Source organism: Hymenobacter coccineus, assembly GCF_001816125.1.
GTDB classification, from domain to species: domain Bacteria; phylum Bacteroidota; class Bacteroidia; order Cytophagales; family Hymenobacteraceae; genus Hymenobacter; species Hymenobacter coccineus.
Map to the genome: position 1 here is coordinate 1 of NZ_MDZA01000055.1, position 56,922 is coordinate 56,922.

The window sequence follows — 56,922 nt, forward strand, 5'->3', positions numbered from 1 at the left end:
ATGTATTAGGCCTGCCGCTAGCGTTCATCCTGAGCCAGGATCAAACTCTCCATTGTATAATATCCTTCACCCATTCGAAAATGGGCTGCTGTCTTGGCTAATTCAACTCGTTTTGACGAGTTCAAATCAACTTTACGCTTGTTAAATACTCTGCTTAATTGCTCAAGTAAAGTCTTACCATTTGTCTTTTCCAAACATTCAAAGAACGTGTGTTGCTTCCATTTGAAACAACAGTGTGGCTTTTCAGCCGGACCTTTATCCCACTCTTTCGATTTGGGAGTGCAAAGCTAATAAAATTTATTGGCTTAGTAAGAAATATTTTATTATTTTTTCTATTAGCAACTGATTCGGTTCTTTCAATCTAAAGCGGGGTGCAAAGGTAATTACCTTGCTTCTTTTTGCAAGCTAAAAAAGCTTTTTATTTCCCTCTCTTTCTGCTGCTATTCCGATTGAACCGAAGCGGGGTGCAAAACTACAACAACCTTTTCAGTTATTCAACTGAACCAGGAATTTTGTTTTTCGATGATTCTTTTGCCCTCGTCCATTCGATTTGGGAGTGCAAAAGTAGACACCGAGATCAGCTTACGCAACTTTATTTATACTATTAGGAAGTGGCACATCGTACATTTTCTAATTGGCAGATGACTCTATGCTGATGATCAAGCTACTAAGTAAGGTGATTATTGAGTCCCCGGCTAGCGAATGCAGGCTGGGGCGGCAAAATCGTTGGGACAAGGACGATATGCGCGGGGCCGCAATGCTTCGTATTGGCGAATAGTGTGGCCTAATTGGGCGAGGAAGGGTAGCCCGATGGTTTCGTATTCGTATAGGCCGTCGTTGATAACTCCGTCGGAGTTTACATAAACAACGGCACTCAACAGGAATTCGGACTGGTGCAAGGAATCGGCGAAGTAGGCCACATCGGCTAAAAAGCCGTGTGACATACCAACAATGTTGTAGATGCGTAGGCCATTCTCAGCGGGCGCGGCTGGGTTGCGGCCGTAGTAGAGGTACTTCTTATAGGCGTCGAAGTAACGCTTGGAAGCATACGGACGGAAACCCGCCTCGTGGGGCGTGGCGTGCAGGTAGTACCGAAGGAAGGAATAATCGTTAGCCGTGAGGTGTGGGCGGAGCGAATTGGGCACTGATTCGGGGAATAGCAAGGTGCACAGCAGGGTACTGACATCAGCTAAGGACAGGTGATTGGCGGTGGTGAAATCGTAGGGCTGGCGGACGAGACGATTGCCGAGGCGGTAGGCGCGGCCTTTCGATACGGGGCCCAGGGGGCTGGCGTAGGGCCTGGGGTTGGTAAGCGCTGGCTGCTTGTAAATGGTATCGCCAGCGGCAGTGTGGAAGCTGATGGGGTTGGTGTGGCGGTTGGCGGCCGTGTCGCAGGCAGCGAAGCGGCGCGTGATGCGGGCATTGGGGAAACCTAGCTGGGCGAGGCATTCGTTGAGGGGGCCCTGGCCAAGGAATTCGTAGAGGCGGTTGTAGGCGGTATTGTCGCTCACCAGCAGCATGCGCTTGATGTAGTTGCCGATGGTCGCCGTTTGGTCAGAATCGGCGGGGGCGGCGAAGGGCACGGCGGTTTGGCAGCGAAAGGCGGTACCCGTCGCCATGATGGTGCGGCGGGAAAGGCCGGGCTGGTGCAGGTCGTTCAGCTTTTCGAGGGCCAGCATGACCACAGGCAGTTTGACTAAACTAGCCGGGTTAAAGTATTGGCGCGCATTGAGATGAAAAGTGTGCGGCGTGAAATGGGGTATGTTTTGCGCATCGCGGTCAATTTGGGTGTAGATGATTTGCAGCTCGTAGGCGGGGTTATCGGCAATGCGGGCCAAACCGGGGGAGGTATGCAGCAACGAATCCAGAAGCGGGGAATCGGCGCTCTGCTGGGGGCCCTGTGCATTGGCGGCACGGTTGGAAGGCACGGCGTGCCCGAACGCGGCGGCTATTGCCAAGAGGAAAAGCCCACCCATTACATAGGTATAGAGGCGGCAGGCATGAAGGGTGAACTTAGAATTCATCGGCGGGGCAAAAAACGACGGGGGCCGTAGTGAAGTCACCACGGCCCCCGGGCCTGGGGTTTAGCAAAAACGACTTAGTTGCTGACCGGCGTGCGGCGCTGGGCCAGTAGCAGGTTCGAATCGGTTTGGCGCCAGTTGTAGCCGGTGCCAAACGGCAAGGGGCTGGGGCGGCGCAGGCTATCGGTGTAGGCAGCGGTGAGGGCGGGCTGGTAGTGCTTGGCGAAAAGGTTGATGGGGCGGCGGTACGTGCCGTAGTAAGTGAACTGCCAGGCGCTGGCCGGGAAGTATTTCATGGCAATGCCCGAATCGTCTTGCAACAGATAATTGCTGCGGGCCAGCACGAGGTTGCGTATTTTTGAAAAATAGGCCTTGTGCATGAGGTAGGTGGCCGACTTCACGTAGGTAGTTAGGGGCCCCAGAGTGCGCGCGTAGGTGAGCAAGGCCGGGTGGGGCGCGAGCCGGGCGTCGCTAATGTCGGCGGAGAAGTAGTAGATGGTTTGGGCTTGACCGCTGGCGCTACGCACCTGAATTTCGGCCCCCGGAATGTTGGGGCGGCCGCTGGCACGGGCGGTATCGGCCATACCAGCGGTAAGTCCGGCGGCGGTGAGCTGTACGGGGCGCACGGCCAGCACCTGGTGGCCGGTGCGGGCGGCGAATAGCATGATGAGTGGCACGGCGCCGTCCAACTCCACCGATTTCAGGTCGATGGCCATGTCGTTGGTGCGGAAGAAGCTAAAGTTCAGCACCGACCACAGCGAGGCCTTGATGGCAGGGTACAGCTTGGGATTTTCGAGCGAGGTGCGGGCGGGCACGCTGCCCACGGGCTCCAGGCCCACCATGACGTAGGTTTGGCTGGTGGGGAACAGGGTGGCAACGTTGAGAAAATCGGGACCGCTGAACGGGTAAAAAATGGTGGGGCTGCGGTGCTGCACCGAATCCAGCTCGTGTGTGGCCCACTGCGTCATGCGGTTGGTGTGGGTGCTGGTGTACTTCGCCCAGCTTTTATCCTGGTCTTTTGCGAAGGCCTCGTAGGCGGGGCCCTGGGCGAGGGCGGCCAGCTCGGAATTAGCGCGAACGGGCAACCCGGCGAGGTATGTGGCCACGTCTTGCACATAGGCCGTATCAGTAGGAGCGGCGGTAATAGGTTGGGCGGCGGGGGCCCTGGCCGTATCGGCGTTGGGAGCGAGCGGCGCAGTGGAGGGCGTTTGCGCTGGGGCCCCAGCGTCGGGGGTGGCCTGTGTGGTGGCCGAGGTTTCGGTTTTGGTTGTCGATTCAGAGCAGGCCGCCAAGGCCAGCAGAACCACGGGAAGCAGCCGAAGGGCAGCGTTTCGGAGCAGCATATATATAAGGAGTGAAAACGTAGGGCCTAACCGGTGCCGGGGGCCCACTTGGAAGCCGCAAGTTACGGGTTTGGCGCAGGCCGGGGCGAGCGAAAAACTCGGGTGGTTACCAAGTACACCACCAAGCCGCCCGCTAGCGTCAGCAAACCGTAGCGCGACTCGATGGGCTTGTCGCGTAGGATAAAGATGAGCGTCCAGCCGCTCAAACCCAGGAAAATGATGGGCGTGAACGGGTAGCCCCAGGTGCGGTACGGGCGCACTAGGTTAGGCTTTCGCCAGCGCAGCACAAACAGGCCCAGCACGGTGAGGAAGGTGAACAGGTTCAGGACGAAGCCGGCGTATACCAGGATTTCCTTGAAGCTGGGCCGCAGGATGAACGCCAGCGTGATGGCCGTTTGCAGCATTAGGGCCCTGACGGGAACACCGGCGCGGCTTTTGGCGGCGAAGAAGCGCAGGGCCGGCAGGTCTTCGCCCATTGCCTGCACAATGCGGGCCCGCAAAAACCATCGAGCTGATGGTGGAAACGAGCAGCGCCGCGATGATGCCCCCCGCCAGGCGGCCCGCCGGGGCCCCAAACAGCGAGGTGGCCGCCACGAAACCCACTTCCACTTGGCCTTTCAAACCCGCCAGCGGCGTGGAGCGAAGGAACACGTAATTCAGCCCTACATATAATAGGAGCACCACGGCGGTACCGGCCAGCAGAATACGCGACAAGTTGCGGCCGGGGTTCTCGATTTCGCCGGTGAGGTAAGCAGCGGCGTTCCATCCCGAGTAGGCGTAGCTCACATACACCAGGCTCACGGCGAAAGCGGGACTGAGCACCGCTTGCCAGCCGGCAGCATCGGGGGCGTAGCGCAGGGGCTGCCCCTCCCCTGCCACCAGGCCGGCGCCGATGAACGCGACCAGAATGGCCACCTTCAGGGCCGTGATGGCAATTTGCAGGCGGCTGCCGGCGCGGGTGCTGGTGCCGTGCACCAGCGTGAGGACCAGCACCACGCCCACGCCCAACAGGCTGGCCCCCGTGATGGTGGTGCCCGCCACTACAGCCTGGCCCAGGCTGGGCCACACACTTTTTGCGTATTCGCCCAAGGCCAGCGCCGCCAGGGCCGTGGGGGCCGCAAAGCCAACGGTGGCCGATACCCAGCCCGACAAAAAGCCCAGCGCCGGGTGGTAAATCTGCCCCAGGTAGTGGTATTCGCCGCCCGAGCGGGGCATGGCCGCCGCCAGCTCGCCGTAGCTGACGGCCCCGCACAGCGCAATGAGACCCCCCACGGCCCACAGCATCAGCAGCGCAAAGCCGCTTTGGATGTCGAGCACCTGAAACCCCAGGCTGGTAAAAACGCCCGTTCCCACCATATTGGCCACTACGATGGCCGCGCCGGTGAGGAAACTTATTTTATATGGTTGACTCTGCACGCCGGCAAATGTCGGGCTTTAGGCCGGCTAAACGAAAAAACGCGCCGAAGCGCGTTTTTTACTACTCCCAAGACAGGTTTTGCTACTCCGCTGCCACGGCGGCTTTGGGCTTTTTGTAGAGCGGCACGGTGCTGCACGGCTCCCCGTACATGATGCTGCTCGTAACGGGCAGCAGCTTTTGCATGATGGCCACGTAGGCAAACGTAGGCACGGGCTTGTCGCCGCAGCCCTTCACCACCACTTTGGCGTCGCGGTATTCTTCGGCGTCGAGGCCAGCAATGGCTTCCTCAAACAGCGACTGCTCCAGGGCCCCCAGGTCGCCGAACACGTAGCGGTGGGCGTGGTTTTGCAGCTTAATAGCGAGCAACATGTAGGCCCAGGTGGGCACAATGGCATCGGCCGAGCAGACGATGGCCACGTTCTGGCCATCGTACTGGGTCCAGTCGTGGGTTTTGATGAACTCGCGGAAGTCTTTTTCACGCAAAATGAGTCCGTGGAAAAGATTATCCTTGATGTCGTAGAGCACCCGCTCACCGGCGTGAATAAATTCTTCCAAGTTGAGGGTGACGAGACCGCTGTTGGCGACGCGGTTGGTGAAAAGCGGTTCCATATCAATAAGAAAACATCGAGAGAATAAACTGAAAACAGTGTTTCACCAGGAACAGTTACCGCGGCAAGCTACAACGAGTCAGCAATTATGAAAACTAAGTTTTGTGCCCATTGCCAGCAGGAGGCTACCACACTGTATCGAATCCAAACGCAGGCCGGCGGCAAAGGCTGGTTTTTCGTTTGCAAGAACTGTTGCATCGCAGCGAAGTCCCAACCGGGCTACCGCTACGGCGGCACTTGGCAGGGCTACCGGCACTAGCCCAAAAACTCAAGCCCGCGGTGTGGTCGTGTACACTTCTTTCAAATAAAACGGCTCGTAATAGGCCACGTCCTGAAACGCTCGGCGGTGAAAAGCGGCCACGCCCAGGGCCCCCACCGCCACGGCCGACGGCTCAATACCCGCCAGAAAGCCAATGTTGCCCTGCTCCGCCACCAGCGGCTGGAACTTGGCTGCGCCGTTCCCGAAGCATACTACTTGGCGGTGGGCCAAATGTTCGGCTAGGGCCCCGGGCGCAAGAATGAGCGGCGCGGGCGCCAGCACTTCCTGCCCGTCGTGGGCGTAGAGAGCCGTGTACACTTCCATGCGCCGCGCGTCCAGCATCGGGCAAAACAGCGTTTCTTCCGCCCCCGCCGTCACGGCCGCTACTTGGGCTGCCAGGGCCCCCAGCGTGCTCACCGCCACCAGCGGAACATCCAGCGCGAAGCACAGGCCCTTGGCCGCCGCCGCCCCAATCCGCAGCCCGGTGTAGGAGCCAGGCCCGTCGCTCACAGCCACCGCGGCGAGGTCAGCTAGGGCGTGGCCAGTGTTTGCGAGCAATTGCTCGATTAATACGGTGAGGTGGGTAGAGTGCGACTTTTCCAGCCGCAACTCGGACTGGCCAATCAGGCGACTGTCGGCCACATCGTGCAGCGCGACGGAGCAGACAGGGGACGAGGTTTCGAGGGAGAGGACAATCAATTGTATTAATTTAGACAGCGTTGTAAATACGGTTCAAGCGCGGTTGCATTAACCAAATTCCTGCCGGCCAAAAGAAAAGCAGAATGAATGTTCCCAAAATCTGACTAAAATCGGGCTTATGTCCTTGCTCATTTGCTACTAGAATTGATGCAGGAAACCAATGAATCTGTATGTAAGCAACGAGCGAATAAATCATTGGAATTGACCAAAGACCATTTGCATGAAAGCTATTCGGGCTTATATCAAAATCAGGGTTAGCTAATATTTTACTAAGTGCGAATGCTGCAATCACAAAAAAAATGTCGAATACAAACCTACTGGCACTGCGTTCTTGACCACCTTCTTCGAGCTGATTCAAGGTATTACCAAGAACCCCAAGCCAAATACAAAAGATGCAGAAGCCCAGTAGCTTCATCATATCCTTAAGTTCTCCGTCTTTAACAAACCAAGAAATAAAATAGCTTATCGACAATATTATAAATATGTGCCAAGCTTTTGCTTTTAGTAAAGTATGCTCCATAAACTAATTAAATTCAAAAAGAGCAGGCCAACAGATTGGCTTGCTCTTTTTACATGAATTGGAAAATACAATTACTTCGTCCCAGCCGACTTGCGGGCGCTGGCGGCTTGGCCGGTGGGTTTCAGCAAGGCGGCGTAGCGGTTGGGGTCGTTGAGGACGGCCACGGCGGCGAGGATGTTGGGGTCGTCGTCGAAGCCGGCTTCGGTGCGGCCTTTTTCGTAGTAGTAGCGCGACACGATTTCCTGCTCCAGAATTTCCTTGATTTCGGGCTTGAAGCGCTGCAAGTCGTTGGCTTTGTTGACGACCATTTTGCGGCGCATGGCCTCTAACTCGGTTTTCACGTCGTCGTAGTGCTTTTCCTCCTTCAGCCGCTTGCCAAGGTCGGTAAGTGATTTTTCAGAATCGGTGCTGTAGCTGATGTTTTTGCCCTGGAGGTAGGCCACGAACTTCTGAAACTCGGGGTCCGACATTTTGAACTCGCGGGGCGGGGCAATGCTGGCGTGCTCGGACTTAAAGCGGGTAGCGTAGTCGAACAAGTAGCTTTTCTGGAGCAGCACGCGGGTAATGTCGGCGATTTCGCGGTCGGCCACTTCCACGTCGGGTGCCACACCGCCGCCGTCGTACACGGTGCGGCCGGCGGTGGTTTTGAAGGCCGTGCGCAGCGAATCGGGGAATTTGCCCAGTGTGCCGTCGTCGGCGCGGTGGCTGTAGTCAATCTCCTGGATGCAGCGGCCGCTGGGGATGTAATACTTGGCAGTCGTCACCTTCAGCTGCGAGTTGTAGCTCAGGGGCCGGGTGGCTTGCACAAGGCCCTTGCCGAAGGTGCGCTCGCCCACCAGCACGGCGCGGTCATAGTCCTGCAATACGCCCGACACAATTTCCGAAGCCGAAGCTGAGCGGTTGCTCGTGATGATGGCCACCGGTATCTGGATGTCCAGCGGCTGGTCGAGGGCTTTGTAGGTCTTGTTCCACTCCGTCACCTTGCCCTTGGTGCTCACCACGTCCAATCCCTTATCAATGAATAGGTTGGAGATGTTCACCGCCTCGTTCAGCAGGCCGCCGGGGTTGTCGCGGATGTCGAACACGATTTTCTTCGCGCCCTGAGCCTTGAGCTTGGTAATGGCGGCGCGCACTTCCTTGCCCGCATCCACGGTGAAGCCCGATAGCTGAAAGTAGCCAACTTCGGGCGAAATCATGCCCACGTAAGGCACGTTTTCGACCTGGATTTTATCGCGGGTGATGGCCACTTCCACCGGCTTGTCCTGGCCGTAGCGGGTCACGAGCAGCTTCACCACCGACAGGGCCTGGCCCTTAAGCAACTTGCTGATGTCGGAATTCGACTTTTTTTCGATGACTACGCCGTTGACGCTGATGATTTCATCGCCCGGCAGCAGGCCCGCTTTTTGAGCCGGGAAACCTTCGTAGGCGCTCTGCACCACCGTTTTGCCGTTGCGCTTCACCGTCAGGATGCCGATGCCGCCGTATTGCCCGGTCGTCATGGTGCGGAAGTCCTCGATGTCGTCCTCCGGGATGTAATTGGTGTAGGGGTCGAGCGACTTGAGCATGGCGTCGATGCCCGTCTTCACTAGCTTGCCAGGCTTGATTTCGTCCACGTAATAGGTGTTGACCTCCCGGAACGTGGTAGCGAAAATATCGAGGTTCTTGGCAATCTCGAAGTAACGCTCGTTGTCGGCGGCGGTGCGGAACGAAAACAGGAGCGCGGCGCTGCCGAGGGCGGCACCGGCAATAAGTTTGTGGCGGAAGGTCATGGGGCGGCGGGGCGAAGGGCGAAGCTACGCGGCGGGCGGCGAAGCCGGGCGGGGAACCGCCGTGCCGAGCAAACGATGGAAAGCGGAAATTAATTTTTTTTCCACCAACGCCAACGCACTTTTTTCCTTGCCGGTGTAAATAATGCCCAGCACGCCCACCGGATGCCCACCGGGGTGCTCCAACAGCTGGTACTTGTTCAACCGGTAGGCCTCCCGGATGAGGCGCTTGAGGCGGTTGCGGTCGACGGCCCGCTTGAAGCCGCGCTTGCTCACGCTGATGAGCACCTGGGGCGGGCCCCGGTGGGGCCCGCGCTGGGCAGCCAAACAATGCGCAGGGGGTAAACGCCAAAAGAGGAACTCTGCTTCCCAAAAAGCTCGTCGATGAGCTTTTTGCGGCACAGGTGTTCCTCTTTCGGGAAAGTATGGCGGCGCGTGGGCGCAACGCCCGGAACCTCATTCCCGGGCCCCTTCTCCGGGGGAGAAGGTGGGCCCAGGGATTGAGTTGGTTCCATTGCTAAGTAAGCTAACGGCGGTCAGCCATCAGCTAACAGCTTAATTACTAGCGCTTGTGACGGCCTTCGTCGGATACGGTGAGGCGCTTGCGGCCTTTGGCGCGGCGGCGGGCCAGCACGTTGCGGCCGTTAACGGATTCCATGCGGTTGCGGAAGCCGTGCTTGTTGCGACGCTTGCGCTGCGAAGGTTGGTAGGTGCGTTTCATGTCAAATCAAGTTTCGAGTTGGGCCGGCAAAGGTACGGGGAAGTGCCAAGATTCGCAAGCCCCCGGGCCACAATTGGTTCCGGCCGCCGCGCCGGGCCCCGGGCGGTGGCGCTGGGGCCCTGATTTGGTTGGCTTCGGGCGGGGCGGCTTGCGTATGCAGGGGCCCTAGCTTTGTCCATCCACCCACCCGTTGCCGCCCATGATTCAGTACCGCGTTTCCTACGAAAACCCGCTCACGTTTTACCTGCAAGTGGAAATGACGCTGGCCGTACCCGCCGGGGGCCCCGGGCCGCTGGCGTTGCAGCTGCCTGCTTGGCGGCCGGGCCGCTACGAGCTGCAAAACTTCGCCCAGAAAATCCAAAAGGTGGAAATCAGCGACGAGGCCACTGGCCAGGCCCTGCCCTACCGCAAAACCACCAAGGACCGCTGGGAAGTGGCTGACGTGGCGGGCAAGGAGCTGAAAATCAAGTATAATTTCTACGCCCACCAGATGGACGCGGGCGGCTCGTGGCTCGACGAAAGCCAGCTGTACCTGAACCCGGTGCAGTGCCTGATGTACGCCGAAGGGCGCGAGCAGGAGGAATGCGAGTTGGCGCTGGCCCTGCCCGAGGGCTGGCAAGTGGCCTGCGGCCTGCCCCTGGGGGCCCCCAACGTGCTGCAAGCCCAGAACTTCGACCAACTGGCCGACGCGCCGCTCATGGCCAGCCCCACGCTGATGCACCAGCAGTACGAGGCCGGCGGCCTGCCCTTCCACGTGTGGGTGCAGGGCGAGGCGCCGTTAAACTGGCCGCGCGTGTTAGCCGATTTCAAGGCATTTTCGGAAGAGCAGTTGCAGCTGTTCCAAGGCTTTCCGGTGGCCGATTACCACTTCCTGAACCAGCTGCTGCCTTACAAACACTACCACGGCGTGGAGCATCACAACTCGACCGTGATTACGCTGGGGCCCGCCGAGCTTATTATGACGGAGGCGCTGTACAAGGAATTTCTGGGCGTGAGCTGCCATGAGCTGTTCCACACCTGGAACATCAAGAGCATCCGGCCCGCCGAGATGCAGCCCTACGACTACGCCCGCGAGAACTACTTCCGCACCTGCTTCATTGCGGAGGGCATCACCACCTACTACGGCGAATACCTGCTGGCCCGCAGCCACGTGCGCACGCCGGCCCAGTACTTCGAGGAGCTGGGCGCGGTGCTGCACAAGCACTTCGCCGACGCGGGCCCCGACAACCTCTCGCTGGCCGACGCCAGCGTGGACCTGTGGCTCGACGGCTACCGGCCCGGCGTACCCGACCGCAAGGTATCGGTATACCACAAGGGGACCCTGGCGGCGCTGCTGCTCGACCTCACGCTGCGGCAGCTCTCGGGCCATGCCCGCAGCTTGGACGACGTGATGCGGCGGCTGTACACGGAGTTTGGCCAGACCGGCATCGGCTACACCGAGGCCGACTACATCCGGCTGGTGGAGGAGGTGGCCGGACGGAAGATGGGGGCCTACTTCGATAAGTTCATCTACGGGCTGGAGCCGCTGGCCCCGCCCCTCGAAAAGGTGCTGCACACCGTGGGCTGCCAGCTAATGGTAGCCGAAAACGGGTCGGCTTCGGAAGGGCGCTTCGGCTTCCGCACCGTGGGCCGCAACGAGCGCACCGAGGTCAGCGGCATTTGGCCCGGGTCGCCGGCCGCCGCCGCCCTCACCGTGGACGACGAAATAGTGGCCGTAAACGGCCGCCGCGTGGACTTGAACCTACAAACCCTACTCAGCACAGGGGCCCCCAGCTACGAAATCAGTGTGTTTCGCCAGCACCGCCTGGTAACCGTGACGCTAACGGCCACGGAAGGCAGCAGCTACGGGCCCCGGTACTCGGTGGCCAAGCTGCCCGAGGCCGATGCGGCCCAGCGCGAGGGATTTGCCAAGTGGCTGGGCTGGGAGTTTTAGTGTATTGCCCGCTTCAAAGCAAAAGGCCCCGCCGGACGAATCCGGCAGGGCCTTTTGCTTTGAAGTGAATACGGCTATTAGTGGTCTTTGCTGTTGTCGGCGCCCTTTTTCATGGGGCCCTTATTCACCGACATAGGTTTGTTGTTCTGGGGGTTGCTGCGGATGTTTTGCACGCCGTGGCCAGCGCTGTTGCCGTCGGTGGTGTTGCCGTGGGCCGATACGTCGGTGGTGTTGGGGCTTTGCACTTGCGTGCTCTTTTTCTTGGTATTAGCCGCGGGGTTGACGGACGTTTTAGCGTTCGTGAGGTCGGTCTCTTTCTTGGATAAGGACATGGTGACGGGGGTTTGCGGTGGGAGGATATATAGTGTACCCGTCTCACCGCAAAAGGGTTGCGCCGCTGGGGCCCTAGCCGGCCGGCACCATAGCTGGCTCCACCCGCACCAACTCAGCAAACTGGCCCTCGCGGGCTTCAATCTCTTCGGCCGAAAGGTTGAGCAGGCGCTCAGTGCCGAATTTCTCGACGCAGAACGAGGCCATGGCCGAGCCGTGGATGACGGCGCGCTTCATGTTTTCGAAGCTGATGTCGTCGGTGGCGGCCAAGTGGCCGATGAAGCCGCCCGCGAAGGTGTCGCCGGCGCCGGTCGGGTCGAACACTTCCTCCAGCGGCAGGGCCGGGGCGAAGAACATCTTGTTCTTGTGGAATAGCAGGGCTCCGTGCTCGCCCTTCTTGATGATGAGGTACTTGGGGCCCATGGCCTGAATTTTCTTGGCCGCCTTCACCAGCGAATACTCGCCCGACAGCTGGCGCGCCTCCTCGTCGTTAATGCTGAGCACGTCGACCATTTCAATAGTGGCCAGTAACTCTTCCAGGGCCACGTCCATCCAGAAATTCATCGTGTCCATCACAATTAATTTGGGCCGGTTCACGAGGCGCTGGATGACGAGGCGCTGCACGGCGGGTGTCAGGTTGCCTAGCATCAGGTACTTACAGTCCTGGTAACCGTCGGGGATGGCGGGGTCGAAATCGGCCAGCACGTTCAGCTCGGTGGCCAGGGTTTCGCGCGAGTTGAGGTCTTGCGAGTACTTACCTGACCAGAAAAACGACTTCTCGCCGGCCTTGATTTGCAGGCCCTCGGTATCCACGCCGTGCGTTTCGAGCAGCTGGATGTCGGACGAAGCAAAATCGTCGCCCACCACGGCCACAATGTTCACGGGCTTCAGCGAGTACGAAGCCGACAAGCTGATGTAAGTGGCGGCCCCGCCGACGATTTTATCGGTTTTGCCGAACGGGGTTTCGAGGGCATCGAAGGCAACGGTACCGATGACGAGTAGGCTCATTAGAAAGCGTTTAAAGGGAGTGGGATGATCGGGGAATTTTAGCGGCGGCAGGGGCCCCGGAAAATTGGCCGGGGGCCCACCGGGCTTAAGACACGGCAATAAATAAAAAAGTCCCCGGAATGACTTCCGGGGACTTTTAAAAGTGGGTAAATAATGGGGCTCGAACCCACGACCTCCGGAATCACAATCCGGCGCTCTAACCAGCTGAGCTATATCTACCGTGTGGTTTTTGGTGCTGCAAAGATAGGAAAGGATGCGGGAGCGGGCAAAAAAACTTCGTGGGCAGGCCAAATACCCGACCTTTGCGGGATGGAACCCACTGCTGCCCCGTCGTTCAACGATTTCAAACTCAACAAACAATTGCTTACGGCCGTGGCCGAAGCCGGCTTCACCGAGCCCACGCCGGTGCAGGCCCAAACCATTCCGCTGCTGCTGGCCGGGCACGATTTGCTCGGCATCGCCCAGACCGGCACGGGCAAAACTGCCGCCTTCGGCCTGCCCCTGCTAATGAAGGTGAAGTACGCCCAGGGCGTAAACCCGCGGGCCCTAGTGCTGGCTCCCACCCGCGAACTGGCCATGCAAATCGAAACCCATCTCAAAGCGCTGGCTACCCAAACCGACCTGCGCATTTTCGCCATTTACGGCGGCCTGGGGCCCAAAACGCAAATTGAAACCATTGCCCAGGGCGTGGACATCCTGATTGCCACGCCGGGCCGGCTGATGGAGATTTACCTGAAGGGGGCCCTGCTGCTGAAGGACTTGAAGACGCTGGTGCTCGACGAGGCCGACAAGATGATGGACATGGGCTTTATGCCCCAGATTCGGCGCATCCTGGAAATCATTCCGCGCAAGCGCCAGAACATCCTGTTTTCGGCCACCATGCCCGAGCGGGTGACCTTGCTGAGCGAGGAGTTCCTGGAATTTCCGGTGCGGGTGGAGGTGACGCCACCGGCCCAGACAGCTTCGACGGTGACGCAGACACTGTACCAAGCCCCGAACCTGCTCACCAAAATCAACCTGCTGCACTTCCTGCTGCACCGCGACCAAGACACGATGACGCGCGTGCTGCTGTTCACCCGCACCAAAGAGCACGCCGACCAGGTGGCGCACTTCCTGGAGCGCAAGGCCCCCGCCGGCGAGGTGCGCGTGATCCACGGCAACAAGGGCCAGAACGCGCGGATTAATAACATGGACGCCTTCCGGGCCGGGGAGGTGCGCTACCTGGTGGCCACCGACGTGGCGGCCCGCGGCATCGACGTGCCGCAGGTGAGCCACGTCATCAACTTCGACGTGCCCATCATCCACGACGACTACGTGCACCGCATCGGGCGCACGGGTAGGGCCCTGCACACGGGCGCGGCCATCACCTTTGCCAACGAGGCCGAGATGGTGCACATCGCCGAAATTGAGCAGCTCATCAACCAGACCATCGAGCTGCTGCCACTGCCCGAGGAGGTAACGGTGGAAGAAACTCCGTTTGAGGAGCAGCAAACCATGAGCCGCGAGCTGGACGACCGCCGCAAGCTGCTCGACCCCGATTTCAAGGGCGCCTTCCACGAGCGCAAGGAATGGATCAAGCCCGGCGAAACCATCGACAAGCGCACGGGCAAGGTATTCGAGGCTGGCAAGAAGAAAAGCTCCAAAGGCGCCAAGGCCAACCCCGGCAAAAAAGGCGCCTCCGCCCCCGGCGTGAAAGCCCTGAAGCGGCGCGGGCGGTAAGGAGTTAAAAGTTAATGACCCTGACTTCATTATGAGGTCAGGGTCTTTAACTTTTAACTCCTTTAATGGTGGATCAAGTGCCCGAACCGGACGCTGGCCAGCGTGAGCACGCCGCCCCAGAACACGGCGCTCCAGAGCATGTGCAGCAGGATGCGGCTGCGCGGCACGCCCAGCAGCGTGGCAACGACCGTGCCCCCGATGGGCGAGAGTAGCACCGGCGTGAGGAAGGCAATGCCGCCCATGCCAAAGCGCCGGAACACCTTGATAATGTTGCGCGAGCGCGACGAGAAGATGGGGGCCCGCCGCAACCGCCGCTGCTGCTGCTTGTGCCGCACCCACACTCGCCCCACGCCCGAAATGATGAGCACCGTGCTCATCATGCCCGCCACAGTGAGCAGCAGCGTGAGGGCAAACGGCAGGCCCAGCGATACCCCCAGCAAAGGGCCACCCACAAATTTTACCATGCTCAGCAGGAACACGGAAGCGTATTTGAAGGCGTGGGGGAGCACGGCAGGGGGTTAGGAGAAACGACGGACGAAAGGCAAAAACCCCGCCAGCGGCAAAGGTACCCCGCCGGCGGGCCGGGGCCCCGGCGCTAGATTTTGCTGCCGAAGGCCAGGTCGCCGGCGTCGCCCAGGCCGGGGATGATGTAGGCCTGGTCGTTGAGGCGCTCGTCGATGGCGGCCACCCACAGGTGGGCTTCCGGAATTTCGCGGGCCACGTGGGCGAGGCCCTCGGGCGAGGCAATAACGGCCGCAATGTGCACCTGCCGCGGCGTGCCGAAGCGCAGCATGGCCCGGTAGGTTTGCACCAGGCTCTTGCCGGTGGCCAGCATGGGGTCGGCCAGGATGAGCACCCGCTCGTCGAGGCTCGGAGCCGAGAGGTAGTCCACCTGCACCGTTACCTGGGCCGTGCCCTCGATGCGGTATGCAGCTACGAACGCGCTGGGGCTCTGGTCGAAGTAGTTCAGGAAGCCCTGGTGAAAGGGTAGGCCGGCCCGCAGCACGGTGGCCAGCACCGGGAAGTCGTGGAGCAGCTTGCCGGTGGTTTCGGCCAGGGGCGTCTGGATGGTTTTGTCGGTGTAGCTAAGGTGGGCGCTGATGCGGTAGGCAATGATTTCGCCCAGCCGCTGCAAGTTGCGGCGGAAGCGCAGGCTGTCCTTCTGCACGTCGCGGTCGCGCAGCTCGGCCAGGAAATGGTTGGCGATGCTGGGCTCGGCGCACACCTCGTGCACGCGGGGATTGTCCTCGATGGCAGGGGTAGCTTCGGAAGCGGAGACGGGCGGAGTGACGGCCATGCGGCGAGAATTTTGGAAAGAAAAGAACCGGCCGGCCAGGCGCCTACCGCGTCCCGAAGTTGGCACAAAAACCCCCAACGCCCAAAGGTACCCGCCCCGCGCCCCCCCCGGGCAGCCCCCGCGCTGCCAACGGCCGCTTGCGTAGGTTTGTTAATTAATGCGTGCGGCGCGCAATGCCCCCGGCTTTACTGAGTTGATTATTCTATATGAAACAAATCTTTTTACTCCTCGCTACCTGCGCATTACCGGCCGGCTTCGCAGCGGCCCAAACGCCCACCGCCCCGGCCCCCGTCTCCGTTGCCCCACGCCCCGGGTGGCGAAAAATCGAACTGGTATATCTTTAGCGACACTCTAAAGCCAGCGGCCCGGACGCCCCAGCCAGCCCCGGCGGCCGCCCCGGTAGCCATGCCGATGGTCGCTCCGACGAGTGACCCGATGGCCGCCCCGGCCGGGGCCCCAGCGGTAGCCGCGCCACAGCCCGCCAGGGCCCCAGCAGCCCCGGCCAGCCCCGCCCCGTTCTCCACCCAGGGCCCCACCTATGTGCCGCTTGACTCGGACATCTACCGGCTCATCGACCGCTACGCCATTAAGTATGGGCCTGACTCACTGAACGACCCGCACACCAGCGTGCGGCCCTACACCCGCGCCGGCGTGGCCCGCCTGGGCGAGCGGCTGCTCTCGCCCGACAGCACAGGGGTGGGCCCCGGCACCCTCTCGCGCGCCGACCGCTTTAATGCGCAGTACTTACTGAAGGACAACTGGCCCAGCTCGCCCCAGGGCACGGCAATTAACCAGAGCACGAAGCCCATTCTGACGTATTTCTACCGCGACCAAACCGATTTATACAGCGTTCAAACCAAGGATTTTACGCTGCGCGTGAACCCCGTGCTGCTGCTGGAAGGTGGCAAGGACAGCAAGATTGGCGGCTTCCGCTACGTGAACACCCGCGGGGCCCAAATCGAGGGTTCGGTGGACCAGCGCCTGGGCTTTTACCTGTTCCTCACCGACAACCAAATGGCGGTGCCCGGCTACGTGCAGGACCGCATTCTGCGCGACACCATTGCGCCGCACGAAGGCTACCTCAAGCCGTTCAAAGCGGCAGTTATCGGCCCGGGCAGCAGCGCCTACGACTTTTTCACGGCCCGCGGCTACGTGACTTACGCGGCCACGAAGCACATCAACGTGCAGTTTGGGCACGACCGCAACGTCATCGGCAACGGCTACCGCTCGCTCATCCTCTCGGATTACAGTGCCCCGTATTTCTTTCTGAAACTGAACACGCGCATCTGGAAGCTCAACTACCAGAACTTATTTACGGAGATGGTTGCAGAGCGCAAAAACGCCGATCAGGTGTACCCCAAAAAGTACCTGGCCCTGCACCACCTCAGCCTCGACGTGACGAAGAACTTCAACATCGGCCTGTTCGAGTCGGAAGTAATTGGACGCCCCGGGCGGGGCCTGGAAATTCAGTACCTCAACCCCCTCATCTTCTACCGCGCCATCGAGCAGAACGTGGGCTCGGCTGACAACGCGCTGCTGGGCCTCGATTTTAAGTGGAATATCAAGCACACGGCCCAGCTGTATGGGCAAGTGGTGCTCGATGAGTTTAAGCTCAACGAGGTGCTGTCCGGCGACGGGTGGTGGTCCAACAAGCAGGCCGTGCAGCTGGGAGGCAAATACATTGATGTAGCAGGCATTCAGAACCTTGACTTGCAGCTCGAATTCAACTACATCCGCCCTTATACCTACCAGCACACGTCCTTCTACACGGCCTACACTAACTACCAGCAGCCCCTGGCCCACCCCATGGGCGCCAACCTGGCCGAGGTGCTGGCCATCGTCAGCTACCAGCCCTTGCCGCGCCTGAACCTGGTAGCCAAAGCCTTCTACACCAAGCAGGGTCTCGACTACGGCCAGGACTACGCCGGCAACCGCGTCATTAATTACGGTGGCAACCCACTGCTACCCTACGTGCCCCACCCCCAGGACTTTGGCAACCGCGTGGGCCAGGGCAACCAAAGCAAGCTGTTCCACTTCGACTTCACGGCCACCTACCAGCCACGCCTGAACCTGTACCTGGACGCCAAGCTCATTGCCCGGCACCAAACCCTGGACCAGCCCCTGCCCTACTCCGTGGGCACCGGCAATGAAACCTACGCCTCGCTGGCCGTGCGCTGGAACATCGCCAAGCGCCTGAACGAGTTTTAATCATTGATTAGACGTGATTAACCGTGATTTCGCTGATCAACTAGGGAAGGCGACAGGTAATTAACGATTTTTGCCAATCGTTACCGGATATGAATAATTGCGATAACACACGTGAAATCAGGAATCAGCGAAATCACGGTTAATCTGCATAATCTGTGATTTATGAAGACGTACCTCCGCATCCTGCAATACGCCCGGCCCTGGCTGGCGTTCTTGCCTCAATACCTGCTGTACACGGTGCTGACCATCTTTTTCAGCATCGGCAACTTCACGCTGATTATTCCACTACTCAGCGTTTTGTTTGACAAAACGGATAAGGTGCACGAGCAAGCCCCAGCCCACCTGCCCGCCTTCAAGCCCACCATTGATTGGGTAACGCAGACCTTCAATTATTTCTTTGCCGACGTACTGGCGGGGTATGGTAAAATGGGGGCCCTGGCCTTTGTGTGCGGGGTGGTAGTGGCCTCGGTGCTGCTGAGCAACGTGTTTCGCTACCTGAGCCTGCGGCTACTGGCCAAAGTGCGGGCCCGCGTGGTGCGCAACCTGCGGCGCGACCTGTACTACCGCGTAGTGGGGCTCCAACTGGGCTTTTTTTCGAATGAGCGCAAAGGGGATTTGATGTCGCGCTTCACGGCCGACGTGCAGGAGGTAGAAACTTCGGTGGTGAACACCATGACGGCGGTTATCAAGGAGCCGCTCACCATCGTGGCGTATTTCCTGGTGCTGTTCCACATTTCGGCCCCGCTCACCTTGTTCACGCTGGTGCTGCTGCCCATATCGGGCGGCATCATTGCCAGCATCGCCAAGCGGCTGCGGCGGCAGGCCGAAATCAGCCAAAGCACGCTGGGCTCGATGATGTCGGTGATTGACGAAACGCTGGGCGGCATCCGGGTTATCAAAGCTTTTAATGCCCAGGGCTACATCAAAGGTAAATTTGATGAGCAAAACGACCAGTATGCCCGCACCTCGCGGCGCATGGACAACACCCGCGACCTGGCCTCGCCGTTCTCCGAATTCGTCGGCGTATCGGTGGTAGCGGGGCTGCTGTACTTTGGCGGCTCGCTCATTTTGGGCGGCAACACTACCCTGACGGGCCAGGAGTTCATTGGCTACGTCATCCTGTTTTCGCAGGTGCTCACGCCGGCTAAGGCGCTGTCGGGCTCGTTCGGCAACATCCAGCGCGGGCTGGTATCCGGCGGGCGAGTGCTGCGCATCATCGACACCGAGCCGACGGTGCGCGACCGGCCGGGGGCCCTAACGCTGCCGCCCTTCGAACGAGAAATTGAGCTGCGCGACGTGCAGTTCAGCTACGGCGATACGCCCGTGCTCTACGACCTGAACCTGACCATTAAAAAAGGCCAGATGGTGGCGTTGGTGGGCCCCAGCGGCGGCGGCAAAAGCACGGTAGCCGACCTGCTACCCCGCTTTTATGACGCCAGCGGCGGCCAGATCTTCATCGACGGGCACGACGTGCGCGCCTGCACCATCCACTCGGTGCGCGACCAGATGGGCATCGTCACGCAGGAGAGCATTTTGTTCAACGACACGATTTTCAACAACATTCGCTTCAATACCGAGGCTACCGAGGCCGAAGTCATCGAAGCCGCCAAAATTGCTAACGCCCACGAGTTCATCGTGGCCAGCCCCGACGGCTACCAAACCGTGATTGGCGACCGCGGCGGCCGGCTGTCGGGCGGGCAGCGCCAACGCCTGAGCATTGCCCGCGCCATCCTGCGCAACCCGCCCATCCTGATTCTGGACGAGGCCACTTCGGCGCTCGATACCGAGAGCGAAAAGCTGGTGCAGGAAGCCCTGCAACGCCTGATGGCGGCGCGCACCTCGCTGGTTATTGCCCACCGCCTGAGCACGGTGCAGCACGCCGACGAAATCATCGTGCTCCAGCACGGCCGCATTGTGGAGCGCGGCACTCACGACGAGCTGTCGCGGCGGCCCGGTGGTGTGTACCAGCGCCTTAGCTCGCTGCAAACCAATGCCGCGCTGGTGTAGGGCCCCGGCACGGCTTATCTTTAGTCCGCCGCTTATTTCTTCCCTTCTCCGCCCATGCTCAGCAAAAACGCCTCGCGCTGGTTCGGCTCCCTCATCTTGCTGATGCTCGCCCTGCGCTTTGGCTACAAGTACTACCACAGCCAGCAGCGGCCGGCCTACGAAGTGCAGATGTAAACGCTCAAGGCCAAAAACCAGGTCCTCATGCAAGCCATTCAGGCCGACCAGGATGCCCAACGGGCCGCCGGGAAGGCACCCATCCTCGCCGATTCGGCGGTTATTGCCACCGACTTTACCTTGCAAGCCCGGTAGCCGGGGCCCCACGGGAAGCGTTTCGCAGCCTTTCCCGTATTCAATTCTTCTTCTTTAAACTCGCCTGATCATGGTTGCGCTCAAACGTTTCGTTTCAATAATAGTGATGGTGTACCTGCTGCTGGCCCTGCTGTTTCTGCTGGTGCCGGCGGTGCAGACCTCGGTGGCGGGCATGGGCTCGGCATTGCCAGAGGTGGAGCTAGACCGGAATTTCTTCCGGATGCTGGCCATCATAGGAGCCATCATTCTGGCCGTGCACCTGGTGGTTGAAAACCTCGACAGCAGCCTCTTGCGCCGCAACGTGGCCAAGCAGGATGGTCGCATCAACGAGCTAAAGGCCAAGCTCTACGACAACCAGCAAGCGCGGCCGCCTCTGCCCGCAGGGGGCCCCCAAGGCGCACCCGCCAACCAATACGAGGGGCCCCAGGGCGCGCCCGCCGGCCGCTACGGAAACCTCAGTGGGGCCCCCACCGGGCCGCCCGCCCCACCGGCGCCCCAACGGCCCCTGTTTCCGCAGCACGACCCCAGCCTGCCCAATACGCCTTCGGCCGAGCGGCCGCCGCTGTAGTTCTTTTTTCCCGCGCCCTACCCTTTTCGCGTGCCCCACCCCACCACTGCCCTCACCGCCACCATCCACGCCGAGCTGGCCGAAGCCCGTGCCGTGCTCGACCGCTTTCTGGCCGATGAAACCAACCTGGCCCGCATCGCCGAAACGGCTGAGTTGATGGCGCACTGCCTCCGGAACGGCGGCAAAATCCTCACCTGCGGCAACGGCGGCAGCCTCTGCGACGCCCAGCACTTTGCCGAGGAGCTGAGCGGCCGCTACCGCGCCGACCGCAGGGCCCTGGCCGCCATCGCCCTCACCGACGCCTCGCACATGACTTGCGTGGCCAACGACTACGGCTTTGAGTTCGTCTTCAGCCGCTTCGTGGAGGCCCTGGGCCGGCCGGGCGACGTGCTGCTGGCCCTCAGCACCAGCGGCAACTCGCCCAACGTGCTCCGCGCCGCCGAGGCCGCTAGGGCCCTGGGCATGCAAGTAGTTGCCCTCACCGGCAAAGACGGCGGCGCACTGGCCAGCAGTTGCGACGTGGAAATCAGGGCCCCGCACAGCGGCTACGCCGACCGCATCCAGGAAATCCACATCAAAGTGATTCACATTTTGATCATGCTGATTGAGCAGCTGGTCATCGATTAATTTCTGCTCAAGTAGGGCCCCTGGGCTGGCTACAGGCCGTCCCGGTTGAGCCTATCGAAGCATATCCCCCGCGTAACCAATTAATTACTGCTGCGGGCAAGATGCTTCGCGCTGCATGACGGCCTAATTACTAACTAATTAAATAATTTCTATCACTAATTATTTTATGCTGACCAAGACCTTCGGCTCGGCTGTGCAAGGTGTTAATGCCTACACCATCATTATTGAAGTAGTGGTGTCGGCCGGGACTGGCTTTAACGTGGTGGGCTTGCCGGATAATGCCATCAAGGAGAGCCAGCAGCGGATTGAGGCGGCGCTAAAGTTCCGCGGCTACCGGATGCCGCGCACCAAAACGGTGGTGAACATGGCCCCGGCTGACATCCGCAAAGAGGGCGCGGCCTACGACTTGCCCATTGCGCTGGGCATTCTGCACGCCTCGCAACAGCTGAACACCGAGCGGCTGGGCGACTACGTCATCATGGGCGAAATGTCGCTCGATGGCGAACTGCGGCCCATCAAGGGCGTGCTGCCAATTGCCATTCAGGCCCGCAAGGAAGGCTTCAAGGGCATCATCCTGCCCAAGGAAAACGCCGAGGAAGCGGCCATCGTCAACAACCTCGACGTGCTGGCGGTGGGCAGCATGCAAGAGGCCATCGACTTTCTGGAAGGCCGCGCTGACGTGAAGCCCACGGTGGTCGACACACGCGACCTATTCCAGCACGCGGTGAACAAGTACACCGCTGACTTTGCCGACGTGCAGGGCCAGGAAAATATCAAGCGGGCCCTGGAAATTGCTGTCAATTATCAAAGTAGATGAGAACTTGCCAAAGTAAATGAGAATCTGCCAAAGAAGATAAGAAACCTCTGCTTGCCACTGATGCTCACTTCAGCCTTTAACATTGGTCCCTTCCCAGATGTAGGAGGGCTCTACCAATTGGTCTATTTAGGGGCTTTGGAGCAACAAGGCACTGCACCACGAGAGAAGTCCGTGCTGGCTTACTTCCGTGGGACGGATTGGAAACAAAGCCCTAGCCAGCCTTTTGAAGACTACATAGTAAGAAAGCTAAATATCCACCAAGGAATTAGTTTGCAGGTCGGCTCCTTATGGCAATCAGACGGATCCCAAGCAGCCTCGAGTAGGGTTTGCCTCAAAGAAACCCGAACGTTCACGCTCGGTCCGGGCGTGCTGTCCCCCCGTACTTTGTTGGGCATCCTACCAACCTTGGTTTCCTCGCCACCTGCACTTCTCTCCAATTTTCTATCTAATCCGCTACTAGCAGTCATCCAAGGAACGCCTTTCGTTACGGTTCAACACAGCGAAACCACCATCCTAATCCCCTGCTTGGAGCTGGCACGGGCTTTTTATTTTTGGGCGGGCCCAAGGATAGTAGATTTCTTTTTTTACCCCGGCCACGTCCAAGACCTGTGCCAACCCGTGGTTCCCCCCACTCTGCGAAACCGTAAGTCGGCCCGCCTGTTGTTGCGCAGCCGCAACGCGAAGCCCGCTCTTTTCGATTTACCCCGTCACTTTACTAAGGAACAAGTGGCGGTGTTGGCGGAGTTGTTGTTTAATCCCAGCTTCAACAAGTCGTTCACGCAAGTGCAGGCAAAACTGCTGACCCAGTGGGCCCGTTCACCCAGAGCCCATTTGTGGTTAGAGTTGATCCTTGAGAAAGGCGTTACCGTCAAGGCCAACGGCATTAGCTTCAAAGAAGGTGACGACTCGTACTTCTGGGTCACTTCCTTATTTAAGCGAAGCAACTATTTTTGCTTCAATAAGTTAAAGTACACGTCGCTTGACGATCACCGGCCAGGGCGTACACGGGCCACGGCCGACTTCCACGCGGAGTTGGACCGCCATCGCTTGCGGGCCCACATAAAACTGAATGCACCACTGGCCCCCGTGCAGGACTCCAGCCAAGCGGGCAGCAGCTTGTACGGTACGCCAGAAGTCGCCTTGCTCACCGACGACGAAGTCGCCCTTCCCAGCATTGAACGCACGGCAAAAGTATTACAGGAGACGGTTACAGAGTCCACCTACCGCCACGTTTACGGTCGGCCAACCGTGCTGAGCGAAAGGGGCGGCGGGCGTGATTTAGACGTTGCCAAAGCATTTTTTCACCTGGAGCAAGACAAGGTTACTTACGCTTGGTACTTCCGGGCCATCGTGGCGGAGTTGCGGCGTAACTATTCGGTTCGGTGCCTGGAGGTCAACAACGCGGCCCGTGCGTTCGACCCGGGAGTTTGCGTGTTGCGGTTTCTTACAAGGCCTCCTTACCGGGTGGCCATTGCCGAGGTATTGCACCAACGCCGGTACTATTATTTTTTTCAGGTGTTGGCCAGTCAAAGCAGGAGGTGGGCTTTCCTGTTCACCGCCAACAACCAAGTGGCCTTGTCTGCTGATCAAATCAATGGTTTAATGCTAGCCATTAGTAAGTCCAAAGATGATTGGGTGTTGGCCAAAAAGAAATATTTGGAACGCCTAAGTAGGTGGTTCGATGATGCTTTAACTATTATTCCCCACAACCGCAAAGGAATTGTATCAGACGTGAAACGCTGTAAAGACGATATGCAGAACCAATTTCGGATTAAGCGCAGGTAAAATGTTAACTCCGTTTGGTTTGGTATAGCTAGATCGCTTTAAACTCACATACGTCCGCACCATGCCACCGAGAACCTACCTACCGTAATCTTAAGATCAATCAAATTGTAAAAGGAAAACGCCGCTAACAAGTTCTCTCAGACATGCGGTGAAGAAGTGAGTTCGGAATAATTGTTTCCCCCGTGATAGGCCAGACTCTCCCACGGGGCCTGGTCTATGTTCGTTTTTAGTACGCCCATCCTTTACCAGCGTTTCGAACAACCATGTCTACTGAAGCATCGGCCGAGGAGCTACCCAGCACCCCTCTTATCCCCCTTTCATCAGCTGAGAACCCTACCGCGTCGCCTTCCTCCGGCGGGACTGCACCCGATGCTTTCGCGGGCCCTGCACGTTTCGTGGCGAAAGAACGTGAGGTCCCGGTCAACCCCAAGTTTGAGAAGAAGTTCAGCAAGTACCTCGAACGGACAGAAAAAGGAATAGAAAAACTAACAGACCGCCAATCTATTTCAGGCCAAGAGTTTGACAAACAAATTGTGGCGCTTGCTGGCGGTGGGTTGGCCTTGACCATCACCTTGTCAAAGGATTTCTTGGCTCAAGGCGCTGACCTCGTCGGGTTTCTCTTTGCAAGTTGGGGATGTTTCTTGCTGGCTTTAACTGCCAACCTCATTTCCCACAGAACTTCCACGGAGCATTATAACCTAATGATTCAACGGCAGCAGCATTATTTGGATTGCGCTGAAAATGACAATAGTGATATTGACGAAGAACTGGACGAAACGTTGGGAAAGCGCATTAACTATCGGACCAAGTGGGTAAACGGCCTCAACTTGGGAGCGCTAATTGGTTGTTTGCTTGGTATCGTCTTCTTCATTATCTTTACTTTTTACAATAAAGACCATGCCGATGCACGACCAAGACCCGTCCCAGCCAAGGCCATTGCCGACCCACGCTCCCGACCTTATCAAAGGCCTGCCGGCAACCACGGTGCAACTAAGCCCGCCCCGCCCACCGCAGGCACCCGTTACGATAGTGCCGGCGGCGCTACAGGAGACGAAGTAAAAAAGTAGCTTTCTCAATAAATTTACCCCCGCCCCATGAGCGAGCAAGCCCCTGCCGATGGACCGGTCCGTGGTGTGATCAAACCGCCTCATACCGAACAACTCAGCCTTCCTCCCACGGGGAATATGATTAATCCGGCACGTCCACCAAAACTGACGCCGCCGGTAGACGCTGCTGCCAAAAAATGAGTTTGTTATTTTTTGGTTATCCAATACCTTGTTATTTAGCCCAATACTTTTACACTAATCATTTTTACTTATGAACCTTGACATGTTAAATCAATTAGGAGGGCTCATCCGCCCCATTTCTGTGACTATGCCGTTGGGAGAACAAGCCAGCCTAACCCCAACAAACATCATGGTGAGCCCTCCGCGCCCACCGAAACCGCCGGTTCTCACAAACGACGGGAAAAAGTAAACACTGCAACAACAAGGTTGTAAAGTGGTGTATCTCACCAGTCCTACAGGCGGGTCAAAGGATGTGCTGTGGCAAGGGCCTTCCCGGCGGGTAATTCGCTTGTGCTTACGGCCCCGCCACTTGGGTTAGCCGTCTTACCAAAAAACTAAAGCCCAACAACAATGCTGGGCTTTTTTTATGTTCGCGAGCGGTGGACGAGCGAAAAAATGCGGGGGCAGGCTATTAGCCATTGCCCAACTATTGTACGGAGTTCTCAGCCTTTAGCTGAGTAGCCGCTGCCTTCTCGGCTTGGGCTTCCAGCGGCTCGCTGACGATGTCCAGCTGTGCAGAGGGGCCGTGGTCTGAAAAGGGCCGCGTGTAGACCGCTCGGGTTTGCTTGCCCTGCCAGATGACGCCATCTAGGCGGTAGCGTTCACCGGCCCCGAAAAGATACTCCGCTTCTTTCTTGAATAAATCGCGGTTGACGCCGTAAGTCGTCGTCGTAAAGTACGCGAACTTGCCGTCGATAAAATAATAGCTGGTGGTGAGTTGTTGGGCGTGCTTCCCAAACCAACCGTCGCCTTGTGCGGATTGGCCGGAAGGATAGTAATAAGACTTCATCCCCAAGGCATTGCTGCCCCGCGCCTTTAGGCCAGGAAAGGCAGCCAGTGGCTCACCGAAGTGGTGGCCCGGGATGCCGTTGAGCGAATCCACTTTCATTGGTGCTGTCCGCTTGGCTGGGGCAATGCGGGACGGCGCAGTGGTTGCCGCGGAATCGTTGGCAGTGGGAGCAGACTGGGAGCAACTGCTCAGCAGCAGCCCGGTTAAAATCGCCCGTAGGGGCAGCGAGGAGAAGTGGTACACGGAAGCACGAAAGCGAAGGGTGATAAAAAATCAATGACGAAACAACCGACTGCTTGGCGCAAAAAGTGCTGGCAGGCGCTGACAACGGACGGGTGCACGAGCGGCGCGGCAACCAAGCGGACCAGGCCCGGTAAAACGTTGGCTTGGGAGCAGGCCGTGCTTGGCAGCAGTGGCAAGCCTGGGTTCGCTATGCCTTAAGCAACCAGCCCCCTGCAATTCGTCCGCGCTCAACAGGGCAATACCGGCCAACTACTGCACAGCTGGGCGCTTTGCCAGAGGCAGTAGATCCAGTGACGTTTGCGCGGGTATGGGCACGCACGATTCGGGGTAGCGTTCCAATAACTGCGTCAGGGCCCGGTTCACCAACGCCGATTTGCTTTCGCGCCGCCAAAAACTTGCGCGGCTCAGGCTTTCAAGCACGTCCGTGCAAAAGGTGTACGTTTGTTTCTTCTCGCGGCGCTGCCCCGCTTGGGGCGGCAACGGAACCGCTGCCGCCCCAAGCGGGGCAGCGGTGGATGCAGGGGGCAACGGGGCCAGCGGGGCGGAAAAGGGGTGTTGGTCCTCAAAATAACGGGCCAAATCCGTCAGCCCTTCGGACGTTGCGGTCGCTTGGTTTGCGTCGAGTTGCAGCAGGGGCTGAAGGTGCTTAAAAGCCTGGTGCCATTGCGGCCACGTCAGGGCCGGGTAGTACGGACGCAGTACCTGGCGGGCGCTGAGCAGGGCTTGCGTGAGTTGAGCAGGGGAAGCTTGTGCACAAGGAATCAGGGGCAAGTCGGGAGCAAGGGGTGAGTCCATCCAAGGCGCGATTGGTAAGTCCTGGGTGACCTGCCAAGGGCCATCCCACCGGGCGAAGATAGGAATAATGAAGCAAATAATGACAAATGTGTCATTGTTAGCGATTCGGCTAAGCCGGACTTTGCTGGCCGAATGCCGTCCCCCCTTTTTGATGCTTCTCTTCTGGAATCGGAAGTTGTGTACCGCTTGCAGCGACTACGCCGCGAGCGGGGGTACACCTTGTCAGAAGTGTACGATGCGACCGGCATCCACATCGCCCGGTTAGAAGCCAGTAAGGCAAATATGACGGTGACCACCTTGGCGACATTGTGCCGACACTACGAGGTTTCCTTGGCTGATTTTTTCCGCGGCTTATAACGCATCGGCTGTTACGCTAAGCAACGAGAGTGGGGGAAATTTTCGCAGCAAGTACACGAGTGCTTCAAGAATCAAAGCACGCTGCAAATTTGTAGCATAACCCCCGTTTGAAAAATCAATTTGCTTTTTGTAAGCAGTTTGAACTAAGACTCTAAAGCCAATTGTTTTATATGCTCACCAACTATTTGCACGGCTATGCCTAAAGCACCCGAACCCAAAAAAACCATTTACCGCAATTCGGATAACGGTCAAATTGTAAAAAAGGAATATGCTGAAAAGCATCCAAAAACCACGGAAAAGGAGCGGGTTAAAAAATAATGTTACCTTTCTTACAATAGGCCAGCCTTTATAAAAGACTGGCCTATTTTTTTAGCGTTTTAGCTGCTATAACTAATGCCTTTAAAAGCAATGTTTATTAAAGCACACATTTGAGAGCATAGTACCTATCGTTAGCTAGTAAATAACTATCTACCTATTTAAAGCAAAATAGCCCAGCTACTAACAGCTGGACTATTTTGCTTTAAATAAGCATGTTATCAGATAGCAGGAACGGTCACACTATTTATTGCGGAATAACGAAGTAGGGTCGCTACATCTCCACCTTTATTATTCCAAATGCAAGCTTTGGATTTCCAATAAAAATGGTGTACTACCAGTTTCTTGCTCGATACGGTACGCTGGTAAGCACCATTGCCGCTACCACTGCCGGTATGCAGACGCACATATTCTCCAGCTTTGACTTCCTGTGGTGGAAAAGCAAAAATGTGCCGAAATTCGTTAGTCACTACATCGGACGGGCCAAAAGTGCGGTCAATAACCGCATAATCGCGCAAGTTTACGTCTGCATAGGCATGCAAACGAACGTATTCTTCTTCCGGCTTATTACTATTGACGACTGAAAGCAATTTCAAATCCATAAGAATTGGCAATGGTGGTAAGACATTAAAACCCAACGATCACTTAAGCAAGTTACCTGTCACGAGTAATGGCCACAAGCAATATAGTCTTTGCAGTAGGCGTAGCAAGAAGATTATTGAAGAATAATGACGCGCGTACTCAGAACGTTTCGATCTGGTAAGGCACCGCGTATTGTTGAAAAAGCTTCTGCCGAAATTCGTACATAGTAGCGCACGTTTTCATCAGGTCCACCGCTTCGTCCCGAAACTGCTCAAGCTTGGCTTGCCCTTCGGGCGTTAAGTACTGGAAAAGCTTGTGTGGGCGTACCCCGTTGGTGAAGGCGGGGTTTACGGCCCGTAGCGCCGGCAACACCTCTTTCGAAAAGCGGCCGTAAATGATCTCGCACAACCAAGTCCCGACAACCGACGGCTTGATGAACTGCGCCGGATCAAAATCCAACCCCGACAGGCGTTTTAGCTCCGAGAAAAACGGAATGCTGTTGGGAAACAACGGCGCGTAGGGCAGTCGATTGGCCGAAACGATGGCATTGATTTCGCCGATCGTTATCTTGAATCCGCTGCGCAACTCGATTACCTCCTGCTCCCTTTTGAGCCGAACTTGCTTCGCCGTTTTCGCCAGGTAATCCGCGCCTTGAATGAGCATCTGGCCCAAAAGCGCTTGTTGCTCTTGGGACTTTTTGGATACTTCCGCTTTCGGCTTGGGCGAAACGACCACAGGCGGTTGCACCGGCTCAGCTGGGCTTTCAGTATAATTTTTCATAAATAGCTTGGGTTAGGTATACCTTGGGTTAAATGTACATGGCGGTTTTAAGCGGTTGCATGATTGTTTCTACCCGTTCCCCTCCTTCGAAGGCAGCGCCGAAGTAGTGCACGCAGTCGCTGGCGGCGGGGGAATGCTTCCGGGCCAACGCCCAGGCGGACCGGCTCTTTGGCATGGCATGGGCGCACTGCGCATACACGATGCTGGGGTGCACGTGGTTATCGGCCGCAAACTGCTCCACGTAGCCCGCATCGTGGATGTAGCGCTTGATTTGCTCCACTTTGTCCAGCGAAAACAAGTACTCGCGCGCGAACGTGTTGGCCTCGTGCTCCCGCGCTTGGACCGACAGCTGCGTGTTCTCGTCGTCGCTGATGTGGTACTGGTTCTCTCGTATCTCGTCCCAGTCAAACAAGACGTGGGCCAATTCGTGGAACAGCGCAAACCACAACGTTGGGTAAAACCCCACGTAGTCGGTGATGACGATGCACGGCTTGCCGTTCTGATTAAAGGTGGCGCCGCGAAGCTGGAGCGTCGGGAGCGACTGCTGAAGCACCACGGTGACACCGACGCGGTGAAGCAGGCCGATTACCTCAGGCAAGCCGCGCTGCACGTTGGTTGTGTACCAGCGCAGGCGAGGGAACAGTTTGATCAGTGCCTCTCGGTCGTAAGCGTACGGATTGTCTATCTCGGCAAAACACGCCTGGGCGGCTTTGATCCAGATAGCGCGCGTAAGTCCATTTTTTGGTTCGAACGAGCCCACGCAGAACGCCACGTCAACGGCAGGTTTGCGGTATTCGAGAATGGATTTCAGCCCGAGCCGAGCCGTCAGCCGTTTTTCAATGTGTTCAAAGTCAGTGATGTTATCAATCCATTTGGCTTTCCGAAGCACGGCCAAATCAAAATTCTCCTTGATGAACTCTACTTTCTTGGCGGAGATCGTTGCCGTAGGGAAGTTCTTTTCAATCGCCTCCAGGTACAGGTTAACCACTTGTTCGCGCGGCACTTGCAAAAAGTTGGCGACCTTGCTCAGAATGGTAATATCCACTGTCTTCTGGGTACCGTTCAGAATGCCGTTCAAGGCGCGGAGCTGCACGCCCAAGATGTTGCAAGCAACGGTTAGGGAGATGCCAAGCGCCTGCGTCTTTCGCTCGAAAAGTTCGCGGAGGGTGTTAGACGGGAATAGGCCGCCCAACAAGGAATCGATGTCCTTGTATTTATCGTCCATGGTTGCCCGGTGCAAGAATAAAATGCAGTATTACATTGGCAAATGTACGGCACCTGGAGGCTCCTGGTACGCTTTTGCAGAAAAAAAATGCAGCAGTGCATCAAAAAAAACCACTCCTAAATTTTTCTTAGCAACCGCACCAATGATGTGCTTTTGTAGGTCCTGGCGCCTTGGCAACACTAAATAAAGCTTTTGCTAGGTTGCTTGCGTGCGGTGGCTTTCCGAAGCTGGGCGCAGGCCTTCGGCTTTGAAAGCGTCAGCGCATTTGCGCCGTTTGTCCGGCGCCTGCGTGCTCCTTTTTTATGCTTCTGTGCTCGGAAGCGTATGCTTTGCTTCGGTGCGTCTGGCCTAAGACTCCTCCAGTGCCAAGCAAATGCCTTGGGTTATAAAGCTTGCGGCTGTGCGCAGAACCGAAGCGTTTTGGCTGCTAATGTCACGCATCCTCTTCTTTTTGCAACGGCAATGGCAATAAACTGCCTTTGCAGCGTCCCAGCAAGCACAGTTGGGTATACTTGCATTTAATCTTCGATGGGTGCTTGTCACAATTTCTACCAAAGTGTCCTGCGAAGGGCGAAAACACTATTCTACCTTTCTCAACCGGATAACTCCTCTTGATGCATGAAAACAATTCATAAGCTTGCAGTAATCGGCGCCCTGTGCTGGGGCAGCGTACCGGGCGTAGCCCACGCGCAAACCAGCTTCAGCCTAGTCCCACAAATTGGCCTAAGTCTCACCACCGCTCGGTACGAGGACGCTTCCCAACCCAGTGGCGCGATCGACATCGCCTACCGCCGCGGGCTGACGGCCGGTGTATTGGCAAGCCTTCAGCACCAGCGCGTTTCGCTGCAAGTGGGGGCGCAGTTCGCAGCGCGGGGCTTCACGTTGAACGAAACGTACGCGACGCCCTCTTCCGCAGGTCCTCTAGCCACCAATTACCACCAGCAATACCGCTTCAACTATTTGGATTTTCCCCTAACGGTTGCGTTTTCTCAACACCCGGACGGGCAAGGGGCGCAAGTATTCGGGGGTGGTTACGTAGCGGTCTTACTCGGTGGCCAGGTTAAGTACGATAACTCCTTTGAAACCCTCAACGGCCCGGTGAATTTCCAAAGCGAAAGCCAAGTCCGGGCGGGAGACAGCCCAAGCATTCTTCAAGGCGACTTCTACACCAAGCGCGTTGACGCGGGGGTGAAAGCAGGGGTGGGTTACCGGTGGCACAGCCTGCTACTGCGTGGATCCTATCAAATTGGGTTGGTTAATTTGGGCACCGTGCAGCAAAATAATCCCCTACCCGCACCGAAGTACTATAACCGCAGCTTTGACATTAGCTTGGGTTATTACCTTTTTTAGAGAGCCTCGTTCGTTAAGAGCCTGTTAAAATTCACAAGTAACTGTTAGACAAAAAGAAACCAGCCAGGTTACCGTATTTTTTCATTCGACCAAAGATGTACGAAACAGACCTGACTGATTTCCAGTGGCAAGTTATTCAAGAAATATTGCCTGATACGCGCCGTCGCAAGCATTCGCTACGCCTAATTGTCAATGCGTTGCTTTACCTGACCAAGAGCGGCTGTCAGTGGCGGCTGTTGCCGCGCGAGTTTCCGGCCTTTCCCCTGGTCTACTACTATTTCCGACGCTGGCAGGCCGACGGGCGCTGGGCGGCGCTCAATCAGGCCCTGGTGCGCCGCCACCGCCAGCGCGCGGCCCCCTCGCGGCAGCCCAACCCGCGCGTGGCCGTGCTCGATGCGCAATCCATCAAATGCAGTGAGCGGGGCGTGTTGGACCAGGGCTTTGACGGCCACAAAAAAATCCAGGGCCGCAAGCATCAGCTCGTCGTTGACACCGACGGCCTGCTGCTGGCCGCTCATGTCGAGCCGGCCCACGAAAACGACCGGGTGGGCGGCAAGGCGGCCCTGCAAAAGCTGGCCCAGCAGCGCTATGAGCGTCCTGGCCGATGCCGGTTACCACGGCGCCTAGCCCAGTGGACCCGGGAGCACTGCGGCTGGCGACTGGAAACAGCCCCCGGCCTGACGGGCAGTGCCCGCTTTACGCCCGTGCCCACCCGCTGGGTCGTCGAGCGCACCATCAGCTGGTTACAATGGGACCGACGCTTGAGTCGCGACTACGAATGCGAAAGCGCCGCCGCCGAAGCAACCATCTTCCTAGCCAGCATTCGACACCTTATCCGTAAATTTTAACAGGTTCTAAGTAGTCCACTTTTCCTCCAAAATCCACCTTTTTCCTTCTCTACCCCCTATGAAACACAAATACCTAGTTCTCTTACTTTTACTTTTGTTAATGCACTGCACCGGACAGGTGTTTGCGCAAACATTCGTAGATCCGTACAAGTTCCCCAGTGGGCCACCCAGCACTTTCTTGATTAATCAAATTGCGGGTGGAGATGCAAGTCGGTCTGTTCCTAAGCCGGCTTCAGGCGCAACGAGTAACTACAATTACGAATACCACTTGTACCGGAAAATTGCGACCAGTTCCGTTGGGTATGTGAATATTTTCGTTGGTACAAGCCCTACTAGCTTGGCTGGTGGCAGCCTTATTCCCAATGTAAATACCGCAACGTTATCGTGGCAACCAATCTACACCAACTCAGGTGCTCCTGTCAACGAAATGATAACGGTGACCGGCTCCCTCGCGCTTACTGATGCCCAGGCTGGTAGCAACACGGGATTTTATGCCGTTTATTACAACTCCGGTACCAACCCGGCGCAAAAAGTTGAGGTTACTCCCCCCGTCATCCTAGGGCCACCCCCTACTACCCCTACCGCCCCTACCCCGACCCCAGGCGTCGCATATATTGCTTCCGTCACACCTAATAGCGGCATGGTAAATGGAAAATATGCACTCACTTTCAGCATAGTCAATGGAGATGACTTCAATTACATATTTTCGTTTCTGGGAGCTCAGTTTGGCATATCAACTACTACTGCAGGCAGTTATGGACCTACATATAAAGGAGGCGCATTAGTAACCGGTAATACTCCAGGAACTTACGACATAATAGGGTTTGTAAGAGGTCGAACGGTCACAATTCCATTTACTGTTTACAAGCCGCCCATTACTAATTATATTCCGTGTGGTACCGGTACAGAAATATGCACTACTAATCAATGTGTTGCTTACAATACACAGCCAAGCCCAATACAAGGCCGCATTCTAGCGGATACTGGTTCTGATGATTATAAAGATTATGTTCAAGTATACGGAACACCTTCAGATCCACCAGTTTTTGCTAATGGGATAGAATATGAGTGGGTCCAGTGGCAAAAAAGCACTGATAACAGCAACTGGTCGGATATTGACGGAGCTACCCAAGCTAATTACACCCCCGGCCCAATTACCGTAACAACTTATTTCCGGCGCATATCAACACACTTACGCACACCTACTTTTGCTCCGAATTACCGGGAATACTGGTATACCAGTAACACGGTTACTTTAACTGCTGGAGCGGCGACTCCCGTGCCCGTGCAATCCACATACGCCACGTGCAGCGCCACATCCCCTGCGACCGTTGCCATCAACCCCGCTGCAAACGCTGCTTCTTACAACTGGTACGCAGCTGATCCTGCCGTCAGCATAAACGGCCAAGGACGTAGTCTTAGTAATACCGCTGCCCGGAGCGTCCAAGTTACCCTCCCAAGCAATGCTACCGCAGGCACGCAGTACGCCATCTACGCCAGCGCCAACAATTCGTGCGGCAAGTCGCCTGATGCGACCCTTTACGTTACCATCTCGAACGGCGCTGCTGTCGGTACTCCGTCCGGAGCCGTATGGCTTCGAACCGGTAGCGGTTGTCCTTACCTTTACAACCTGAGAATGTCTACTGTATCGGGCGCTACCTCTTATTCCGCGGTGGACAGCAACGGCTCTAGCGCGAACGGCACCGTCGACCAAGCAACTCAAAAGGTTACGTTTGCTTTGTACGAGGCAGGCCCCCAGACGGGCATCACGGCCACGGTAACGGCCACGGGTCCGTGCGGCAGCGCTTCCTACACCACTGCCCCTGCCACCTTGGCTGGAGTAACAGGCGGTAAAGCGTGTCCATCCGCTCAAACGGCGCAACAGGCCATTTACCCCAACCCTGCCACTTCCCAGTTGAATATCGCCACGGACGGCCAAGCAGCCCGGGTGACGTTTTACGACGCGGCGGGCACCCCACGGAAGACCTTGCAACTTCGGGAAGGTGCGGCGCTAAATGCCGTAAACGTTCGGGACCTGCCCACGGGCCTTTACCACGTGCAGGTACTGATCGACGGGCAAACCCCCATTGACAAACAGGTGTTGATTCAACCCTAGCAACAGCCGCAGGCGGATCAGGTCTGTCCCCAACGCTTGAAAGCAGAACTTCCCCCAACTACCCAGCAATCACGCCGGGCAGCTGGGGGAAGTTCTCTTTGTTGCTCATGCTACTTGATTGCCGTAAAGATTTGTACGATCGTTGCTTTCGTGCCATCACTTTGCAGGCGAACGGTGGTAAGCTTCAAGGAGCTGGCCGTGAGTTCGTTAACGGTAGCCGTGTAATTATCCCCAGTATACGAGATACTTAGCTGCGTGTCATTGTTCGCAAAAGCCCAGGTGCCCAGTTGCGTTTGCGCATCCCGCGAATCGCACTTAGTAGCCCCCTCGTCGACCACGTAAGTACTGGGATCTGCAAACTGCACGTAATCGTCGAGCTTACAAGGCGCTGAGAGCGCGGTAAGGTCTATCGTCGGTTGGCCAGGACCGGCAATGGTGGCGCTGCTCACGCGCCATTTTTGTGCGGTCAGCAGTTGCGTTGGCGTTAGCGGTTGCGGATCATCGCCTTTTTTGCTACAAGCAACAATTGCACTAACTGCTACGAGCGCAGTGAAGAGTAAACTAATTTTCATAGCTGGTTTTATGCAAAGATTAAAACATCAAGAAATTACAGAAAATCCTGCACACGGCAGGTAACTCGCAAGTGATTTTAGCAGCTGATAGCCATTGAAAGCAACCCTTGTGTGCGATAAGCGTCGTGACTCGTTTTCATGAAACGATCATATAGCCCACTCCTTAGTTCACGGCTTTGTAAACAAGGGAAGTAGTTTCCTCGATCCCATTGTTTTGTTGCACGCTGTGCATCTTTAAGGAAACAGCTGTCAATTGATCGACCGTGTAATTGGTCGAGAAGCCGTCGTAGGTGATGGTCAATTGCGTCCCAAAATTACCTAGGAACCATAACCCCGGTTGTTCTTGTGGATCCGATGGATCGCACTTGGTTGGTCCTTCGTTGTAAGCATAGACATTGCTTGCATTAAACTGCTGAAAATCATCCTTGTTGCAAGGAAGCAGCAACGCGTAATTATCCAAGGGGGTAAAGCCCGGCAAGTTAATAAGCGAAGAATTGCTGATTAACTTCCATTTGGTGCCACTCAAAAGGTTGTCGGGTGTAGACAGTTGGAGGCCATCTTTTTTGCAGCCAGCCGTTGCACTAGCCAAGGCAAAGGCTAGCACTAGTAAATCTTTTCTCATCGTAAAAACACTAAATGGTCGGGAAAGAATGGGTACGCGTAAAGTAACGTAATCTTTACAGTGTACCGATCTGGTGATTGGCTTGCCTATGTTGTTGAGTGCTAGGGCAGCGAATTCCTAATCTACGGTGGTCGGCGCAAAAGCCAATGGGCTGAGGTGGGCTGGAAGAAATAACGGAGTTCAAGCGGGGGCCAGCAAGCGGGGCCAGCAAGAAGTGCAGCTGCTAGGCAAGGTATCGGTCCCCAAGTATTCGGCCAGTCCAAACAGGCTTTTTTCAGGGTAGAACGCAGGCCCTACGGGGCAGCAGCTCGGCGCTGCGCGTACGCCAGTCGGACACAGCCCGGTTGTTTTTAGGGAGATTGTCGGCCCAGCCAAAGCGGGCTATTGCTTGGGTTCGTCCGTTGCAGACAAGACGCCTCACGTGTGGGCTATGCCGACTTCCGGGGAACCGGCCGCCGTTCCACGCACGCACTCGGCATTGAAAGCGCGCTTGCTTTCAGGCGTGTAACGGGCATAGGCAGTCTACTAGCATTTAGCTTTTCATTAGGTCCTACTGCGATGAAATGACAGTAATTTAAAGTATCGTTTTTAGCTATATTTTTTAGTATTTTTTATCATAATATGTTGTTTTTCTTTATGTTATGGTGTATATTTACATACTAACATAATCCACCCTATAGAGGTGGTCCCGCAAAAAAAGCTGTTCAACTTTATCTTTGCGCCCCCGTGAAGTCGTTTACCCGCACCCAAGGCCAGCCCACCCACCACTACGCGCTAGCGCAGCTGTTCGGCTCTTCGCTGCTTAACGGCATCGTCAAGGACGATTACGAAAGCAAGCTCCAAGCCTTGTTTGCCTACTGCGGACTGGAGGTTCCCAACTGGTCGATTGCGAACGCACTCGCTGCTGCTTACGCGCACCTGAGCCGTCATTACCGCTGCGAATACGTTTACAAAAACGAGATCGCCAACCAGTTGCTGTTGGCTCGCCACCGGCATAATTCCGCCACGCTGTTGCGCGAATTGCCCTCCGACCGGTCCATCGCCGACATCGTCATCGTCAACGGTATCACCGCCGCGTACGAAATCAAAACCGAGCTGGACAACTTCGATCGGCTCGCCAACCAAGCGGCCGACTACTTAAAGCTCTACGACTGCTTGTATGTTGTTACCCACGAAGCCGCCGTTCCTTCCCTGAAGCAGCGCCTGCCCCCTGGGGTTGGGCTGCTCGTGCTCAGCGAATCGATGCACCTGGACGAAGTTCGGGCCGCGGAAGTTCGGGACGACCTTTTCGATGCCAGCAAAGCGGTGTTGACCTTGCGGCAAAGCGAATTGGTCGCTGCGTACGAGCAGCTGGTCGGCAAACTTCCCCCCATGGGCACGGCTTCCATCCTGTCGTATTGCCACAGCTTTTATCACGCGCTTAGCAAGCAAGAAGCCAGGAACGTGTTTTACGAAGCGCTCAAAAGTCGACGGCCGGCGGCGCACCAATACCAGTTGCTGCTCGATTGTGAGAAGTCGCTGAAAATGTCGTTCTTGGGACGGGATCTACCCAAAAAGCTCTGTCGCACCGTCCGAACACGCCTTGGCTTAGACCCGGCGTAATTTCCCCTCCCGCCCGTGTACTTTCCCTACTTGCGCGCAAAAGAGTTTGAGTTGAAAACAATACTTGGGCTGCCGCCGCACGTCTTCGAGCGGGCCCTGCCTATTGTCGAGCCCATCAACCTGAACAAACTCAAGCTCTACAAACAGATCGCTGTTGAGAACCGGCCGCTGATCTTGGTCACCAACCCCACGCAGGGTAAAGACCGTCCTTCCGGCAGCGAGGTACAAAAGTTTTTGGTGGAGGAAGCCTTGGCCAGCCACAACCACCTGATTTTGGCGCACGTCATCACCAACAAATTGCATGTTGGTGCCGTGCAGTCCTTTCTCACGGCGAACCCATTTCACGGCAAAGCACTCATCTTTCAGCACTTGCCCCTGCTGACCGATTTGCACACCATCGACCAACTGCTCAGAAAGCACAGCGAGGTCAAATACATTGTCTTTGACCTTTCCTATGCGCACGAGTTATTGAGCAGCCCGGTGGCGTGGCACCCGGGCAAAGTCTTGATCCAGGATGGATTCCAGGCCGAAGACCGCAACAGCGAATACCCGCCCAAAAGCAAGTTTGCTTCGCCCTTTGCCACTTGGAGCAAATCCGGTTTTGCCGGCTACGGCGACTATTTGATCAACGGGCGCAAATACACCGACGGGGGCGGCCGCGTCAAGGTGGTGGCCCTTCACCTAACCGAGCCGCCCGTTGGCAGTGAAGTGGTCATGCACCACTTCAAATCAACTTCTTTGGCGGACGTAAGCGGCCTGGCCCCAACAAAATTTAAAGAAGCGTGTGCCGCTTTGGTGACCGCGCCTGCCACCAGTAAGATGAAACCTACGAGCGGGTTGTCCATGTACGCCAATTGGCACCTCAAGGACTTTTTTCCTCAATTGGGGGCGGCAAAGCAGGCTTCCATGCAGCACCACATCGAGGTAATGGCCAAGCTTGTACCTTAAACTTGCCGTTGCCGTTTGCAAGCACGATGTAGATTCGTCTTCCTTTTTACCGAAAGCACCGTTCAGTCACAAACCGTTTGCGCGAAGCAAACTATCGCCAGAAATCTCCGAACCGTCGATTTTTGTTGTTCATGTGCAGGTGTTCCCACACCACGCGGTGGTACCAGAAGGGCACCTCGGGCATATCGGCTAACAACGGCGTGCTGCTCACTTGGTTTTGTTTCGCCACGCGAACGAAACGGGTGGGCCACTCCGTAAGCAACCATTGGGCTTGCCGTACCACCCCGCCCCGCGCCCGTAACGGCAGCAATTCAAAGGGAAGGCGGCGCGTGCGCACGGCAGGGCATTCTTCGACCGGGCTCCACCCCGTCAGCGCGTCCACGGCCCGCTGGAGGGCCGTGCTGACGGGGCGCGCACTGATTAGGGTTCTGGCCAACCGGTGCAGCACGTCAAAATACTGGTGGGGGTAAAAGGCTTGTTGGTTCCAGCCTTCCCGCAAAATGCGCTCCCATTCGGCCTGCTCCCCGCAAACTACGGCGGGGGCGCACTCCGCGGGAACCGTGGCCAGGTCCAGCCCGCAACGGAAACAATGAGAGATGGGCGTATCGGGCAGGGCCGACTTGCGCCCCAGTTCCACCCGAAAGAAGGTAACGGGCTGCGTGCAGGCGGGGCACCTATCGTGGAGGTACACCCCGCAACGCGTGCAGACCTGGGCCAACGCTAGGCGCCAATGGGTCCGAAAATAAGGCGTGTCCCCGTCGGCTTTCAAGCAACTAGGGCAAAATAATAGGCCGCAATGGCGGTGGGTTCGGTGGTAAACGCCCAGCGGCAAGATCCATTTCGTACTGGTGTTGGCGTGGTGCTGCAAGTACAACCGGCCCTCGTAGCGGCGCAACGCCGTTTCGCGAATGCGGGCAAGCGGCGTGGTGGTGCGGCCCGCCAAGGTCTGGAGCACCAACTCGGGGGCGGCCATGTCCAGGTTACGGTTCCACAAGCTGCTGGTTGGGAACAGCAGCTTGCCGAACGTGTAGGTTTTCATCAAGTGGTCGTGCGCCAGGCGGGTGAGCCAACTCGAAAGCAGTTCGTCCGGGCGCGGGTGCGAGGCGCAGGGCAGGCGACCGGGCAGCGTCACGTACTGATGGGCAAGTGCTTGTGAAACTTCATGCGCTCCGAGGGCACCGTGTAATCCAATCGGTTGAGCAGGGCCAGGGTAATACACTCCGTCTTGCCTTGGATGGCCGCGATGGCAGCCCGCTTTAGCAATTTGGACAAATCCCCAATGGTTCCTTCGCTCATGCTCAACAGCTTGTAGGCAAGGGCTTCTTCGCTCAGGCCGGACGGCTTTCTCAGCGGCAATAACCGCTCGAAGCTCAGCAGCAGCCGCAGGTACTCCTCCCCCATCGTCCACCGGGGCAGGGCCACGGGCTCGAACCGGTTGGCCAGTTGTTCGTCGTGCTGAATGGCGTTGAATGCCGTTCGCAGCCCCGCACACACGAGCGGAATCATCAATTCGTTGGACAGGTACTTGAGCACGTTGAGGAAGAGCCGTTGCTTGGCCTGGTTGCCTGCCAGCACGTGCTGGATTTCGTCGATGACTAACAATTTGACTTCCAAGAGCCGGAGGATGTGCAGGACTTGCTGCTGTTTTTTGTCCACTCGGTCGGCCAAGCGATAAGGCGTGCCAACGCGGTCCAGAATCAAGTTGTAAAACCGGCGCTCGTCCGGCTCGGGCGGGGCCTGGATGTAGAACACCGGCCAAACCAGGCGGCCGTCCTCCTCGCGGTCAAACGGGACGTGCGCATCCGCAAATCGTTGCAGGATGAGCGATTTTCCGTTGTTCGTGTCGCCCACCACCAGCAAGTTGGGCATCCGGTGCGAGGCCGGGTGGTGCAACAAGTCGTCCATTTTCCCGGCGATGTGCCGGGCGCGGGTGTAGGGAATCCACTTGGTGGCCAGGACGGCCCGTTGCCGCTCGCGGTCGGGCAGTTCCAGCAGCTTCGCGATGTCAGGATGCAAATGAGGCGTCATACAGGTCGTCAAAAGGCAAGAGGGTGGGCCGCGCCCGGGGCGGGGGCAATGGGAAGGACCGGAGCATCGGTGCCGGGCACCGGCGGCGCAAGCCCCGGGCCGGACGTACCGCTCGAAAAAAAAGCGGCGGCGGCGCCTTCCGGCACGCCTTGCAGCATCCGGTTGGCTGTTTTGGTGACGCGCTTGGTTCGCTCCACGGCGGCCAGTTCCACCGCACGCATCGCATCGTAGGCGGCAAAAATGGTTCCTTCGTCGATGCGCTCCAGCCCTTTTAACCGGGCCTGCTCCACCGCTTGCCGGAACTCCCACACCGAAATAGCCGGATGGGACGTGTCGCGGTACGGAATGCGGTGGTACACCTTGGTGCCGGGCTCCAGGAAGTACAAGCAGCTGATGTCGCGGGGGTCGCGCTTGAAGGTAAACTTTTGCTTGAGCCGCCGCTTGCCGGAACCCGCCTCCAGGCTGTTGATGTACGGCTCGAGCACGTCGGCGTAGTAAAACACGTGGTCGATGAGTACGCCGTATTCCTGCACCGTGCGCTCCTCGCCCGGCATGAAGTCCAGCCAGACTTGCAGTTCGTCGTATAGGCGCTCGGGCAGCCCCCGGCCGGGTTGGCGGGGGCTGCCGAAGATGCCCTCCCGGTAGCGCTCGTACGGACTGGTTTTGAGCCCCTGGTGGACCCGTTTGTGGTAAACGTCCACGATGAACGTGGTCAGCCATTGTTCGAATTCGCGCAGCGTCAGCGCCGCCTTTTGTTCGGACGGGTAGTCCTTGCGGTCCCGCACGTTGGAAAAGGTGGTTCCGGGCAACGTGTGGACCTCTTGCATGAAGGTGCCCATCAGCCGCTCCACGTGCCCGCCCCAATGGGGCTTGCCCACCGGCCGCCACTCGATGCGGGTTTCGTACTTATCGCAGGCCCGTTGCAGCATGGTGCCCCGGAACTCCTTGGCGTTGTCGGCGTGCACCACACTGGGCACCCCCCAGCAGGGCCAGTCGCCCTGCACGTTCATGCGGCTCAACCACAGCTCCTTGGGCAGGATGGCATGGGCCATGCACAGGCCCGTGCCGACGGCCCCGGGCGGGTCGAAAGAAAGGTAAAACCCCACGACCATGCGCGAGAACACGTCAATGGCCATCGTTAACCAAGGGCGTCCCAGCGGCTCCCGGTACGCCTCGTCCACCAGGATGAGGTCCACGAGGGTGTGGTCGATTTGCACGACGGCAAGCGGAAAGTTGGCCCCGGGAAAGGCCCCCCGCAAGGGCTCGAACCGCTCCTTGGCAATTTTCTTGCTCCACCGCAGGCGCGTTTTCTCTTCTTCGGAGAGTTGCCGGATGCGGCGGCGCACGGTGTTGTCGCCCGGGGCCGGCAACCCGGCCTGCCGGCACTGCTGCCGGATTTCGAGGATGACTTTGGTGACGGGCAGCTTCTGCGGGGTCAGGTAATGCGTTTCGATGGCCTGCTGGATGACCGCGTCCAAGGCCGCGTCCAACCGGGCCTGGCCTTTTCCGCCGGTACGGGGCAGTTCCACCAAGGACCGCACCGAGCCGGTTTGGTCGTAGGCCCGCAGCCAGCGGTAAAGCGTGGACGGCACCAATTGGTGGGTACGGGCAACTTCCGTCAATAGCTGAAGGTCGCCGCGAGCGGCCAGGACGGGCTGCAAGATGGCCAGCTTGCGCTGGGCCTTGGCCCAGGCTGCTTCGGGGATGCTGAGCAAGTCGTCGTGGACCGGCACTTCCGGTGCGTCTGCCGGGGGCTGCAAGCCGCTGATGGGAATGCGCACGAGGGCGCCCGTGGCTTCGTACTCGCCCAGCACATAGTGCAGGTCCAGTACCCGCTGAATGCGCACGGGGTGGTCCTGGTAGCGGTACTGCTTACCGGGCAGAAAATCAATTTTGACCATGGTCGGGGAGGGAGAGGTGGCCATCAATGCTCCACACGGGGCTTCGCATGGTCAAGGGCTGAAACAAGTTACAGCCGATCTGCCCGCTGCTGACCAAGTGCCAAAGCACGGGCAATAATTCGGCCCGGCGGTCGGCGTCCTGGAAAGCGACGAGCAAGATTTCGGCGGGCGTGGACTCGTCGAGCTGGGCCATTGCTTCAAGCAGCAACTGCGCGTATTCCCGGCGCAGGGCCGAGGCGGGGGCCCGAAAACAGAGCAGAAATTTGACGTTGTCCAGGTAGGGGGTCTGAATTTCAGCCTCCGTGTAAAGGCGAAACTCCCACCCCTGGGCGGACGCGTAGCGCTTGGCCGCCCGAAACTTCGGTTTTAATTGGGCCCAGTGCGCCCGCAGGTCGGCCCGGTACTTGATTTCGGCCAGCACGCCCGGCTTTTCCCCAACGTAATGGATCAAAAAGTCCGGGGTGTAGCGGTGGGACCGCCCGTTCAGCACGTAGTCAATGGCAACTGGCTGCTCCACGTAACTCGTGATGTCCCGCTCAAATTCGAGCAGGCAGCAGAAATCGCGTTCCAAAGCGGATTCCAACTGAACGACCCGACCGTTTTTAACCGAAGGGTGAACCGCGCGAAGAGCGCTGTGGCTCTTCCCAATTTTTCGGGTGGGTTGCATAAAATTTCCTGTTGACTACCGCCAAACAACTAATCTTTCTCGCGCACTCTGGTCAGGATTCGCATTACCTTTGGGTAAACACGAACGCCGCGGTGCTAAAAATTATCATTTGGTGTGGCAATTTACAGGCGGCAGCAACCCGCAGCCGGGCGAAATCTCGCTGGCCCACAACGGCGTGCTGTTCCTCGACGAGTTGCCCGAGTTCAAGCGCTCGGTACTGGAGGTGATGCGCCAGCCGCTGGAAGAGCGCCGCGTGACCATCGCCCGGGCCAAGGTCAGCATTGAGTTTCCGGCCAACTTTATGCTCATTGCCAGCATGAACCCCTGCCCGTGCGGGTATTACAACCACCCCGAAAAGGAATGCGTGTGCGGCCCCGGCGTGGTGCAGAAGTACCTCAATAAGGTCTCGGGGCCCCTGCTCGACCGCATCGACCTGCACGTGGAAGTGACGCCCGTGACCTTTGACCAAATGACGGAAACCCGCAAGGCCGAAACCAGCGCCGAAATTCAGCCCCGCGTGGACCGGGCCCGGCAGGTGCAGGAAGCCCGCTTCAAGGAGTTTCCCGACGTGCACTCCAACGCCATGATGCCGCCCCAAATGGTGAAGGACATCTGCGAAATCAGCCCCGCCGGCCGCATGCTGCTGAAAACGGCCATGGAGCGCCTCGGCCTGAGCGCCCGCGCTTACGACCGCATCCTGAAGGTGGCCCGCACCATCGCCGACCTCGCCGGCACCGAAGAAATCCAAATCCAGCACCTAGCCGAAGCCATCCAATACCGCAGCCTCGACCGCGAAGGTTGGGCCGGATAAGAGCCTATGTATAAGTCCGTCATTAAGCCGCTGCTGTTCAAACTCGACGCCGAGCGCGCCCACCACTTCGTGTTTGATAACCTGCGCCGGGCGGCCCGCGTGCCGGGCGTGGGGGCCCTCATGCGGGGCCTGTACGACTACCAGCACCCGAGCCTGGAGCGTACGGTGTTTGGCCTGAAATTTCCGAACCCGGTGGGCCTGGCGGCGGGCTTCGACAAAAACGCGGCCCTTACCGACGAGCTGGCCACGCTGGGCTTTGGCTTCGTGGAAATTGGTACGGTGACGCCCCGGCCGCAGCCCGGCAACCCGCAGCCGCGCCTGTTCCGGCTGCCGCAGGATGGGGCCCTTGTCAACCGCATGGGCTTCAACAACGACGGGGCCCCGGTGGTGGCGGCGCGGCTGGCGCGGCGGCGCAACCGCCAGCTCATCATCGGCGGCAACATTGGCAAGAACAAGGACACGCCCAACGCCGAAGCCGCCGCCGACTACCTGGCCGCCTACGACGACCTGGCCGACGTGGTGGACTACTTCGTGGTGAACGTGAGCTCGCCGAACACGCCCGGCCTGCGCGAATTGCAGGAAAAAAAGCCGCTGATTGACCTGCTCCAGCAGGTGCAGGCCCGCAACCTGGCCCGCCCCGTGCCGCGCCCGCTGCTCCTCAAAATTGCCCCCGACCTGACCGACGCCCAGCTCGACGACATCATTGAAATCGCGGAGGAAACTCACCTGAGCGGCCTGGTGGCTACCAACACCACCATTGGCCGCGGCGGCCTGAGCACCGATGCCGGCCACGTGGCGGGCCTGGGCGCGGGGGGCCTCAGCGGCCGGCCGCTGCGCGAGCGGGCCACGGAGGTGATCCGCTACCTGCACCGGCGCAGCGCGGGCGGCCTGCCCATCATCGGGGCGGGCGGCATCCACTCGGCGGCCGATGCGCAGGAAAAGTTAGCGGCCGGCGCCTCGCTGGTGCAACTCTACACCGGCTTTATTTATGAGGGGCCGGGGCTGGTGAAGCGGATAAACCGGAGCCTGGTGCAATAGTCGCCCGCCCGGCCCGCACCCGGCGCTGCCACCACCAAATGATGGGCAGCCCCAGCGCCGTGGGCCACAAGAAGTTGTACGGGAACGGGATAAAGCGTAGGCTGGTGACCGAAAACGCCGACACCGCCGCAATGTACCCGGCCATGAACCCCGAAATGTGGTTCAGCAGCCACTGGTTTTTGGCCCAGTGGCCGGCCTTGGCGTAGCCACGCAGCTGCCGCGCCGCCGTGAGGGCCCCCAGGCCCCCAAACACGCCCACGGGGATGTTGCCCGCCGCGAAGGCATAGGCCACCGTGCCCGCGAATACCACTAGGCCCACGCCCGCCACGGCCCAGTCGAAGGGCGCCACGCAGGCATTCCAGGCCAGTTGCTTCAGGAAAATGGAGCGGTAGCCAAACCCCGCCATGTAGAGGCTGAACACCGCCGTAAGCAGCAAAAACAGGCTGTGGATGTGCTGGGCCCCGGCAATGGCCGTGGTGCCGGCCACCGCCATCGCCCAGAAAAACACGCGCCCCCAGCGCCGGTGGGCCGCCCCGCCCTTACGCATGGCCAGGGCTACCGGGGCCACAAAGAACCCCACGACGCCGGCCGCGATGTGCAGGTAGCGGTTGTACTCGAAGAAGGTTTCCACGGCGCGGCGTGGCTACTGGTGCAGCCACGGCCGGAAGATGGCGCAGGCGTTGCCATCGGATCAGCTTTTTTTCACCGAAACGCTTCAGAACCATCCCCAACCCGCGCGCTGGGGCCCCGAAGCGCCCGGGGCTCAATGCGCTTTCTTGGCCCGGGCCCGGGGCCCGCGCCGGGCTGCTGTGCGCGCGCCCGGGCAAAAAAATGCTGCACCCAAAATTCAGTTGTAAGCTGGGAGCCGCACTGCTCTAATGCTTTCAGCATCACAACCCCCCTAATAAAAAGCGGGGAAATTAATTGTGTGAATTAATTCTGAATTATTAAAGTATAAGTTTTTTTTATCAACGAACCGCAACCCTGCTAATCGCAGGTTCGATATAAAGCACGTTTTAGGTAGCAAGCTGCTACGATGACAATTATTAATTATTTCTTTTTTTACATTCTTTCAATCATGAAGAAAGTAATTCTCCCCCTCGCCCTCCTTGCCGGCATCGTTGGCACCGCAAACGCCCAAACCGGTATCAAATACGGTGTGAAGGGTGGCTATAACTTGGCTACTTTCTCCGGCACCGACTCGAAGGGCAGCGAGTACAAGTCGGGCTTCTCGGCCGGCCTCTACAGCAACTTCGGTATTTCCGATAATATCTCGATTCAGCCGGAAGTGCTGTTCTCGCAAAAAGGTGCCTCGATTGACAACTTCCAAGGCCTGCCCACCACCCGCTTCAAATCTACCCTGAGCTACATCGACGTGCCCGTGCTGTTGCGCGTGAACGCTGGCGAGGACGGCAAAGGCTTGTTCTTTGAACTGGGGCCCCAGGCCAGCTTTTTGGTGCGCAACCGCGACTTTACGCAGACCGGCAACACGAGCACCCAGAGCACGGACAACACCAATAACACCGACATGAACAAGACGGTGTTGGCCTACGTGGGCGGCATTGGCTACCAAATCACCAGCGGCCTGAGCTTAGGCCTGCGCTACACCGGCGACTTCACGCAGGTGTACAAGCAGGGAGCCTCCACCAACTACACGGCCCAGGCTTACGCCGGCGGCAATGGCAACAACCCGAGCGTACACAACTCAGTGTTCCAGTTCCAGGTGGGCTACGCCTTCGGTGGCAAATAAGCTAGTACGAGTAAGTAAAATAAAAGCCCGGCCTCTTGTAGAGGCCGGGCTTTTATTTTAACTGGCAGTATTATTTAATTATTTATCTCTCAGATGTTATAAATATTTTTTATCAAAATGATAAAATATTCATTCAAATTATACGTTGCAAAAAAAATCTTATTTGAGAATAAGAAATCTTTATACTGCTCTGTAGAAAGATAACGCAGTAATTTTACACCTTGCTGTTTTCCTCAAATTAATTTTCATGAGAAAATCAATTATTACTATTGCTTTGCTAATGAGCGTTGCTGGTGCCGCGCAGGCTCAATACCGTGGCCGCGGTGGCAACGTATCGCTGGGCCTTAAGGCCGGCGCGTCGCTCACCAGTTTTGTGGGGCCCGATGCGAAAAATTTCTTCAACAGCCGCTTTGGCTTCAATGCTGGCATCTTCGCCAACATCGGCCTCACGCGGCTGATTGCCTTTCAGCCCGAAGTGCTGTACTCGCAAAAGGGCGCCAAAACCAACACAGTGGACGTGAAGTACCGCCTGCACTACGTGGATGTGCCGCTGGCCTTCCACGTCAACACCGACGGGTTCTTTTTCGAGGCAGGGCCCCAGGTGGGTTTCCTGGTGGCTGCTAAGTACCAAGCTGGCAGCACGTCAACCGACATTACGCCCGGCTACAAGAGCATTGATTTTGGTTATTTGGCGGGCCTGGGCTACCAGTTGAAGCACGGCTTGGGCGCGGGCCTGCGCTACAACGGGGCGTTCACCAACTTCTCCAAATCATCGGTAAACGGCAATATGACGACCCAGCCGCGGCAGCGCAACAGCGCTTTCCAGCTCTACGCAACGTATTCGTTCAACTAGCCATTAGGCTAGCCAGAGGTCCCAAAAAGGCCCGGCTTCCATGCGGAGGCCGGGCCTTTTTAAGTTTTGAGCTGGGGCCCTGGGGGGCCTACCGAGTTTCTGCCGCGGCGTAGTTGCGGTAGAAGTGGGGGATGGTTTCGATGCCCTTGAGGAAGTTGAACACGCCGAAGTGCTCGTTGGGCGAGTGGATGGCGTCGGAGTCGAGGCCAAAGCCGAGCAGCACGGAATCGATGCCCAACTCGGACTTGAACATGGCCACAATGGGGATGGAGCCGCCCCCGCGCGTGGGCACTGGGGCCTTGCCGAAGGTAGTTTCCATGGCGGCAGCGGCGGCGCGGTAGGCGGCCGAGTCGGTGGGCGTGACGACGGGCTCGCCGCCGTGGTGGGGCCGTACCTGCACCGTGACGCCGGCCGGGGCGATGCTGGCAAAGTGCTGCTGGAACAGGGCCGTAATCTCGTCGCTGGTTTGGTTGGGCACGAGGCGCATCGAGATTTTGGCAAAGGCTTTCGAGGCGATGACCGTTTTGGCGCCCTCGCCGGTGTAACCGCCCCAAATGCCGTTCACGTCGAGCGTGGGCCGGATGCTGGTGCGCTCGGGCGTGCTGTAGCCGGCCTCGCCGTAGGCCGCGGGCAGGCCGATGCTGGCCGCAAAATCGGCGGCGTCGAAGGGGGCCTTGGCCAGTTCGGCGCGGGCCGCGGGCGTCAGCTCCTCCACGTTGTCGTAAAAGCCGGGGATGGTGATGTGGCCGTTTTCGTCGTGCAGGCTGGCAATCATGGCGCACAGGGCGTTGATGGGGTTTTGCACGGCCCCGCCGTAGAGGCCCGAGTGCAGGTCGCGGTTGGGGCCCGTTACCTCCACCTCGTGGTAGCTGAGGCCCCGCAGGCCCACCTCGATGCTGGGCACGTCGTTGGCAATGATGCCGGTGTCGGACAGCAAAATGACGTCGGCTTGCAGCTTCTCCTTGTTGGCTTGCACGAAGAGGGCCAGGTTGTTGGACCCAATTTCCTCCTCGCCCTCAATCATGAACTTGACGTTGCACGGCACGCCGCCCTGGCCGTCGCGCATCATCATCTCGAAGGCCTTGACGTGCATGTAGGCCTGGCCCTTGTCGTCGCAGGCCCCGCGGGCGTATATCTTGCCGTCCTGAATAACCGGCTCGAACGGCGGCGAATGCCACAGCTCGTAGGGGTCGGCGGGCTGCACGTCGTAATGGCCGTACACGAGCACCGTGGGCCGGCTGGGGCCTGCGGTGAGGTAGTCGCCGTACACAATGGGGTTGCCGGCGGTTTCGCACAGGGCCACGTTTTGCACGCCGGCTTCTTCGAGGCGGGCCTTGAGGAAATCGGCGGCTCGCCGCACATCGCCGTGGAATTTGGGGTCGGCCGACACGCTGGGGATGCGCAGCCAGTCGAGCAGCTCGTCCAGAAAGCGCTGCTGGTTATCGGCGAGGTAAGAGATGGCCATAGAATGGGGGGTAATGGTGGAAAATTAGCAATAATTGATAGGTACGCGCACCAAGGTGCATTCGCTGGAATAGCCCTATTCTTGAATCGTAGTAAATTAACGGGTCCTGCGAAGCATCTTTTCGGCGCTGACAACCGAGATTAATTAAGGAAAAAAGCCGCGCCGCGCGCTGCAGGACGTTCTTTTTTGCACAATTTTTATGCGCCGGTAACGCCCGTACCTAAAGGACACTGGCCTGGGGCAGGCGTTGCGCGTACTCGCTCCGGGTGAGGCGGTACTGGGCCAGGGTGTGGTACTCGCCATCGCGCTTCACGTGTTCCACCAGCTCGCCCTCTTTCACCATGCCGTTTTTTAGCATTACGGCTCCCGAGCCTGGGTTTTGAACGGTGTGGTTGGCCATTATTTTATTGAGCAGCAACTCGTCGAAGCCGTAGCGCAGCACGGCGGCCAGGGCCTCGGTCATCAGGCCTTGGTTCCAGTAGGGCACGCCCAGCCAGTAGCCTACCTCGGCGCGGTCGAAGCGCGCCTCGATTTTGAGGCCGATGCCCCCGATGAACTCGTCGGTGGCCCGCAGCTCGATGGCAAACGTGACGCCCGCGCCCAACTCGTGTGCTTCGCGGCATATTTTCAACCAGTTCTGGGCGTAGTCGGGGCGGTACGGGTGCGGCATGTTGAGCGTATTGCGGGCCACGGCATCGTCACTGGCCAGGGCCACGATGCGCGGCACGTCGGCATCGGCCAGTTCGCGCAACACCAGGCGCGGAGTTTCGAGGCGGGGAAAGGGAGGCATGGGGACGGGGAAAAGAAGCAGCGGAAAGCGGCGGGCAGCAGCGCAGCGAAAGCCGGCCGGGTAGCGGCGGCGTTTCGGCTCTTGCCCGCCGGCGGGAAAAGCTACCGGGCCCACGGCATGGGCACCCGGCTCTCGGTGCCGGCGCGCAGCCGCCTGATGTTGGCGCGGTGGGTGTACACGAGCAGGGCGGCGATGGCGAAGCCCACCCACAGCAGCAGCGGCTGCGCGGGCCGGAACGCGGGCAGCAGCTGGAGCAGCGCAAAGGCCAGGCCGGCCGTCATGCTGGCCAGCGACACGTAGCGGAACAGCGCCAGCATGGCCACAAACACCAGCACGCATACGCCCACCGTGGCCGGAGCCAGCGCCAGCATCATGCCCAAAATGGTGGCCACGCCCTTGCCGCCCCGGAACTGGGCCCACACCGGGTAGATGTGCCCCAGCACTGCCAGGGCCCCGGCGCCCAGCTGCGCGTACAGCAGGGGCCCCGAGCCGGCCGGGGCCACCGCCAGCCACGCGGGTAGGGCCGTGGCTACGTAGCCCTTCAGCACGTCGATGGCCATTACGGCCGAGCCGGCTTTTTTGCCCAGCACCCGGAAGGTATTGGTGGCCCCGGCGTTGCCGGAGCCGTGCTGGCGGATGTCGGCCAGGCCGAAAAAGCGGCGGCCCACCCACAGGGCCGTGAGAATGGAGCCGAGCAGGTACGCCGCCAGCAGGGCCAGCAGCAGCAAGGGAATGTTCATAGCCGGGCAAAGGTACGCCGGGGCCCCGGCCGCCCCCGGGGCCCCAAAAAGGCCCCGCTGCACTGCAACGGGGCCTTCGCTGGTGGGCTTACGAATCGCCGAAGGGATCTTCGGTCGCGCCTTTCTTCTTCTTCTTTTTCTTGGGAGCGTCGTCCACCGGGGCCTCGGCGGGGCCCCATCGGCCTCGGCGGCGGCCGCCTGCTCCTTCTCCCGGTCCTTCTTCTTTTTCTTCGACTCCTTGGCCGTTTCCTCAACGGGCGCGTCGGCGTCGGCCGGGCTGGCGGCTACGGCTGCTTTTTTCGCGGGCTCGGGGGCAGGCACCTGGCCCGTAGAGGCAGCGGCCGGGGCTGCAACGGCAGGCGCTGGCGCAGTCGCTGGCTTCTGGACTACCGGGGCCCCAGCGGCTGGCGCGGCGGCGGTGCCCACCGCTTCGGCATCGCCGAAGGCGTCATCGCCCTTGGCCTTTTTCTTCTTCCGCGGAGCTTCTTCCACGGGCGCAGTGGCCGTTTCGGTGGCGCCTTCCTGGTCCTTCTTTTTCTTCTTTTTGGACGTGTCCTCGGCCGGCGTGGTGCTGGCGTCGGTGATTTCGCCGCTGCCGAAGGGGTCGTTGTCCTTGGCGTTTTTCTTCTTCTTGCCGGTGGGCTCCGGGGCAGGGGCCCCATCGGTCGCCACGGGGGCCTCATCAGCACCAAAGGCGTCGTCGCCCTTCTTCTTTTTCTTCTTCTTGCCAGCGTCCACCATCGGCTCCTCGGCCTTGGGTGGGGCGGCGGCGCGGGCAGCCAGCTTGCCGCTCTGGCCCAGGTAGTCTTTCTGGAAGCGGCTGCGGAAGCCGTCTACGTCGCCGAAGTCACCCAGAAACACGCCGTAGCTCAGGGCCGTGTTGTAGTCGCCCTTCTGGGCCTTCGTGATTTCGTTGTCGTAGTTGTCGCTCTGGCTCTTGGTCAGCAGCAGGTTGTTGGCGTACTTGAAGTAGTACCAATCCTGGGGGCCGGCTTCGAGGTAAATCTCCACCTCGTCGGTCGAGTTGCTGCGCTTGATTTCGACGTAGCCGTCCACCAGCGCGTTCAGGCTTTGCTTGCCCACGCCGGCTACGCCGATTTTACCCACCGAGTACCAGGCCTTTTTCTTGTCGTTCCAGCGCAGGTTCACGCGGCTCAGCAGCAGGGTGTGGGCTAGCTTGGGGCTGAGCTTGGCCAGCGCCACGGCCTGGCCCTTGTTGCTCAGGTAGCTTTCCACGCCCTTGCTGCCCACAAATTCGCCCAGCTTGTACAGCTCGTTGGGCGAGCCGTCCAGCGCCTCGGGCGAGCCCTTGGTCACGGCCACCATCTCGGTTCCGAGGACTTCCAGGGCTTTGGCAGGCATCACGATGTCGAGCCCCAGCAGGGCATCCACGCGGTAGGCGGCGCTGTCGGGGTTGGCCACGCCCACGCCGCTGCCCACCATGCGGTACTCCTTCGTGGACTTGATGAACGTGAGGGGCCCCCGGAAGCCCAGCTGGCCCGTCGAATCTTGGTAGGTCATCACGGCCCCGTCGTAGCGGTTGGCGTCGGTCAGGTCGTTGCGCGAGATGGTGAACAGGCCCTTCTTGGCGTCGTAGTGCAGCTTGCCATCCACCGTGAACAGGGGCACGTCCGTGTCGTTCGGGATGGCCGAGGCGTAGAGCGGGTACACGCTGTTCGACTGGTCGGACAGGAACAGGCCGGTTAGTAAGGGTGAGCCGTCCGCGGTTTTGGCGTCGCGCAGCGTTAGCGATACATTTTTGGGGTCGATGCTGTCCTTCACCGGGAACCACTGGGCCCGGGCCAGGTCTTTGCCGAATTGCAGCTGCACCTGGCCATCGAAAATCAGGCCCCGCTTCTGCGAGTTCAGCTTCACGTCGCCGCGGTAGCCGATGCGCGGCGCCAGCAGAAACTTGGTGTTCGTTTGCACCGTGGCCACGGCCACCGTGGGCAGGCCCTGGGCGGGGTCCGCGGCACCGGCCGCCGCCGCTTTCTTCTTGAATAAACCCCCGCCCTTGCGCGCCGTGGCCACCGTGGCCGAGTCGCTGGCGAAGTTGGTGAACTTAAGGGCGAACGAGTCGCGCACCGTTTTGAAGCTATACAGCGCGTCGCCGGTGAAGGCATCGCGCGACACCACCTTGATGTTGCCGTTGTAGAGGCGGTGGAACTTGGCCAGCGAATCGAGCACCACGCCCGCGTTGTGCAGGGTTGTGATTTGGGCATTAGCTAGGATGCTTACCCGGCCCGAGTCGGGCACAATCCAGGCGTCGGCGGCGGCAATGTAGGGCACGCCGCCGGCCTGCAGGCGGTAGCGGGCCAGGTCGTACACGCCGGTCGCGGCCCGGAACTTCAGCCCGTGCTGGGCCTCGCCAGTGGCGTAGAAGTACGACTTGGTAGAATCGGCCCCCGGAGCCACCCGCAGCTGCACCTGCTTCTTCTTGAAGTCCCAGCGCCCGCCGCTGAGCGTGGTGCTGAACTGCGAATAGGGCAGATCGATGCTGGCCTTGCTGTTGGGCTCGCGCGAGAAATCGGCGTAGCCCTTCTTCAAATCGTACTGGAACGCCACCTCGTTGGCGGTGAGGGCGGGCTTGTTGGCCTCGGCCGATTTCACGCTCAGCGTGGCCTTGCGGCCGCTGTAGCCGTCGGTTTTAAACGTGAAGTCGGGCGACTTGATGAACGACTGGGGCCCATCGAGGCGGCCGTCGCCGCCGGTGCCCTTGGGCGTGAGCAGCGCCCGGCCCCGGAAGCTGTAGGCGTCGTTGGCGTAGAGCTTGATGGGGGCCCCGGTGCGGGGCGTGGTCAGGTACATCGAATCGGCCTTCACCACCCAGTTCATGAGGTAGCCGGGCGGCAGGGCCATGCGCGGCGAGTTGACGCCAGTTGCCGAGTTGCGGGCCGCGATTTCGCCGGTCTTGCCCTCCGTCACCACCGAGTCGCGGTAGAACGTGAACCGGTCCGAGGTGAACGTGCCGCTCTGGTACTTCACGGTGCCGTCGGCTTGCAGGCCACGGCTGTCGAGCTTCACCTTACTGAACACGCGCCCCTTGCCCTTGTAGAGCGGAAAGCCGTCCTTGGGCACGTCGTACACGAAGCCCAGCGAGCCGTCGGGCTGCGGGGTGAGCTTGGTTTTGATGTCGGGAATGATGCCACCGCTGCGGAACGTGCCGTCGAAGCCCGTGGCCGTCTGGCCCAGGTTGTTGAGCGAGTCGAGGCGGAACGGCGGGATGTCGAACACCATCGTCGAGTCGTAGGCCCCGCCCAGCACGTCCTGCTTGCCGAAAAACACGCTGGACCCGGTCTTGGAGTCAAAGGCCGGGAAATTGGGTTTTTTCTTGCGGCCCGACTTGTTGCGCGGGTCGTTTAGAAACAGCCGGCCGCTCGATACCTTGCCCCGGTTGGTGAGGGCGAAGTCGAAGTGCTTGCCGTTGTTGCTCTTGCCGGCCACCTTCTTGGGCTGGCTGCGAATAACCATCGAGTCAATCTTGGCCATATCGACGTAAAACCCGTCGTAATCGAAGGCGAACTCCTTGCCCTTGAAGCGCATGGCCGCCGCCACCACCGTGCCGCTGAACTTGATGTTGCGGTTCTTCTGCACCCGCACCAGGCTACTGTCGGGCCGTACGTACACGGCCAGCGAGTCGTCGGTGAAGTTGAAGCGGTCCACCCCGCGGATGAGCAGCTCGTTGGTGGCCAGGTTGAGGGTGGCATTGCGCCCGGCCCCCGACAACGACTTGATGGCCAGGTGGTCGTAGTCCTTCCGGTCGCGGGCCGAAGCCACGTAGTGCAGGCCCTTGGGTAGAATGGTAACGTTGCCGGTCTGGCCGTTCCACTGCACGTAGCCCTCGCGGGCCAAGCCGGCCATGGCGCTGCGCAGGTTGCCCTCAGCCGTGCTCAGGTCGGTGGCAATGTCGGCCACGTTCAGGGTGCGGGCGTTGCCGTGCGACTGGCTGTAGCCCACCAGCATTTGCAGCGGGTGCAGCCGGTTGATGCTCTTAATCTGCTGGTAGCGCGAATCGGTGTAGAACTCCTGGCTCTCGAAATCGGCCGTTTGCTGGTTCTTGGCCGTCAGCACCGCGAAGTCGATGGTGGGCTGGTGCAGGTCCCAGGTGAGCTGCTCGGAGCGAATTTCTAGCTTGTGATAGGAATCGTTGAAGGGCGTATTCTTGTACAGGCCGTCTTCCCGCGAGAGGCGCAGCAGTTGCTTGTCGCGCAGGTAGCGCACCGCCACGCCGGGGTGCGTGAGCGAATCCTGGCCCTGGTAGATCGTGATGGCGGCGCGGCCGGCCGTAATCATCGAGTCGCTGAGGATGTAGGCCCGCGAGGCGGCCCGGAACTTGCGCTGGCCGCCCTCGCTCACCACGAGCGTGGCCAGCGAGCCGTCGAGCGCGGCGCTCAGCAAGCGGCTGCCAGCCAGCGAGATACCGCCGCGGTAGGCGATGCTGCCGCCCAGGTTTTTCAGGCGGGCGTCGTTGGTGAGGGAAATAAAGCGTGGGTAGCCGTTGTCGGCGGCGCCGGCTTTGCGGCGCACGCTGTGGTAGCTCAGGGCCCCCTGCACGGGCGCTTCGAGCAGAGCGGCGTAGGTCAAGGTTACAGGCTGGGCGGTGAACTCGGGCTTGCTCAGGTCGAAGTCGAAGCCGCCGAGCACGGCCGTCACGGGGTTGTTCTTTACCGTCCACCCAAACTGGGCGCCCGTGCCCACGAAGCGGCTGGTGCCGGGCACCACTGTGCCGCTCACTTGGTGCAGCGCCACTGAGTCGCCGGCCGTAGCCATCACTAAGTCAGCGTCTTTCACCACCATCACGGCGCCCCGGGTGGGCGGCGGCGAGTAGGTATCGTAGCTGGCGCTGGGCTCGAAGCCGGCCGAGCTAGGGGCAAAATCGGCGGCGTTGGCGGCCGGCGCGCTGGCGGTTTCGGTGGGCTTGGCCGGTTCGGCTTTGGCGGGGGCCCCAGCTTTGGGCGCCACCTTAGCAACGGCTTTTTTAGCCGGCGCTTTTTTCTTGGCGGGGCCCCCCAGCCGTCGTCAGCCTTGCCCCAGGCGTCGTCCTTGTCGCCCCAGCCGCTGCTGGCCGCCGGCGACGACCACAGGTCGGACGTATCCCAGCCGCTGCTGGACTTCTTCTTTTTAGCCACGGGCTTCGCCGCCGCCTTGGGGGCATTTTTGGCAGCCGGCTTAGCCGCGGGTTTAGCGGCCGGCAGCGGCTCGTCCTTCACCGGCGTGGGGGCCCCAAACTCCAGGGTGGAAACCGGGGCCGCGATGGGCGAGTAGGCAAACGACACGGTGCCGCCCGTTGCCCGCAGCGAGTTGAAGCCCGAGCGGTACAAGTACCCGCCATTTAGGAACCGGCTGCTGGAAGTGAGGAACTTATCGGTTTCCGTGAGGGGCTCCTTGTCTAGGGTTTGGGCCAGCACGTTGAGGTATTGGTCGAGCTGCGCGGGGCTGAGCTTGGCCGTGGTGGCCGCGCCAATCAAGGCCTTAAAAAACGTTTCGAACTGCGGCCGGGGCCGAAATTTCTTGGCCAGCATGGCCTGCGATACCGCCACGATGCGCGCCTGCTGGGGCCCCGTGAAGCTGCCGCCGCCCCACAGCTGCTGGAGCTGGGCCCCCACGGCCTTGGCCGGGGCGTTGTTGGTGCTGGCCAGCATGGCCTGCACATCCACAATAAATTGGGCGGGCTCGGACGAAAGCTTACCGCGGACGGTGCCCACGGGCGGCGTGGCCACGGCCTTGGCGGGCGGAGCCGTTTGGGCCGCCACCGGCCGCCCACTGCCCCACACACCGGCCGCCAACGCGGCCACAACAAGGAGATATCTCATAGCAATAGCAATCTTAAACCCGCCGCGCCCCAAGGATTGATAGCGCAGGTGCAGCGTCGGGGCTACAATTTCGGAAATTGCCGGGACATCTGCCCGCTGCCCCGGCCCGTCCAGCAGACGCAGCAACGTGCTGCGCCCGCTAAAACGTGCCCAGGGCCCTAATTATTATATTTCAATCCATTTACTATCAGTTATTTAAGCGAAATATCTTGATATGTTATAATTTTCTCAAGCTTTTACAAAAAGTGCCGATACCCAGCTCCTTAGGGTGCGGTGGCGCTGGTAAACGAGGCCGTTTCGAGTTGCTTCATTCTTTATTTTATCCAAGTCTTCCTCGTAGAAGCCGCTGAACAGGATGGGCTTGCCGGTGGGCAGCAGGGCGGCGTAGGCGTGCATGTCTTCGAGCAGCACGTTGCGGTTGATGTTGGCCAGGATGAGGTCGAACGGCGCTTCGCCGGCCAGCACCTCCACCCCGCCCAGGCGGCACTCGATGGTACGGCACTGGTTTTCGGCGGCGTTGTCGGCGGCGTTTTCCACGGTCCAGGGCTCCACGTCTACGGCCAGCACCTGGCGGGCCCCCAGCATTTCGGCCATGATGGCCAGGATGCCCGTACCGCAGCCCATGTCGAGCACCCGCAGCCCGCGATGGTCAATATCAAGCTGGTTTTCAATC

At 58.9% G+C, this 56,922-nt stretch carries 49 protein-coding genes, 1 tRNA gene and 3 pseudogenes (1 of these 53 only partly in view); 21 read left to right on the forward strand and 32 right to left on the reverse strand.

What is annotated here, in order from left to right:
- Nucleotides 1-695: 695 nt before the first annotated feature.
- The 5 genes and pseudogenes from BEN49_RS04385 to BEN49_RS04400 form a co-directional block, all read right to left on the reverse strand.
- On the reverse strand, nt 696-1,928 hold the full coding sequence (locus tag BEN49_RS04385) for a serine hydrolase (RefSeq protein WP_070741426.1): 1,233 nt from the start codon (nt 1,926-1,928) through the stop codon (nt 696-698).
- A gap of 170 nt (nt 1,929-2,098) precedes the next feature.
- Nucleotides 2,099-3,364, reverse strand: a complete 1,266-nt coding sequence (locus tag BEN49_RS04390; protein ID WP_070741299.1) for a hypothetical protein — start codon at nt 3,362-3,364, stop codon at nt 2,099-2,101.
- Between the two features lie 62 nt (nt 3,365-3,426).
- A complete protein-coding gene (locus tag BEN49_RS30780) occupies nt 3,427-3,840 on the reverse strand; it encodes an amino acid permease (RefSeq protein WP_369073201.1) in 414 nt (137 codons plus the stop codon).
- 79 nt (nt 3,841-3,919) lie between these two features.
- Nucleotides 3,920-4,720, reverse strand: a pseudogene (locus tag BEN49_RS30785) (amino acid permease); the annotation flags it as partial.
- 142 nt (nt 4,721-4,862) lie between these two features.
- Nucleotides 4,863-5,390: a DUF2480 family protein gene (locus BEN49_RS04400; protein WP_070741302.1), complete on the reverse strand. Its 528-nt coding sequence runs from the start codon at nt 5,388-5,390 to the stop codon at nt 4,863-4,865.
- Nucleotides 5,391-5,477: 87 nt separating this feature from the next.
- Between BEN49_RS04400 and BEN49_RS31265 the strand changes: the two genes are divergently transcribed.
- Nucleotides 5,478-5,648, forward strand: a complete 171-nt coding sequence (locus BEN49_RS31265) for a DUF8622 domain-containing protein (protein ID WP_498366025.1) — start codon at nt 5,478-5,480, stop codon at nt 5,646-5,648.
- 9 nt (nt 5,649-5,657) lie between these two features.
- Here the strand turns inward: BEN49_RS31265 and tsaB are convergent, their stop codons facing one another.
- The 5 genes from tsaB to rpmH form a co-directional block, all read right to left on the reverse strand.
- Nucleotides 5,658-6,347: a tRNA (adenosine(37)-N6)-threonylcarbamoyltransferase complex dimerization subunit type 1 TsaB gene (tsaB, locus tag BEN49_RS04405; RefSeq protein WP_070741305.1), complete on the reverse strand. Its 690-nt coding sequence runs from the start codon at nt 6,345-6,347 to the stop codon at nt 5,658-5,660.
- A gap of 10 nt (nt 6,348-6,357) precedes the next feature.
- Complete coding sequence (locus BEN49_RS26585) at nt 6,358-6,867, reverse strand: hypothetical protein (protein ID WP_125916507.1); 510 nt, start codon at nt 6,865-6,867, stop codon at nt 6,358-6,360.
- A 71-nt stretch (nt 6,868-6,938) separates the two neighbouring features.
- Nucleotides 6,939-8,636, reverse strand: coding sequence for a S41 family peptidase (locus BEN49_RS04410; RefSeq protein WP_070741308.1), 1,698 nt, complete (start codon nt 8,634-8,636; stop codon nt 6,939-6,941).
- A 24-nt stretch (nt 8,637-8,660) separates the two neighbouring features.
- The gene (locus BEN49_RS29230) at nt 8,661-8,960 is read right to left on the reverse strand and encodes a ribonuclease P protein component (protein ID WP_239691814.1); all 300 of its coding nucleotides are present in this window, start codon (nt 8,958-8,960) and stop codon (nt 8,661-8,663) included.
- 235 nt (nt 8,961-9,195) lie between these two features.
- Nucleotides 9,196-9,354 (reverse strand): 50S ribosomal protein L34, encoded by a 159-nt coding sequence (gene rpmH, locus BEN49_RS04420; RefSeq protein WP_070741311.1) that lies wholly within the window; start codon nt 9,352-9,354, stop codon nt 9,196-9,198.
- A 199-nt stretch (nt 9,355-9,553) separates the two neighbouring features.
- Between rpmH and BEN49_RS04425 the strand changes: the two genes are divergently transcribed.
- Nucleotides 9,554-11,287 carry a M61 family metallopeptidase gene (locus BEN49_RS04425; RefSeq protein ID WP_070741314.1) on the forward strand — a complete coding sequence of 578 codons (1,734 nt, stop codon included), beginning with the start codon at nt 9,554-9,556 and terminating at the stop codon, nt 11,285-11,287.
- A gap of 77 nt (nt 11,288-11,364) precedes the next feature.
- On the opposite strand, the gene BEN49_RS04430 is transcribed toward BEN49_RS04425, so the two are convergent.
- From BEN49_RS04430 to BEN49_RS04440, 3 genes are all read right to left on the reverse strand, one after another.
- Complete coding sequence (locus BEN49_RS04430; protein ID WP_070741317.1) at nt 11,365-11,619, reverse strand: hypothetical protein; 255 nt, start codon at nt 11,617-11,619, stop codon at nt 11,365-11,367.
- A 73-nt stretch (nt 11,620-11,692) separates the two neighbouring features.
- Complete coding sequence (locus BEN49_RS04435; RefSeq protein ID WP_070741320.1) at nt 11,693-12,625, reverse strand: PfkB family carbohydrate kinase; 933 nt, start codon at nt 12,623-12,625, stop codon at nt 11,693-11,695.
- 145 nt (nt 12,626-12,770) lie between these two features.
- A tRNA-His gene (locus BEN49_RS04440) sits at nt 12,771-12,844 on the reverse strand.
- A 90-nt stretch (nt 12,845-12,934) separates the two neighbouring features.
- Here BEN49_RS04440 and BEN49_RS04445 point away from each other — a divergent pair.
- Nucleotides 12,935-14,344: a DEAD/DEAH box helicase gene (locus BEN49_RS04445; protein ID WP_070741323.1), complete on the forward strand. Its 1,410-nt coding sequence runs from the start codon at nt 12,935-12,937 to the stop codon at nt 14,342-14,344.
- Nucleotides 14,345-14,406: 62 nt separating this feature from the next.
- On the opposite strand, the gene BEN49_RS04450 is transcribed toward BEN49_RS04445, so the two are convergent.
- Nucleotides 14,407-14,853: a hypothetical protein gene (locus tag BEN49_RS04450; RefSeq protein ID WP_239691815.1), complete on the reverse strand. Its 447-nt coding sequence runs from the start codon at nt 14,851-14,853 to the stop codon at nt 14,407-14,409.
- 86 nt (nt 14,854-14,939) lie between these two features.
- Nucleotides 14,940-15,641, reverse strand: a complete 702-nt coding sequence (upp, locus tag BEN49_RS04455; protein WP_083325766.1) for a uracil phosphoribosyltransferase — start codon at nt 15,639-15,641, stop codon at nt 14,940-14,942.
- A 411-nt stretch (nt 15,642-16,052) separates the two neighbouring features.
- Here upp and BEN49_RS04460 point away from each other — a divergent pair, with 411 nt between their 5' ends.
- From BEN49_RS04460 to BEN49_RS04490, 7 genes and pseudogenes are all read left to right on the forward strand, one after another.
- On the forward strand, nt 16,053-17,849 hold the full coding sequence (locus BEN49_RS04460; RefSeq protein WP_141765612.1) for a capsule assembly Wzi family protein: 1,797 nt from the start codon (nt 16,053-16,055) through the stop codon (nt 17,847-17,849).
- 162 nt (nt 17,850-18,011) lie between these two features.
- The gene (locus tag BEN49_RS04465) at nt 18,012-19,856 is read left to right on the forward strand and encodes an ABC transporter ATP-binding protein (RefSeq protein ID WP_070741326.1); all 1,845 of its coding nucleotides are present in this window, start codon (nt 18,012-18,014) and stop codon (nt 19,854-19,856) included.
- A gap of 379 nt (nt 19,857-20,235) precedes the next feature.
- Nucleotides 20,236-20,733, forward strand: coding sequence for a hypothetical protein (locus BEN49_RS04470; RefSeq protein WP_125916509.1), 498 nt, complete (start codon nt 20,236-20,238; stop codon nt 20,731-20,733).
- A 30-nt stretch (nt 20,734-20,763) separates the two neighbouring features.
- Complete coding sequence (gene lpcA, locus BEN49_RS04475) at nt 20,764-21,360, forward strand: D-sedoheptulose 7-phosphate isomerase (RefSeq protein ID WP_070741332.1); 597 nt, start codon at nt 20,764-20,766, stop codon at nt 21,358-21,360.
- Between the two features lie 166 nt (nt 21,361-21,526).
- Nucleotides 21,527-22,156, forward strand: a pseudogene (locus tag BEN49_RS04480) (magnesium chelatase domain-containing protein); the annotation flags it as partial.
- Between the two features lie 81 nt (nt 22,157-22,237).
- Nucleotides 22,238-23,962, forward strand: a complete 1,725-nt coding sequence (locus BEN49_RS04485) for a hypothetical protein (RefSeq protein ID WP_125916511.1) — start codon at nt 22,238-22,240, stop codon at nt 23,960-23,962.
- 263 nt (nt 23,963-24,225) lie between these two features.
- The gene (locus BEN49_RS04490) at nt 24,226-25,029 is read left to right on the forward strand and encodes a hypothetical protein (protein WP_125916513.1); all 804 of its coding nucleotides are present in this window, start codon (nt 24,226-24,228) and stop codon (nt 25,027-25,029) included.
- Between the two features lie 646 nt (nt 25,030-25,675).
- On the opposite strand, the gene BEN49_RS04495 is transcribed toward BEN49_RS04490, so the two are convergent.
- Both BEN49_RS04495 and BEN49_RS04500 read right to left on the reverse strand, forming a co-directional pair.
- Nucleotides 25,676-26,281, reverse strand: a complete 606-nt coding sequence (locus tag BEN49_RS04495) for a hypothetical protein (protein ID WP_125916515.1) — start codon at nt 26,279-26,281, stop codon at nt 25,676-25,678.
- Nucleotides 26,282-26,530: 249 nt separating this feature from the next.
- Entirely contained in the window at nt 26,531-27,052 is a 522-nt protein-coding gene (locus BEN49_RS04500) for a hypothetical protein (protein ID WP_125916517.1), read from the reverse strand.
- A 156-nt stretch (nt 27,053-27,208) separates the two neighbouring features.
- Here BEN49_RS04500 and BEN49_RS30790 point away from each other — a divergent pair, with 156 nt between their 5' ends.
- Nucleotides 27,209-27,433, forward strand: a complete 225-nt coding sequence (locus tag BEN49_RS30790) for a helix-turn-helix domain-containing protein (RefSeq protein WP_070741347.1) — start codon at nt 27,209-27,211, stop codon at nt 27,431-27,433.
- 195 nt (nt 27,434-27,628) lie between these two features.
- Nucleotides 27,629-27,751, forward strand: a complete 123-nt coding sequence (locus BEN49_RS30050; protein ID WP_125916519.1) for a multidrug transporter — start codon at nt 27,629-27,631, stop codon at nt 27,749-27,751.
- 218 nt (nt 27,752-27,969) lie between these two features.
- Here the strand turns inward: BEN49_RS30050 and BEN49_RS26595 are convergent, their stop codons facing one another.
- The 3 genes from BEN49_RS26595 to BEN49_RS04520 form a co-directional block, all read right to left on the reverse strand.
- Nucleotides 27,970-28,350, reverse strand: coding sequence for a lamin tail domain-containing protein (locus tag BEN49_RS26595; protein ID WP_125916521.1), 381 nt, complete (start codon nt 28,348-28,350; stop codon nt 27,970-27,972).
- 139 nt (nt 28,351-28,489) lie between these two features.
- Nucleotides 28,490-29,110 carry a P63C domain-containing protein gene (locus tag BEN49_RS04515; RefSeq protein ID WP_083325768.1) on the reverse strand — a complete coding sequence of 207 codons (621 nt, stop codon included), beginning with the start codon at nt 29,108-29,110 and terminating at the stop codon, nt 28,490-28,492.
- Between the two features lie 28 nt (nt 29,111-29,138).
- A complete protein-coding gene (locus BEN49_RS04520) occupies nt 29,139-30,335 on the reverse strand; it encodes an ImmA/IrrE family metallo-endopeptidase (RefSeq protein ID WP_070741356.1) in 1,197 nt (398 codons plus the stop codon).
- Nucleotides 30,336-30,953: 618 nt separating this feature from the next.
- On the opposite strand from BEN49_RS04520, the gene BEN49_RS04525 reads away from it, so the two are divergent.
- From BEN49_RS04525 to BEN49_RS25320, 3 genes are all read left to right on the forward strand, one after another.
- Nucleotides 30,954-31,685 carry an outer membrane beta-barrel protein gene (locus tag BEN49_RS04525; RefSeq protein WP_070741359.1) on the forward strand — a complete coding sequence of 244 codons (732 nt, stop codon included), beginning with the start codon at nt 30,954-30,956 and terminating at the stop codon, nt 31,683-31,685.
- A 95-nt stretch (nt 31,686-31,780) separates the two neighbouring features.
- Entirely contained in the window at nt 31,781-32,533 is a 753-nt protein-coding gene (locus tag BEN49_RS04530) for an IS5 family transposase (RefSeq protein ID WP_070741361.1), read from the forward strand.
- Nucleotides 32,534-32,591: 58 nt separating this feature from the next.
- Nucleotides 32,592-34,649: a DUF8696 domain-containing protein gene (locus BEN49_RS25320; protein WP_083325769.1), complete on the forward strand. Its 2,058-nt coding sequence runs from the start codon at nt 32,592-32,594 to the stop codon at nt 34,647-34,649.
- 110 nt (nt 34,650-34,759) lie between these two features.
- Here BEN49_RS25320 and BEN49_RS04540 read toward each other — a convergent pair whose 3' ends face one another.
- Nucleotides 34,760-35,221, reverse strand: coding sequence for a lipocalin family protein (locus BEN49_RS04540; RefSeq protein ID WP_070741365.1), 462 nt, complete (start codon nt 35,219-35,221; stop codon nt 34,760-34,762).
- Nucleotides 35,222-35,384: 163 nt separating this feature from the next.
- The gene (locus tag BEN49_RS04545; RefSeq protein WP_070741368.1) at nt 35,385-35,843 is read right to left on the reverse strand and encodes a hypothetical protein; all 459 of its coding nucleotides are present in this window, start codon (nt 35,841-35,843) and stop codon (nt 35,385-35,387) included.
- A gap of 726 nt (nt 35,844-36,569) precedes the next feature.
- On the opposite strand from BEN49_RS04545, the gene BEN49_RS04550 reads away from it, so the two are divergent.
- Together BEN49_RS04550 and BEN49_RS04555 are read left to right on the forward strand one after the other, a co-directional pair.
- Nucleotides 36,570-37,445 carry a sce7726 family protein gene (locus BEN49_RS04550; protein WP_070741371.1) on the forward strand — a complete coding sequence of 292 codons (876 nt, stop codon included), beginning with the start codon at nt 36,570-36,572 and terminating at the stop codon, nt 37,443-37,445.
- A gap of 15 nt (nt 37,446-37,460) precedes the next feature.
- Nucleotides 37,461-38,393 (forward strand): sce7725 family protein, encoded by a 933-nt coding sequence (locus tag BEN49_RS04555; protein ID WP_070741374.1) that lies wholly within the window; start codon nt 37,461-37,463, stop codon nt 38,391-38,393.
- A gap of 91 nt (nt 38,394-38,484) precedes the next feature.
- Here the strand turns inward: BEN49_RS04555 and BEN49_RS04560 are convergent, their stop codons facing one another.
- From BEN49_RS04560 to BEN49_RS04575, 4 genes are read right to left on the reverse strand one after another with little or no spacing between them, the layout of a single operon-like run.
- The gene (locus BEN49_RS04560) at nt 38,485-39,525 is read right to left on the reverse strand and encodes a TniQ family protein (RefSeq protein ID WP_070741377.1); all 1,041 of its coding nucleotides are present in this window, start codon (nt 39,523-39,525) and stop codon (nt 38,485-38,487) included.
- A complete protein-coding gene (locus tag BEN49_RS04565) occupies nt 39,522-40,421 on the reverse strand; it encodes a TniB family NTP-binding protein (RefSeq protein WP_070741379.1) in 900 nt (299 codons plus the stop codon). Before BEN49_RS04565 ends, BEN49_RS04560 begins: the two co-directional genes overlap by 4 nt.
- Before the next feature lie 8 nt (nt 40,422-40,429).
- Nucleotides 40,430-42,322, reverse strand: coding sequence for a TnsB C-terminal domain-containing protein (locus BEN49_RS04570; RefSeq protein WP_070741382.1), 1,893 nt, complete (start codon nt 42,320-42,322; stop codon nt 40,430-40,432).
- Entirely contained in the window at nt 42,309-42,989 is a 681-nt protein-coding gene (locus BEN49_RS04575) for a heteromeric transposase endonuclease subunit TnsA (protein ID WP_070741385.1), read from the reverse strand. Before BEN49_RS04575 ends, BEN49_RS04570 begins: the two co-directional genes overlap by 14 nt.
- Before the next feature lie 127 nt (nt 42,990-43,116).
- Between BEN49_RS04575 and BEN49_RS04580 the strand changes: the two are divergent.
- Nucleotides 43,117-43,800: pseudogene (locus BEN49_RS04580) on the forward strand (YifB family Mg chelatase-like AAA ATPase); the annotation flags it as partial.
- A 6-nt stretch (nt 43,801-43,806) separates the two neighbouring features.
- Nucleotides 43,807-44,838 carry a quinone-dependent dihydroorotate dehydrogenase gene (locus BEN49_RS04585; protein WP_070741388.1) on the forward strand — a complete coding sequence of 344 codons (1,032 nt, stop codon included), beginning with the start codon at nt 43,807-43,809 and terminating at the stop codon, nt 44,836-44,838.
- On the opposite strand, the gene BEN49_RS04590 is transcribed toward BEN49_RS04585, so the two are convergent.
- The gene (locus BEN49_RS04590; RefSeq protein WP_070741391.1) at nt 44,783-45,469 is read right to left on the reverse strand and encodes a DUF2306 domain-containing protein; all 687 of its coding nucleotides are present in this window, start codon (nt 45,467-45,469) and stop codon (nt 44,783-44,785) included. The genes BEN49_RS04585 and BEN49_RS04590 overlap by 56 nt on opposite strands.
- A 447-nt stretch (nt 45,470-45,916) precedes the next feature.
- Here BEN49_RS04590 and BEN49_RS04595 point away from each other — a divergent pair, with 447 nt between their 5' ends.
- Both BEN49_RS04595 and BEN49_RS04600 read left to right on the forward strand, forming a co-directional pair.
- Nucleotides 45,917-46,588 (forward strand): porin family protein, encoded by a 672-nt coding sequence (locus BEN49_RS04595; protein WP_158022749.1) that lies wholly within the window; start codon nt 45,917-45,919, stop codon nt 46,586-46,588.
- A 247-nt stretch (nt 46,589-46,835) separates the two neighbouring features.
- A complete protein-coding gene (locus BEN49_RS04600; RefSeq protein ID WP_083325772.1) occupies nt 46,836-47,441 on the forward strand; it encodes a porin family protein in 606 nt (201 codons plus the stop codon).
- An 88-nt stretch (nt 47,442-47,529) separates the two neighbouring features.
- Here the strand turns inward: BEN49_RS04600 and BEN49_RS04605 are convergent, their stop codons facing one another.
- From BEN49_RS04605 to prmA, 5 genes are all read right to left on the reverse strand, one after another.
- Nucleotides 47,530-48,906, reverse strand: a complete 1,377-nt coding sequence (locus BEN49_RS04605; RefSeq protein WP_070741400.1) for a dipeptidase — start codon at nt 48,904-48,906, stop codon at nt 47,530-47,532.
- A 220-nt stretch (nt 48,907-49,126) separates the two neighbouring features.
- Nucleotides 49,127-49,696, reverse strand: a complete 570-nt coding sequence (locus tag BEN49_RS04610) for a GNAT family N-acetyltransferase (protein WP_070741403.1) — start codon at nt 49,694-49,696, stop codon at nt 49,127-49,129.
- Nucleotides 49,697-49,797: 101 nt separating this feature from the next.
- Nucleotides 49,798-55,233 carry a glycerol-3-phosphate 1-O-acyltransferase PlsY gene (plsY, locus tag BEN49_RS30400; RefSeq protein WP_317040390.1) on the reverse strand — a complete coding sequence of 1,812 codons (5,436 nt, stop codon included), beginning with the start codon at nt 55,231-55,233 and terminating at the stop codon, nt 49,798-49,800.
- Nucleotides 55,233-56,249 (reverse strand): hypothetical protein, encoded by a 1,017-nt coding sequence (locus BEN49_RS25330; RefSeq protein ID WP_125916525.1) that lies wholly within the window; start codon nt 56,247-56,249, stop codon nt 55,233-55,235. Before BEN49_RS25330 ends, plsY begins: the two co-directional genes overlap by 1 nt.
- A gap of 228 nt (nt 56,250-56,477) precedes the next feature.
- On the reverse strand, nt 56,478-56,922 hold the 3' portion of the coding sequence (gene prmA, locus BEN49_RS04620; RefSeq protein WP_070741409.1) for a 50S ribosomal protein L11 methyltransferase. The gene runs 386 nt beyond the window's last position; 445 of the gene's 831 nt are visible here — the last part of the coding sequence; its start codon lies off the right edge, out of view; the stop codon is at nt 56,478-56,480.

What these genes read in the sequence shown, in the direction of transcription:
- BEN49_RS04390 (WP_070741299.1), bottom strand. Translation starts at nt 3,364, where the DNA reads ATGCTGCTCCGAAACGCTGCCCTTCGGCTGCTTCCCGTGGTTCTGCTG.
- BEN49_RS30780 (WP_369073201.1), bottom strand. Translation starts at nt 3,840, where the DNA reads ATGGGCGAAGACCTGCCGGCCCTGCGCTTCTTCGCCGCCAAAAGCCGC.
- BEN49_RS04400 (WP_070741302.1), bottom strand. Translation starts at nt 5,390, where the DNA reads ATGGAACCGCTTTTCACCAACCGCGTCGCCAACAGCGGTCTCGTCACC.
- BEN49_RS31265 (WP_498366025.1), top strand. Translation starts at nt 5,478, where the DNA reads ATGAAAACTAAGTTTTGTGCCCATTGCCAGCAGGAGGCTACCACACTG.
- BEN49_RS26585 (WP_125916507.1), bottom strand. Translation starts at nt 6,867, where the DNA reads ATGGAGCATACTTTACTAAAAGCAAAAGCTTGGCACATATTTATAATA.
- BEN49_RS04410 (WP_070741308.1), bottom strand. Translation starts at nt 8,636, where the DNA reads ATGACCTTCCGCCACAAACTTATTGCCGGTGCCGCCCTCGGCAGCGCC.
- rpmH (WP_070741311.1), bottom strand. Translation starts at nt 9,354, where the DNA reads ATGAAACGCACCTACCAACCTTCGCAGCGCAAGCGTCGCAACAAGCAC.
- BEN49_RS04425 (WP_070741314.1), top strand. Translation starts at nt 9,554, where the DNA reads ATGATTCAGTACCGCGTTTCCTACGAAAACCCGCTCACGTTTTACCTG.
- BEN49_RS04430 (WP_070741317.1), bottom strand. Translation starts at nt 11,619, where the DNA reads ATGTCCTTATCCAAGAAAGAGACCGACCTCACGAACGCTAAAACGTCC.
- BEN49_RS04435 (WP_070741320.1), bottom strand. Translation starts at nt 12,625, where the DNA reads ATGAGCCTACTCGTCATCGGTACCGTTGCCTTCGATGCCCTCGAAACC.
- BEN49_RS04445 (WP_070741323.1), top strand. Translation starts at nt 12,935, where the DNA reads ATGGAACCCACTGCTGCCCCGTCGTTCAACGATTTCAAACTCAACAAA.
- upp (WP_083325766.1), bottom strand. Translation starts at nt 15,641, where the DNA reads ATGGCCGTCACTCCGCCCGTCTCCGCTTCCGAAGCTACCCCTGCCATC.
- BEN49_RS04460 (WP_141765612.1), top strand. Translation starts at nt 16,053, where the DNA reads ATGGTCGCTCCGACGAGTGACCCGATGGCCGCCCCGGCCGGGGCCCCA.
- BEN49_RS04465 (WP_070741326.1), top strand. Translation starts at nt 18,012, where the DNA reads ATGAAGACGTACCTCCGCATCCTGCAATACGCCCGGCCCTGGCTGGCG.
- BEN49_RS04470 (WP_125916509.1), top strand. Translation starts at nt 20,236, where the DNA reads ATGGTTGCGCTCAAACGTTTCGTTTCAATAATAGTGATGGTGTACCTG.
- BEN49_RS04485 (WP_125916511.1), top strand. Translation starts at nt 22,238, where the DNA reads ATGCTCACTTCAGCCTTTAACATTGGTCCCTTCCCAGATGTAGGAGGG.
- BEN49_RS04490 (WP_125916513.1), top strand. Translation starts at nt 24,226, where the DNA reads ATGTCTACTGAAGCATCGGCCGAGGAGCTACCCAGCACCCCTCTTATC.
- BEN49_RS30790 (WP_070741347.1), top strand. Translation starts at nt 27,209, where the DNA reads ATGCCGTCCCCCCTTTTTGATGCTTCTCTTCTGGAATCGGAAGTTGTG.
- BEN49_RS30050 (WP_125916519.1), top strand. Translation starts at nt 27,629, where the DNA reads ATGCCTAAAGCACCCGAACCCAAAAAAACCATTTACCGCAATTCGGAT.
- BEN49_RS26595 (WP_125916521.1), bottom strand. Translation starts at nt 28,350, where the DNA reads ATGGATTTGAAATTGCTTTCAGTCGTCAATAGTAATAAGCCGGAAGAA.
- BEN49_RS04515 (WP_083325768.1), bottom strand. Translation starts at nt 29,110, where the DNA reads ATGAAAAATTATACTGAAAGCCCAGCTGAGCCGGTGCAACCGCCTGTG.
- BEN49_RS04520 (WP_070741356.1), bottom strand. Translation starts at nt 30,335, where the DNA reads ATGGACGATAAATACAAGGACATCGATTCCTTGTTGGGCGGCCTATTC.
- BEN49_RS04525 (WP_070741359.1), top strand. Translation starts at nt 30,954, where the DNA reads ATGAAAACAATTCATAAGCTTGCAGTAATCGGCGCCCTGTGCTGGGGC.
- BEN49_RS04530 (WP_070741361.1), top strand. Translation starts at nt 31,781, where the DNA reads ATGTACGAAACAGACCTGACTGATTTCCAGTGGCAAGTTATTCAAGAA.
- BEN49_RS25320 (WP_083325769.1), top strand. Translation starts at nt 32,592, where the DNA reads ATGAAACACAAATACCTAGTTCTCTTACTTTTACTTTTGTTAATGCAC.
- BEN49_RS04540 (WP_070741365.1), bottom strand. Translation starts at nt 35,221, where the DNA reads ATGAAAATTAGTTTACTCTTCACTGCGCTCGTAGCAGTTAGTGCAATT.
- BEN49_RS04545 (WP_070741368.1), bottom strand. Translation starts at nt 35,843, where the DNA reads ATGAGAAAAGATTTACTAGTGCTAGCCTTTGCCTTGGCTAGTGCAACG.
- BEN49_RS04565 (WP_070741379.1), bottom strand. Translation starts at nt 40,421, where the DNA reads ATGACGCCTCATTTGCATCCTGACATCGCGAAGCTGCTGGAACTGCCC.
- BEN49_RS04570 (WP_070741382.1), bottom strand. Translation starts at nt 42,322, where the DNA reads ATGGTCAAAATTGATTTTCTGCCCGGTAAGCAGTACCGCTACCAGGAC.
- BEN49_RS04575 (WP_070741385.1), bottom strand. Translation starts at nt 42,989, where the DNA reads ATGCAACCCACCCGAAAAATTGGGAAGAGCCACAGCGCTCTTCGCGCG.
- BEN49_RS04585 (WP_070741388.1), top strand. Translation starts at nt 43,807, where the DNA reads ATGTATAAGTCCGTCATTAAGCCGCTGCTGTTCAAACTCGACGCCGAG.
- BEN49_RS04595 (WP_158022749.1), top strand. Translation starts at nt 45,917, where the DNA reads ATGAAGAAAGTAATTCTCCCCCTCGCCCTCCTTGCCGGCATCGTTGGC.
- BEN49_RS04600 (WP_083325772.1), top strand. Translation starts at nt 46,836, where the DNA reads ATGAGAAAATCAATTATTACTATTGCTTTGCTAATGAGCGTTGCTGGT.
- BEN49_RS04605 (WP_070741400.1), bottom strand. Translation starts at nt 48,906, where the DNA reads ATGGCCATCTCTTACCTCGCCGATAACCAGCAGCGCTTTCTGGACGAG.
- BEN49_RS04610 (WP_070741403.1), bottom strand. Translation starts at nt 49,696, where the DNA reads ATGCCTCCCTTTCCCCGCCTCGAAACTCCGCGCCTGGTGTTGCGCGAA.
- plsY (WP_317040390.1), bottom strand. Translation starts at nt 55,233, where the DNA reads ATGGTGGTGAAAGACGCTGACTTAGTGATGGCTACGGCCGGCGACTCA.
- BEN49_RS25330 (WP_125916525.1), bottom strand. Translation starts at nt 56,249, where the DNA reads ATGAGATATCTCCTTGTTGTGGCCGCGTTGGCGGCCGGTGTGTGGGGC.